Annotated in this window: 53 protein-coding genes and 1 riboswitch (2 of these 54 cut by a window edge); of the genes, 19 read left to right on the forward strand and 34 right to left on the reverse strand. The window is 74.3% G+C overall.

The window, feature by feature from the left end; translation table 11 throughout:
- From IEV86_RS15365 to IEV86_RS15375, 3 genes are all read right to left on the reverse strand, one after another.
- On the reverse strand, nt 1-1264 hold the 5' portion of the coding sequence (locus IEV86_RS15365; RefSeq protein WP_081978443.1) for a BCCT family transporter. 458 nt of this gene lie to the left of the window's left edge; only the first 1264 of its 1722 coding nucleotides appear in the window; the start codon lies at nt 1262-1264; its stop codon lies off the left edge, out of view.
- 58 nt (nt 1265-1322) lie between these two features.
- Entirely contained in the window at nt 1323-3233 is a 1911-nt protein-coding gene (gene typA / locus IEV86_RS15370; protein WP_043602530.1) for a translational GTPase TypA, read from the reverse strand.
- 211 nt (nt 3234-3444) lie between these two features.
- Nucleotides 3445-5238 (reverse strand): ABC transporter ATP-binding protein, encoded by a 1794-nt coding sequence (locus IEV86_RS15375; RefSeq protein WP_052425812.1) that lies wholly within the window; start codon nt 5236-5238, stop codon nt 3445-3447.
- A 112-nt stretch (nt 5239-5350) separates the two neighbouring features.
- Between IEV86_RS15375 and IEV86_RS15380 the strand changes: the two genes are divergently transcribed.
- Nucleotides 5351-5971 (forward strand): PH domain-containing protein, encoded by a 621-nt coding sequence (locus IEV86_RS15380; RefSeq protein WP_043602584.1) that lies wholly within the window; start codon nt 5351-5353, stop codon nt 5969-5971.
- A 70-nt stretch (nt 5972-6041) separates the two neighbouring features.
- Here IEV86_RS15380 and IEV86_RS15385 read toward each other — a convergent pair whose 3' ends face one another.
- The 3 genes from IEV86_RS15385 to IEV86_RS15395 form a co-directional block, all read right to left on the reverse strand.
- Nucleotides 6042-7106, reverse strand: coding sequence for an ABC transporter permease (locus IEV86_RS15385; RefSeq protein WP_043602531.1), 1065 nt, complete (start codon nt 7104-7106; stop codon nt 6042-6044).
- Nucleotides 7103-8638 (reverse strand): ABC transporter permease, encoded by a 1536-nt coding sequence (locus tag IEV86_RS15390; RefSeq protein WP_043602532.1) that lies wholly within the window; start codon nt 8636-8638, stop codon nt 7103-7105. The genes IEV86_RS15385 and IEV86_RS15390 overlap by 4 nt, the downstream gene beginning before the upstream one ends.
- A 347-nt stretch (nt 8639-8985) precedes the next feature.
- Nucleotides 8986-10812, reverse strand: a complete 1827-nt coding sequence (locus tag IEV86_RS15395) for an ABC transporter family substrate-binding protein (protein ID WP_229734692.1) — start codon at nt 10810-10812, stop codon at nt 8986-8988.
- 472 nt (nt 10813-11284) lie between these two features.
- Here IEV86_RS15395 and yidD point away from each other — a divergent pair, with 472 nt between their 5' ends.
- Nucleotides 11285-11563 carry a membrane protein insertion efficiency factor YidD gene (gene yidD, locus IEV86_RS15400; protein ID WP_043602535.1) on the forward strand — a complete coding sequence of 93 codons (279 nt, stop codon included), beginning with the start codon at nt 11285-11287 and terminating at the stop codon, nt 11561-11563.
- Between the two features lie 27 nt (nt 11564-11590).
- Here the strand turns inward: yidD and IEV86_RS15405 are convergent, their stop codons facing one another.
- From IEV86_RS15405 to IEV86_RS15420, 4 genes are all read right to left on the reverse strand, one after another.
- The gene (locus IEV86_RS15405) at nt 11591-12247 is read right to left on the reverse strand and encodes a 2'-5' RNA ligase family protein (RefSeq protein ID WP_043602537.1); all 657 of its coding nucleotides are present in this window, start codon (nt 12245-12247) and stop codon (nt 11591-11593) included.
- 92 nt (nt 12248-12339) lie between these two features.
- Nucleotides 12340-13434: a redox-regulated ATPase YchF gene (gene ychF, locus IEV86_RS15410; protein ID WP_043602539.1), complete on the reverse strand. Its 1095-nt coding sequence runs from the start codon at nt 13432-13434 to the stop codon at nt 12340-12342.
- Between the two features lie 25 nt (nt 13435-13459).
- The gene (locus IEV86_RS15415; protein WP_043602541.1) at nt 13460-15022 is read right to left on the reverse strand and encodes a hypothetical protein; all 1563 of its coding nucleotides are present in this window, start codon (nt 15020-15022) and stop codon (nt 13460-13462) included.
- Nucleotides 14998-15846, reverse strand: coding sequence for an ABC transporter ATP-binding protein (locus tag IEV86_RS15420; RefSeq protein ID WP_043602543.1), 849 nt, complete (start codon nt 15844-15846; stop codon nt 14998-15000). The genes IEV86_RS15415 and IEV86_RS15420 overlap by 25 nt, the downstream gene beginning before the upstream one ends.
- A gap of 103 nt (nt 15847-15949) precedes the next feature.
- Here IEV86_RS15420 and IEV86_RS15425 point away from each other — a divergent pair, with 103 nt between their 5' ends.
- Nucleotides 15950-17296: a DNA recombination protein RmuC gene (locus tag IEV86_RS15425; protein ID WP_043602545.1), complete on the forward strand. Its 1347-nt coding sequence runs from the start codon at nt 15950-15952 to the stop codon at nt 17294-17296.
- 60 nt (nt 17297-17356) lie between these two features.
- Here IEV86_RS15425 and IEV86_RS15430 read toward each other — a convergent pair whose 3' ends face one another.
- Nucleotides 17357-18379 (reverse strand): 4-hydroxy-3-methylbut-2-enyl diphosphate reductase, encoded by a 1023-nt coding sequence (locus IEV86_RS15430; RefSeq protein WP_043602548.1) that lies wholly within the window; start codon nt 18377-18379, stop codon nt 17357-17359.
- 198 nt (nt 18380-18577) lie between these two features.
- Here IEV86_RS15430 and xseA point away from each other — a divergent pair, with 198 nt between their 5' ends.
- Genes xseA through IEV86_RS15445 form a run of 3 tightly spaced genes read left to right on the forward strand, consistent with a single transcriptional unit; the run spans nt 18578 to nt 21313 of the window.
- The gene (gene xseA, locus IEV86_RS15435; protein WP_043602550.1) at nt 18578-19846 is read left to right on the forward strand and encodes an exodeoxyribonuclease VII large subunit; all 1269 of its coding nucleotides are present in this window, start codon (nt 18578-18580) and stop codon (nt 19844-19846) included.
- A 52-nt stretch (nt 19847-19898) separates the two neighbouring features.
- Nucleotides 19899-20183: an exodeoxyribonuclease VII small subunit gene (locus tag IEV86_RS15440; RefSeq protein WP_043602552.1), complete on the forward strand. Its 285-nt coding sequence runs from the start codon at nt 19899-19901 to the stop codon at nt 20181-20183.
- A complete protein-coding gene (locus IEV86_RS15445) occupies nt 20180-21313 on the forward strand; it encodes a carbohydrate kinase family protein (protein WP_081978444.1) in 1134 nt (377 codons plus the stop codon). Before IEV86_RS15440 ends, IEV86_RS15445 begins: the two co-directional genes overlap by 4 nt.
- Nucleotides 21314-21402: 89 nt before the next feature.
- Here IEV86_RS15445 and IEV86_RS15450 read toward each other — a convergent pair whose 3' ends face one another.
- From IEV86_RS15450 to IEV86_RS15475, 6 genes are all read right to left on the reverse strand, one after another.
- A complete protein-coding gene (locus IEV86_RS15450) occupies nt 21403-21546 on the reverse strand; it encodes a hypothetical protein (protein ID WP_161784010.1) in 144 nt (47 codons plus the stop codon).
- A 124-nt stretch (nt 21547-21670) separates the two neighbouring features.
- The gene (locus tag IEV86_RS15455; RefSeq protein ID WP_052425814.1) at nt 21671-22936 is read right to left on the reverse strand and encodes a glycoside hydrolase family 15 protein; all 1266 of its coding nucleotides are present in this window, start codon (nt 22934-22936) and stop codon (nt 21671-21673) included.
- 100 nt (nt 22937-23036) lie between these two features.
- Nucleotides 23037-24332, reverse strand: a complete 1296-nt coding sequence (locus tag IEV86_RS15460; protein WP_043602553.1) for an ABC transporter ATP-binding protein — start codon at nt 24330-24332, stop codon at nt 23037-23039.
- Between the two features lie 22 nt (nt 24333-24354).
- Complete coding sequence (locus IEV86_RS15465; protein ID WP_043602554.1) at nt 24355-25197, reverse strand: carbohydrate ABC transporter permease; 843 nt, start codon at nt 25195-25197, stop codon at nt 24355-24357.
- The gene (locus tag IEV86_RS15470; RefSeq protein ID WP_043602587.1) at nt 25197-26129 is read right to left on the reverse strand and encodes a carbohydrate ABC transporter permease; all 933 of its coding nucleotides are present in this window, start codon (nt 26127-26129) and stop codon (nt 25197-25199) included. The genes IEV86_RS15465 and IEV86_RS15470 overlap by 1 nt, the downstream gene beginning before the upstream one ends.
- Before the next feature lie 71 nt (nt 26130-26200).
- Complete coding sequence (locus tag IEV86_RS15475) at nt 26201-27490, reverse strand: extracellular solute-binding protein (protein WP_043602555.1); 1290 nt, start codon at nt 27488-27490, stop codon at nt 26201-26203.
- 238 nt (nt 27491-27728) lie between these two features.
- Here IEV86_RS15475 and IEV86_RS15480 point away from each other — a divergent pair, with 238 nt between their 5' ends.
- Both IEV86_RS15480 and IEV86_RS15485 read left to right on the forward strand, forming a co-directional pair.
- Nucleotides 27729-28382, forward strand: coding sequence for a carbonic anhydrase (locus IEV86_RS15480; RefSeq protein ID WP_043602556.1), 654 nt, complete (start codon nt 27729-27731; stop codon nt 28380-28382).
- A gap of 27 nt (nt 28383-28409) precedes the next feature.
- Entirely contained in the window at nt 28410-29870 is a 1461-nt protein-coding gene (locus IEV86_RS15485) for a class II fumarate hydratase (protein WP_043602557.1), read from the forward strand.
- Between the two features lie 86 nt (nt 29871-29956).
- Here IEV86_RS15485 and phoH2 read toward each other — a convergent pair whose 3' ends face one another.
- Nucleotides 29957-31297 carry an RNA 5'-3' helicase PhoH2 gene (gene phoH2 / locus IEV86_RS15490; RefSeq protein WP_043602558.1) on the reverse strand — a complete coding sequence of 447 codons (1341 nt, stop codon included), beginning with the start codon at nt 31295-31297 and terminating at the stop codon, nt 29957-29959.
- Between the two features lie 293 nt (nt 31298-31590).
- Entirely contained in the window at nt 31591-32352 is a 762-nt protein-coding gene (locus IEV86_RS15495; RefSeq protein ID WP_043602559.1) for an isoprenyl transferase, read from the reverse strand.
- 235 nt (nt 32353-32587) lie between these two features.
- On the opposite strand from IEV86_RS15495, the gene trhA reads away from it, so the two are divergent.
- A complete protein-coding gene (gene trhA / locus IEV86_RS15500; RefSeq protein WP_052425815.1) occupies nt 32588-33277 on the forward strand; it encodes a PAQR family membrane homeostasis protein TrhA in 690 nt (229 codons plus the stop codon).
- On the opposite strand, the gene IEV86_RS15505 is transcribed toward trhA, so the two are convergent.
- From IEV86_RS15505 to mca, 7 genes are all read right to left on the reverse strand, one after another.
- On the reverse strand, nt 33265-34149 hold the full coding sequence (locus IEV86_RS15505; RefSeq protein WP_052425816.1) for an energy-coupling factor transporter transmembrane component T family protein: 885 nt from the start codon (nt 34147-34149) through the stop codon (nt 33265-33267). The two genes, trhA and IEV86_RS15505, sit on opposite strands and share 13 nt — an antisense overlap.
- Nucleotides 34146-35762 (reverse strand): ABC transporter ATP-binding protein, encoded by a 1617-nt coding sequence (locus tag IEV86_RS15510; RefSeq protein ID WP_188484747.1) that lies wholly within the window; start codon nt 35760-35762, stop codon nt 34146-34148. The genes IEV86_RS15505 and IEV86_RS15510 overlap by 4 nt, the downstream gene beginning before the upstream one ends.
- A gap of 32 nt (nt 35763-35794) precedes the next feature.
- Nucleotides 35795-36463 carry an ECF transporter S component gene (locus IEV86_RS15515; RefSeq protein ID WP_081978447.1) on the reverse strand — a complete coding sequence of 223 codons (669 nt, stop codon included), beginning with the start codon at nt 36461-36463 and terminating at the stop codon, nt 35795-35797.
- A complete protein-coding gene (locus IEV86_RS15520; RefSeq protein ID WP_052425818.1) occupies nt 36460-37230 on the reverse strand; it encodes a YkoF family thiamine/hydroxymethylpyrimidine-binding protein in 771 nt (256 codons plus the stop codon). The genes IEV86_RS15515 and IEV86_RS15520 overlap by 4 nt, the downstream gene beginning before the upstream one ends.
- A riboswitch (TPP riboswitch) is annotated at nt 37230-37349 on the reverse strand. It overlaps the preceding gene by 1 nt.
- 34 nt (nt 37350-37383) lie before the next feature.
- Entirely contained in the window at nt 37384-38265 is an 882-nt protein-coding gene (locus IEV86_RS15525) for a nitrilase-related carbon-nitrogen hydrolase (RefSeq protein WP_306460043.1), read from the reverse strand.
- A 2-nt stretch (nt 38266-38267) separates the two neighbouring features.
- Nucleotides 38268-38627, reverse strand: a complete 360-nt coding sequence (locus IEV86_RS15530; RefSeq protein WP_043602560.1) for a hypothetical protein — start codon at nt 38625-38627, stop codon at nt 38268-38270.
- A complete protein-coding gene (mca, locus tag IEV86_RS15535; RefSeq protein ID WP_081978453.1) occupies nt 38624-39553 on the reverse strand; it encodes a mycothiol conjugate amidase Mca in 930 nt (309 codons plus the stop codon). Before mca ends, IEV86_RS15530 begins: the two co-directional genes overlap by 4 nt.
- 218 nt (nt 39554-39771) lie before the next feature.
- Here mca and IEV86_RS15540 point away from each other — a divergent pair, with 218 nt between their 5' ends.
- Both IEV86_RS15540 and greA read left to right on the forward strand, forming a co-directional pair.
- The gene (locus IEV86_RS15540) at nt 39772-40179 is read left to right on the forward strand and encodes a DUF4307 domain-containing protein (RefSeq protein ID WP_043602561.1); all 408 of its coding nucleotides are present in this window, start codon (nt 39772-39774) and stop codon (nt 40177-40179) included.
- 328 nt (nt 40180-40507) lie between these two features.
- Nucleotides 40508-40996: a transcription elongation factor GreA gene (gene greA, locus IEV86_RS15545; RefSeq protein ID WP_043602562.1), complete on the forward strand. Its 489-nt coding sequence runs from the start codon at nt 40508-40510 to the stop codon at nt 40994-40996.
- 58 nt (nt 40997-41054) lie between these two features.
- Here greA and ilvA read toward each other — a convergent pair whose 3' ends face one another.
- From ilvA to IEV86_RS15560, 3 genes are read right to left on the reverse strand one after another with little or no spacing between them, the layout of a single operon-like run.
- Nucleotides 41055-42254 (reverse strand): threonine ammonia-lyase, encoded by a 1200-nt coding sequence (gene ilvA / locus IEV86_RS15550; RefSeq protein ID WP_043602563.1) that lies wholly within the window; start codon nt 42252-42254, stop codon nt 41055-41057.
- Nucleotides 42251-43600: an AI-2E family transporter gene (locus tag IEV86_RS15555; protein WP_052425819.1), complete on the reverse strand. Its 1350-nt coding sequence runs from the start codon at nt 43598-43600 to the stop codon at nt 42251-42253. The genes ilvA and IEV86_RS15555 overlap by 4 nt, the downstream gene beginning before the upstream one ends.
- Entirely contained in the window at nt 43597-44802 is a 1206-nt protein-coding gene (locus tag IEV86_RS15560; protein ID WP_043602564.1) for a cystathionine gamma-synthase, read from the reverse strand. Before IEV86_RS15560 ends, IEV86_RS15555 begins: the two co-directional genes overlap by 4 nt.
- A 192-nt stretch (nt 44803-44994) precedes the next feature.
- On the opposite strand from IEV86_RS15560, the gene msrA reads away from it, so the two are divergent.
- The 3 genes from msrA to IEV86_RS15575 all read left to right on the forward strand — a co-directional run bounded on the left by msrA (nt 44995) and on the right by IEV86_RS15575 (nt 47623).
- Nucleotides 44995-45621, forward strand: coding sequence for a peptide-methionine (S)-S-oxide reductase MsrA (gene msrA / locus IEV86_RS15565; RefSeq protein ID WP_052425827.1), 627 nt, complete (start codon nt 44995-44997; stop codon nt 45619-45621).
- Between the two features lie 179 nt (nt 45622-45800).
- Nucleotides 45801-46769 carry an ABC transporter ATP-binding protein gene (locus IEV86_RS15570; protein ID WP_043602565.1) on the forward strand — a complete coding sequence of 323 codons (969 nt, stop codon included), beginning with the start codon at nt 45801-45803 and terminating at the stop codon, nt 46767-46769.
- A complete protein-coding gene (locus IEV86_RS15575; RefSeq protein WP_043602566.1) occupies nt 46766-47623 on the forward strand; it encodes an ABC transporter permease subunit in 858 nt (285 codons plus the stop codon). Before IEV86_RS15570 ends, IEV86_RS15575 begins: the two co-directional genes overlap by 4 nt.
- A gap of 73 nt (nt 47624-47696) precedes the next feature.
- On the opposite strand, the gene IEV86_RS15580 is transcribed toward IEV86_RS15575, so the two are convergent.
- Together IEV86_RS15580 and IEV86_RS15585 are read right to left on the reverse strand one after the other, a co-directional pair.
- Nucleotides 47697-48149, reverse strand: a complete 453-nt coding sequence (locus IEV86_RS15580) for an SRPBCC family protein (RefSeq protein WP_043602567.1) — start codon at nt 48147-48149, stop codon at nt 47697-47699.
- Entirely contained in the window at nt 48146-48472 is a 327-nt protein-coding gene (locus tag IEV86_RS15585; protein WP_043602568.1) for an ArsR/SmtB family transcription factor, read from the reverse strand. The genes IEV86_RS15580 and IEV86_RS15585 overlap by 4 nt, the downstream gene beginning before the upstream one ends.
- 60 nt (nt 48473-48532) lie before the next feature.
- Here IEV86_RS15585 and IEV86_RS15590 point away from each other — a divergent pair, with 60 nt between their 5' ends.
- The 3 genes from IEV86_RS15590 (at nt 48533) to IEV86_RS15600 (ending at nt 51862) form a co-directional block, all read left to right on the forward strand.
- Complete coding sequence (locus tag IEV86_RS15590; RefSeq protein ID WP_052425820.1) at nt 48533-49849, forward strand: sensor histidine kinase; 1317 nt, start codon at nt 48533-48535, stop codon at nt 49847-49849.
- On the forward strand, nt 49846-50517 hold the full coding sequence (locus tag IEV86_RS15595; RefSeq protein ID WP_043602569.1) for a response regulator: 672 nt from the start codon (nt 49846-49848) through the stop codon (nt 50515-50517). The genes IEV86_RS15590 and IEV86_RS15595 overlap by 4 nt, the downstream gene beginning before the upstream one ends.
- A 76-nt stretch (nt 50518-50593) precedes the next feature.
- Nucleotides 50594-51862: an FAD-binding protein gene (locus IEV86_RS15600; RefSeq protein WP_043602570.1), complete on the forward strand. Its 1269-nt coding sequence runs from the start codon at nt 50594-50596 to the stop codon at nt 51860-51862.
- 97 nt (nt 51863-51959) lie between these two features.
- Here IEV86_RS15600 and IEV86_RS15605 read toward each other — a convergent pair whose 3' ends face one another.
- The gene (locus IEV86_RS15605) at nt 51960-52367 is read right to left on the reverse strand and encodes an FKBP-type peptidyl-prolyl cis-trans isomerase (protein ID WP_043602571.1); all 408 of its coding nucleotides are present in this window, start codon (nt 52365-52367) and stop codon (nt 51960-51962) included.
- 62 nt (nt 52368-52429) lie between these two features.
- Nucleotides 52430-53413 (reverse strand): acetylxylan esterase, encoded by a 984-nt coding sequence (locus IEV86_RS15610; RefSeq protein WP_043602572.1) that lies wholly within the window; start codon nt 53411-53413, stop codon nt 52430-52432.
- Nucleotides 53414-53646: 233 nt separating this feature from the next.
- Between IEV86_RS15610 and IEV86_RS15615 the strand changes: the two genes are divergently transcribed.
- Nucleotides 53647-54495, forward strand: coding sequence for a hypothetical protein (locus tag IEV86_RS15615; RefSeq protein WP_052425821.1), 849 nt, complete (start codon nt 53647-53649; stop codon nt 54493-54495).
- Here the strand turns inward: IEV86_RS15615 and IEV86_RS15620 are convergent.
- Nucleotides 54482-55000: an SRPBCC family protein gene (locus IEV86_RS15620; RefSeq protein ID WP_152605532.1), complete on the reverse strand. Its 519-nt coding sequence runs from the start codon at nt 54998-55000 to the stop codon at nt 54482-54484. The genes IEV86_RS15615 and IEV86_RS15620 overlap by 14 nt on opposite strands.
- 65 nt (nt 55001-55065) lie before the next feature.
- Between IEV86_RS15620 and IEV86_RS15625 the strand changes: the two genes are divergently transcribed.
- Nucleotides 55066-56547: the 5' portion of an NAD(P)/FAD-dependent oxidoreductase gene (locus IEV86_RS15625; RefSeq protein ID WP_052425823.1), read on the forward strand. It continues 240 nt past the right edge of the window; 1482 of the gene's 1722 nt are visible here — the first part of the coding sequence; its start codon is at nt 55066-55068; the stop codon falls past the right edge of the window.

Genomic DNA, 56547 nt, shown 5'->3' on the forward strand with positions numbered 1-56547 from the left:
CGCCGAGCAGGTCGAAGAGCGCGTTCTCGGGCACGACGGACCCGTCGTCGCCGACGAGGCCCCCGCGACCGAAGAGCTCGCGGTGCAGCGCGCTCCCGCCCAGGACCGAGAACCACAGGAAGGTCACGAGCGTCGGCACGAGCAGCACGCCCGACACGAACTCGCGCACCGTGCGGCCCTTGGAGATCCGCGCGATGAACACGCCCACGAAGGGTGCCCACGAGATCCACCAGCCCCAGTAGAACGTCGTCCAGCCGGCCTGCCAGGCCTCGCCCTCGGCGCCCGCGAACGCGCTGACGTTGAACGTCATGGGCAGCACGTTGGCGAGGTAGACCCCGATCGACTGCACGAACTCGCGCAGGAGGAACAGCGTCGGCCCGGCGGCGAGCACGACCAGGAGCAGCACCCCCGCGAGGGACACGTTGATGTTGGACAGCCACTTGAGGCCGCGGTCCAGACCCGAGAGCACCGATGCGAGGGCGAGGAGCGCGATGACCGCGATGAGGACGACCTGCAGCCCGACGCTCGACTCGACGAGGCCGATGTGCTCGAGGCCCGCGGAGATCTGCAGGACGCCGAGCCCGAGCGACGTCGCGACGCCGAAGACCGTGCCGACGACCGCCGCGATGTCGATCGCGTCGCCGGTCGCGCCCTTGACGCGGTCGCCGAGGAGGGGCTCGAGCGCCCACCGGATCGACACGGGGCGGCCCTTGCGGTGGATCGCATACGCGAGCGCGAGGCCGACGACGACGTAGATCGCCCACGCGTGGACGCCCCAGTGGACGTACGTCTGGGCCATCGCCGTCTGCGCGACCTGCTCGGGCGTTCCGCTCACGCCCGGCTTGGGTGACGCGAAGTGCGACAGGGGCTCGGCGACGCCCCAGAAGACGAGCCCGATGCCCATCCCCGCGGCGAAGAGCATCGAGAACCACGCACCGAGGCCGAACTCGGGCTCGTCGTCGTCGTCGCCGAGGGTGATGTCGCCCAGACGGCCGAAGCCGACCCACAGGGCGAACGCGACGAAGAACGCGACGAGGAGCACGTAGTACCAGCCGAAGGCACCGATCGCGTTGGTCTGGATCGCACCGATCGCCGCCTCGGCGGCGTCGGGTGCGGCGATCGCCGTCCCCGCGACGGCCGCGATCACGGCCAGCGAGACCGCGAAGACGGCGCGTCGGCGTGGACCCGCCGTCGTTCCCGCGCGTGCGGCCGGTGTGGGGTTCGGCGCTGCTGTGGTCCGGTTCGGTCGGGCTCGTGAGGTCACTCGGTGTCGCTCCTGAGGGTTCGGTGTGCGAGGGGTCCTGCGGGGGACGGCGTGGTCGTCAGCCCCGCTTCGCGCGCGCCGTGAGCCGGGCGCGCTCGGTCTGGTCGAGGACGACCTTGCGGATCCGGACGATCTCCGGGGTCACCTCGACGCACTCGTCCTCCCGTGCGAACTCGAGGGACTCCTCGAGGGTCAGCTTGCGCGGCGGGACGAGGTTCTCGAAGCTGTCCGCGGTCGAGGACCGCATGTTGGTCAGCTTCTTCTCCTTGGTGATGTTGACGTCCATGTCCTCGTTGCGCGAGTTCTCGCCGACGATCATGCCCTCGTAGGTCTCGGACGTCGGCTCGACGAAGAACGACCCGCGCTCCTGCAGGTTGATCATGGCGAACGGCGTGACCTTGCCCGCACGGTCCGCGACCAGGGAGCCCGTGGTCCGGGTCTCGATCGGCCCGAACCACGGCTCGTAGCCGTGCGAGATCGACGACGCGATGCCCGTGCCGCGCGTGTCCGTGAGGAACTGCGTCCGGAAGCCGATCAGCCCGCGGGCCGGGACGATGAACTCCATCCGCACCCAGCCGGTGCCGTGGTTGGTCATCGTCTCCATGCGCCCCTTGCGCTGCGCGAGGAGCTGCGTGACCGAGCCGAGGTACTCCTCGGGCACGTCGATCGTCATGTGCTCGGTCGGCTCGTGGACCTTGCCGTCGATCACCTTGGTGACGACCTGCGGCTTGCCCACCGTGAGTTCGAAGCCCTCGCGGCGCATCTGCTCGACGAGGATGGCGAGCGCGAGCTCACCGCGGCCCTGGACCTCCCACGCGTCGGGACGCTCGGTCGGCAGCACGCGCAGCGACACGTTGCCGACGAGCTCGGCGTCGAGCCGGTCCTTGACCTGGCGCGCGGTCACCTTGTGGCCCTTGCCGCCCTTGCCCGCGAGCGGGGACGTGTTGATGCCGATGGTCATCGAGATGGCCGGGTCGTCGACCGTGATGAGCGGCAGCGGACGGGGGTCGTCCGGGTCCGTGAGCGTCTCGCCGATCGTGATGTCGGCGATGCCCGCGACGGCGACGATGTCGCCGGGACCGGCCTCGTCCGTGGGGACGCGCTCGAGCGCCTTGGTCTCGAGCAGCTCGGTGATGCGCACGTTCTGCAGCGAGCCGTCGGCACGGGCCCACGCGACGGTCTGGCCCTTGCGGATCGTGCCGTTGAAGACGCGCAGCAGCGCGAGCCGTCCGAGGAAGGGCGACGCGTCGAGGTTGGTGACGTGCGCCTGGAGCGGCGCACCCTCCTCGTACGTCGGCGCGGGGATCTTCTCGAGGATCGTCGCGAACAGCGGCTCGAGGTCCGGCGAGTCCGGCAGCGCGCCGTCGGCCGGCTGGGCGAGCGACGCGCGGCCCGCCTTGGCCGCCGCGTAGACCACGGGCACGTCGAGGATCGCGTCGAGGTCGAGGTCCGGGACGTCCTCGTGCAGGTCGCTCGCGAGCCCGAGCAGCAGGTCGGTCGCCTCGTGCACGACCTCCTCGATGCGCGAGTCGGGACGGTCCACCTTGTTCACGACGAGGATGACGGGCAGCTTCGCCGCGAGCGCCTTGCGCAGCACGAACCGCGTCTGCGGGAGCGGGCCCTCGCTCGCGTCGACGAGCAGCACGACGCCGTCGACCATCGACAGGCCGCGCTCGACCTCGCCGCCGAAGTCCGCGTGCCCCGGGGTGTCGATGACGTTGATCGTCACGCCGTCGGGCTGGCCCGCGGCGGCCGCGGCCGGTCCGCGGTACCGGACGGCGGTGTTCTTCGCGAGGATCGTGATGCCCTTCTCGCGCTCGAGGTCACCGGAGTCCATCGCCCGCTCGTCGACGTGCGCGTGCGCGCCGAACGAGCCCGCCTGCCAGAGCATGGCGTCGACCAGGGTCGTCTTGCCGTGGTCGACGTGGGCGACGATCGCGACGTTGCGCAGGTCGGAGCGCACAGGCATGCGGGTACTCATCTCATGAGGGGGAAGGGAGCGCTGCGCATGACCGTCCGCGCGCAGCGGCGACCCATCGTACCCGCACGCCCTCTCAGGCGCCGCCCTGGCCGCCTGGACCGGCGGCCCTGCCCGCCTGGGATGCTCCTTCGGGCCGGGGACGACGACGGCGCCGGTGCGCTGGGCACCGGCGCCGTCGTGCGCTGCCAGGCCCACCAGGTCAGGCGCCCCCGGCGTACGTCGACGTGACGCCCTGGCGCGCGAGCTCCTGCTCGAGCAGCCGGTCGCGGGCCTCGCGACGGATCTTCTGCTCGGCCGGGTCGGGCACGGGCACCGCGGCGAGGAGGCGACGCGTGTAGTCGTCCTTCGGTGCGCGCAGGATCTGGTCGCGCGGACCCTGCTCCGCGATCGTCCCCTTGTGCATGACCGCGATCCGGCTCGAGAGGATCTCGACGACCGCCAGGTCGTGGCTGATGAACAGGCACGCGAAGCCGTGCTCGCGCTGCAGCTCCTGGAACAGGTCGAGCACGCGCGCCTGGACCGACACGTCGAGGGCCGAGGTGGGCTCGTCGGCGATGAGCAGCTTGGGCGACAGCGCGAGCGCGCGCGCGATGCCGACCCGCTGACGCTGACCGCCGGAGAGCTCGTGCGGGTAGCGGTTACGCATCCCGCGCTCGAGGTGCACCTGGTCGAGCAGGTCCTCGATGCGCTTGTTGAGCTCGGCACCGTTCGCGAGCTTGCGCAGCTTGAGCGGCTCGCCGATCGACTCGCCGATCGGCAGGCGCGGGTTGAGCGACGAGCCCGGGTCCTGGAAGACGATCGACACGTCGCGACGGATGTCCCGCAGCTCCTTGGAGCCGATGCCCGACATCTCGTGGCCGCCGATCTTCATCGAGCCGCCCGCGACGGGCAGCAGCCCGACCGCGGCGCGCCCGACCGTCGTCTTGCCGGAGCCCGACTCCCCGACGAGGCCGACGACCTCGCCGCGGCCGATCGTGAGGTCGATGCCGTCGACCGCCCGGAACGCCGGGACCCGACCGCGGCCGGGGTACTCGATCACGAGGCCCTTTGCCTCGAGCGCGGGGACCGCGCCGGGCTCCTGCGCCGCCACGACCGGGCGGCTGACGGGGACCGCCGTCGTGCCCGACGTCGCGGGACCGGTGCCGAGGCCGGCGTCGACGGCGGAGTCACCGACCGTCGCGCCGAGGTGCGGGACGGCGTCGAGCAGCTGCTTGGTGTACGGGTGCTGCGGGCGGTTGAAGATCTCGTCCGCCGACCCGGCCTCGACGATCCGGCCGTGCCGCATGACGATCACGCGGTCCGCCAGGTCGGCGACGACGCCCATGTCGTGCGTGATGAGGACGATGCCCGAGTCGATGCGCGTCCGGAGGTCGCGCATGAGCTTGAGGATCTCGGCCTGGACGGTGACGTCGAGCGCCGTCGTCGGCTCGTCGGCGATGAGCAGCTTCGGGTCGCACGCGAGCGCCTGGGCGATCATCGCGCGCTGGCGCTGCCCGCCCGAGAGCTGGTGGGGGTACTTGTCGACCGACTTCTCCGGCTGCGGCAGGTCGACGAGACGGAGCAGCTCGACGGCGCGGGCGCGCGCGGCCTTGGGGCCGATGTCGAAGTGCGTCCGCAGCGTCTCGACGATCTGGAAGCCGACCGTGTAGACGGGGTTCAGCGCGGTCATGGGCTCCTGGAAGATGACCGCGACCTCCTTGCCCCGCACGCTCGAGAGCTGCTTGTGCGACAGGCCGACGAGCTCGCGACCGGCCAGCTTGGCGCTGCCCTTGGCGCGGCCGTTCTGCGGCAGGAGGCCGAGGAGCGACATCGAGGACTGGGTCTTGCCGGAGCCGGACTCGCCGACGATCGCGAGGACCTCGCCCGGGCGCACGTCGTAGTCCATGTCGATGGCGGCGGGCAGCCACTCGCCGTCGACGAAGAAGTCGACGCCGAGACCCCGGACCTCGAGGATCGGGGTCTTCGTGCCGACCGCAGGTGCGTCAGTAACCACGGGTTGACCGTGTCCTTTCGTGACGTGCGCGCCCTCGACGCGCTCGAGTGGGCCGTCCGCGGTGGCGGTCGGCGCCGACGTGGTGTGCAGGCTGGTCTGGGAGGATGGACGGATGATCGAGCCCGACAGCCGCACGGTGGTGCTCCATGCCAGGTCCGGTCGGAGGCTCACCGTGGCCGTCGCGGTGCTGTGCGCAGCCTCGTTCGTGGCCGTGCTGCTGGAGGACCCCGCCGCGGCGCTGCGGTACGGCCTCCTGCTGGTGCTGCCCGCCGTCCTCGTCTGGGCGGTGTACGAGCGTCCCGCCGTCGTGGTGAGCGACGCGGGCGTCGAGGTCCGCAACGTGCTGCGCACGATCGACCTGCCGTGGCCCGCGATCGAGCGGATCGACACCAAGTACGCGCTGACGCTCCACACGGCCTACGGCACCTACTCCGCCTGGGCGGCACCCGCACCGAGCAGGTCGACCGCCGTCACGTCGTCCCGGGACGACCTCCGCCACCTGCCGGAGTCGACGTACATCGGCGGCGGTGTCCGCCCCGGTGACCTGCTCAGCTCGGCCTCGGGCCAGGCGGCGGCCGTGGTGCGCGCGCGGTGGGAGGAGCTGCGCGACGCGGGTCACCTCGACGCACCGCGCCTCGAGCGTGACCGTCCGGTCGTGCGCTGGCACGTCGTCCCCGCTGCGGGCGTGCTGCTCCTCGCCGCGGCCGGCGTCGCCGCCGCGCGCGTGCTCTAGGGACAGGCCCGCCACCCGGTGCGGCGACGACGCCGCCGCACCGGGGACCAGGACGAGGGTGGGCACCGACTCAGCCCCGGACGTCCACGCGGACGGCCGTGGAGGCGGCCTCGCGCCGTGCGGCACGAGCCATCGAGCGGCGCGTCGGGATGCGACGCTGACGCGGGTCGAACGCGTCACGGAGGCCGTCACCGATGAAGTTGACGCACAGCGCGATGATCACGATGAACAGACCGGGCCACCAGAACAGCCACGGCCGCGTCGCGAACGCGGTCTGGTACTCGTTGATCAGCTGACCCAGCGAGACGTCGGGTGCGACGATGCCGAACCCGAGGTAGCTGAGGGCGGTCTCGAGGAGGATCGCCGACGCCATGAGCAGCGTCGTGTTGACGATGATCACGCCGACCGCGTTGGGCAGCATGTGCTTGAACATGATCCGCCCGTTGCTCGCGCCCGCGACGCGCGCGGCGTCGACGAACTCGCGCTCGCGCAGCGACAGGAACTCACCGCGCACGAGGCGCGCCATCGAGGTCCACGTCACGAGGCTCAGCGCGATGGCGAGCGTGATCGGGCTCGCTCCCCCGACCCAGGCGCCGAGGATCGCGCCGATCATGATGGTCGGGATCGTGATGACCATGTCCGTGAAGCGCATGAGCAGGTTGTCCAGGCGCCCGCGCAGGAACCCGGCGAGCGCGCCGATCACGATGCCGATCGTCGTGGCGAGCAGACCGATGACGACCATGACGAGCAGCGACTGCTGCGTCCCGCGCATGACCCGGGCGAACACGTCGTGGCCGACGTTGTCCTGACCCATCGGGTGGTTGCCGATCGTGATCCCGTCACCGAACGACAGCGTCGGGCTGCCGCCCGCGTTCTCGACGGGCAGGAGCTGCGTGGGCGTGTACTTCCACCAGCCGGGGATCGGGCCCCAGCCGATGGACGTCGTCGCGAGGACGACGACGATCGCGAGGACGACGGCACCGGCCATCGCACCGCGGTGGCGCAGGAAGCGGCGCAGGACGATGCGACCCTGCGAGAGGCCCTCGACCTCCTTGAGCTCGAGCGCGTTCTCGTTCGTCTCGACGGCGTCGTGGTGCTCGCCCCCCTGGGGGCTCAGCGGTGTCGAGGTGGTCATGCGTTCACCCGGATCCTGGGGTCGAGGGCGGCGTACAGGAAGTCGACCACGATGTTGGCGACGACCAGCAACGTCCCGATGACGAGGAAGTAGCCCATGACGGGCGCGGCGTCGGCCCTGCCCAGCGACGTGATGAACAGGGTCCCCATCCCGCTCCACGCGAAGATGCGCTCGGTGATGATGGCACCGCCGAACAGCGTCGCGATGTCGAGCGGGACGATCGTCGCGAGCGGGATGAGCGCGTTGCGGAACGCGTGCCGCACGGTCACGACGCGCTCGGGAAGACCCTTGGCGCGCGCGGTGCGGATGTAGTCCTGGTTCATCACCTCGAGCAGGCTCGCGCGCGAGTACCGGGTGTACGACGCGAACGAGATGAGGATGAGGGCGACCGTCGGCAGGACCAGGTGCGTGAAGGTGTCGAGCGTCTCGACCCAGTAGTCGCCGTTGAGGCCCGGGGTCTGCGAGCCGATCGTCGCGATCGGCCGGTTGTTGATCTTCGAGGCGTTCGAGTACGCGTACCAGACCTGCATGATCCGGTCGATGAAGATCAGCAGACCGACGACGAGCGCCGTGATCGCACCGATGCGCATGGAGACGCTCCGGTCCGCCCCGCCGAAGAGCCAGCCGATGAGGGCGCCGATTCCCACGGTCGCGACCGCGAGGACGATGATCATCAGGCCGGTCGCACGCTGGAACAGGAACTGCAGGGGGTACCAGAGCGCGACGCCGACCGCGACGGTCGTGAGCGCGGTGTAGAGGGCCTTGCGGTTGCGCAGCCCCGCGAAGATCGCGGTGAGTGCGAAGGCGGTCCCGACGCCGAGCAGCGCGATGACCACCGGGCCGAGCTGCGGGTTGAGGAGCCAGCCGGTCGCGGAGACGAACGCCAGGAGCGCGGCCGTCGCGACGGCGCCCACGCCGAAGACGAGCAGACGGCGGCGCCACGGTCCGGCGAGGATCGCCTGCCAGATCGCGCCGGCGACGACCGCCAGTGCCACGATCGTGAGCGGGGACAGCGAGGGGTCCGCGAGGAAGTCGTTGAAGCCGATCGCACCCCACAGCTTCAGGAGCACGGCGACCCAGAACGAGGGCAGCGAGTACAGCACGAACGACATGAAGGTCACGCCGTAGTCGAAGCCCGTGTACTGGCGCAGGGCCGAGACGATGCCGACCGTGATGCCGAGGAGGATCGCGACGACGGTCGACATCGAGACGAGCTGGACGGTCGAGGGGATCGCCGAGCCGAGCAGGCTCGTGACCTGCTGACCCGTGACCCAGCTCGAGCCGAGGTCGCACTGCCCGATCACGCAGCCGGCAGCGCCGCCGAGCCACTTGAGCCACCGCACGGGCGGCGGCGTGTCGAGGTCGAGGAGCCGCACGCGCGCCTCGATCAGCTGCTCCTTGTTGGGAGCGGTGCTCTGGTACAGGTCCTCGAGGGGGTCGAGGGAGTACGCCAGGAGCATGTAGACGATGAACGTCGCACCGAGCAGCACGATCGCGGACGACAGGATGCGCCGGCCGAGGAACGTGAGCATCGGGGCGCTCGCCCGCAGGCGTGCGCGGGGAGCCTGCCCCGAGGAGGAGGCGGTCGTCGCCTCGCTGCCTTCCCGGCGGCTCGTCACTGAGGTGGTCATGGGTGCAGGACCTCGTTCGGAGGTGGTCACTGGATCGGTCGAGTCTACGCGCGGCGCGGGAGGCGCCCGTGCGGACGGTACCGGGGGGCGGTGCGCGCCGTCGTCGGGCGCGCCGTGCGTCGCGGCGGGTGGCCGTCGTCCGCACACCGGTGGGGTACCGCGGGTGCCCGCGGTACCCCACCGGGTCGTGCCGTGCCTGGTCGTGCCGGCTGCGTCAGCGACGCAGGGCGTCGGTCAGGCGAGGAGCGTCACTCCTCGTCAGCCGTGTCGCCGCCGACCTCCCACTCCCAGAAGTTCCAGAACACCGTCGGCGAGAGCGCGATCGTCTCGACGTTCTGCAGGCTGTCGCGGTACGCCATGACGCCCGGGTGCTGGTACAGCGGGAGGCTGAAGCCGAGCTCGTTCAGGCGCTCCTCGATGAGGATCGTCAGCTCGGTCTCCTGCTCCGGGTCCGTGTTCGTCGACATCTCGGCGTACCACGCGTCGATGTCGGGGTCGGACATGCCGGCGAAGTTGTTCAGACCGCCGGTGACGAAGTTCGCCTCGGAGTTGAGCGCGTAGGTGTTCGTCGACTGCCAGCCGAAGAGCGACGCGTCGTAGGAGGCGGTGTCGCTGAGGCGCGAGCCCCAGTTGTCGTCACCCTCGTCGATCACGTTGAAGCCGGCCTCGGCCGCGGAGGCCTTGATCAGCTCGAACGTGTTCGCACGACGGACGTTCGACGCGCCGTACAGGAAGCGCACGTCGATCGGGGTCGCGACGCCGGCGTCCGCGAGGAGCTGCGCGGCCTTGGCCGGGTCGCTCGTGCGGTAGAACTCCGAGCCGTTGCCCGCGACGACGTCGTCGTAGGCCGGGGCCTCGGACGTGACGGTGTGCGACTCACGCGGCTCGGCGTCCGGCTGCAGCGGCTGGACGAGCTTCTCGATGATCTCGTCGCGCGGGACCGACAGCAGGAACGCCTGGCGGACGGCCTGCGCCTTGGCGGCGTCGCCGCCGTAGGTGGCGGGGTCGAACGGACCGCCGTTGTTGAAGATGAGGTCGACGTGCTCGTACGTGCCCGTCGGCGCGGTCGTGTACTCCACGCCCTCGATGCCCTCGAGCGTCTCGATGACGTCCACCGAGGCCTGGGGCTCGATGATGTCGACCTCACCGTTCTGGAGGGCCGTCACCGAGGCGAGCGGGTCCTCCGAGTAGCGGATCGTGATCTCGTCGACGCTCGGCATCGGGCCCCAGCTGTAGTCCTCGCGCAGGCTGAGCGTGAGGTACTGGTTCTCGACGTAGTCCGTCATGACGTACGGGCCCGACGAGAGGTAGAGGTTCTCGTCCTCGGGCAGCGAGGTGAAGTTGAAGTCCTCGTTCCACGACTTCGCGAGCGCCGAGAGGTCCTCGGTGACGTTGTTCGTGAAGGCGTCGACGACCCGCTGCTTGCCCTCCTCGGCGTCCTCCGTGCCGAGCGCGACCGCGGCGAGCGCGTGCGCGGCGATCGGCGAGGGCTGGACCGAGATCTCCCAGTCGGAGCGCGGCTCGTCGTAGACGAAGGTGATCGACAGGCCGTCGTCCGAGATCGTCGGGGGCTCCGAGATCAGGTTCATCGCGACGGACGAGGAGTCGAAGTAGACACCCGCGTCGATCGCGTCCTGGTTCGTGATGTTGCCCTCTTCGTCGTACTCGGGCGCGACGTTGTCGAACGAGTCGTTCTGCGCACCCCAGTACAGGAAGACGTCGACCGCGTCGACGGGCGTGCCGTCCGACCAGGTCGCACCCTCGTTGATGGTGTAGGTCACCGTCAGCGGGTCCTCGGACTCGACCTCGTACGTGCCGAAGTCGGAGAACTGCTGGAGCTCGAGGTTGTTGTCGTAGTAGTTGAACGCCGCGTTCGTCAGGTAGATGACGTTCGAGTTGGTGGTGGCGTTACCGACCGACGTGAGGTTGTTCTGGGAGTAGAACGGCTGGTTCCACCCGATGCTGAGCGACGTCTCCTCGTCGATCTCGGTGGTCGTCGAGGGTGTCGACGAGCAGGCGCTCAGTGCGAGCGCCCCCGTCGCGACGATGGCGCCGGCGGCACCGATTCGCCTCATCTTCACTGGGGTTCCTCCTGACAAGGATGCGGTGGTCGTCCTGGTGGATGCCGTGGGCCGCGACCCTGCGGACCACGCCCACCAGGTGTCCACCTGTGGATGGCGGGGAGCCTACATCCGGGAATTCCGACATCCGGGACAGGTCCCCCCGGTGAAACGCGATCGTTACCAGTTCGATACTGGCCGGTACGTCTCGACAAGCGAGACGGGCCGGTGTCGGGCCACGGGCTGGTGACGAAGCGGACGGAACGCTCGACGACGGTATCCGTCGTCGCCGCTCGGTTCTCGTGCGAGATCGGTGAGGGAGGCCCGCGCGACGGATGCGTACCACATCGAGGTCCCGGATGTCGGTGTACGAGACCGCTTCACACGACCCCCGCAACGAGCTCGAGCGCGCCGGCGCCGCTCGGGAGGGGGCCGCAGGGCGCACCTTGCGCGCGCGGGCGCACCGCGGCCGCCCTAGCGTGACCGGATGACGCCTGCAGCCCGCGCCGCCGACCTCCTCATCCGCGGCTACCAGCGACACCTGTCCCCGCGGAAGGGGTTCACCTGCGCCCACCTCGTGGCGCACGGCGGCCAGTCCTGCTCGGCCGCGGTGCGCGGGATCGTCGCGCGGCGCGGCGTACTGCGCGCCGGCGTCCCGACCGCGCTCCGGTTCCTGGCGTGCTACCGCGCCGCGACCCTCCTGGCGAAGACCGACGTCCAGGGCGTGTGCTGCTGCGGCGGGATCCCGATCCCCTTCCGCTTCTGAGGCGCGCGCCCCGACCTGCCGTGCCCGTCAGGGCGCTGCGGACCGCGCATCGGCGTCACCGAGCGGCACCTCGGCGACCGTCGTCCACCGGTACGCGCGGTCGTCGCGCTCGAGCTCGATGAGCTGGACGCGGTCGACCACGAGCGGCTCGCGTGACGCCGGCACACGGTCGAGGGCCGCGCGGACGGAGGCCGCCTCGGCCTCGCCGCTCGCGTAGGCGACGGACAGGTGCGGCGCGAAGCCGCGGTCGGGACCGACGACGCGCGACCGGCCCCACGCGTCGGCGATGCCCGCGCGCACCGCGTCCCGCACGGCGTCGAACCGGTCGAGCGGCCGCAGCGGGAGCACGACGGCCTCGCGACCCACCACGGCTGCGAGCACCTCGGCGCGGAACGCGCCGACGGCCGCGACGCGACGCCCGACGGCGGCCACCACGTCGTCCCGCACCGGGGCCGGGACGTCCTCGACGTCCCCCAGCCCGGCGACCGTCACGTGCAGCCACGTTCGAGGGACCGGGTCGAGGGCGGGGAGCCCCGCGAGGGCTGACTGGAGCTCCGCGACGCGCGCGTGCAGCCGGTCCTGCCCCTCGAGCGTCACGTGCCAGGTGTAGTACCGCGTCCCCGGGCCCCACCCGGGTCGCCACCACCAGTGGTCGGTCGTGCGCGCCACGTCACCGTGCGCCATGGCTCCTCCCCCGTTCGGTCGAGGTCCAGCGTGCCCGAGCCCGCGCCACGGCGACAGGACGGACCGCTCCCCGCCCGGCCGCTCCCCTGGGGTCAGACGTTGAAGCGGAACTCCACCACGTCGCCGTCGGCCATGACGTAGTCCTTGCCCTCGATGCGGGCCTTGCCCGCTGCACGCGCTGCCGCGATGGAGCCCGCCTCGACGAGGTCGTCGAAGCTCACGACCTCCGCCTTGATGAAGCCGCGCTCGAAGTCGGTGTGGATGACGCCGGCGGCCTGGGGTGCGGTCCACCCCTTGCGGATGGTCCACGCACGGGACTCCTTGGGGCCCGCCGTGAGGTACGTCTGCAGGCCGAGCGTCTCGAACCCGACGCGCGCGAGCTGCGCGAGACCGGGCTCCGCCTGACCCGTCGACGCGAGCATCTCGGCCGCGTCCTCGGGGTCGAGGTCGACGAGCTCCGACTCGAGCTTCGCGTCGAGGAAGATCGCCTCCGCGGGTGCGACGAGCTCGCGCATGCGCGCCTTCATCGCCTCGTCCGCGAGGCCGGCGTCGTCGGTGTTGACGACGTAGATGAACGGCTTGGACGTCATCAGCTGGAGCTCGCGCAGCGCCTTGGGGTCGACGCCCGCGCGGACGAGCCGGTCCTGCGCCGCGAAGAGCGTCGTGCCCTCGGCGAGGACCTCGTACGCCTTCTGCGCCGCGGTGAGGACCTCGGGTGCCGTCTTCTTGCCGCGCACCTCCTTCTCGAGGCGGGGCAGTGCCTTCTCGACCGTCTGCAGGTCCGCGAGGACGAGCTCGGTGTTGATGGTCTCGAGGTCGTCGGCCGGGTCCACCCGACCGGCGACGTGGTGCACGTCGTCGTCGGTGAACGCGCGGACCACCTGGCAGATCGCGTCCGCCTCGCGGATGTTCGCGAGGAACTGGTTGCCCATGCCCTCGCCCTCGCTCGCGCCGCGCACGATCCCGGCGATGTCGACGAACGACACCGTCGCGGGCACCGTGCGCTCGCTGCCGAAGATCTCGGCGAGGCGGTCCAGCCGGGGGTCGGGCAGCGGGACGACGCCGATGTTCGGCTCGATCGTCGCGAACGGGTAGTTCGCGGCGAGGACGCCCGCGTTGGTCAGCGCGTTGAAGAGGGTGGACTTGCCGACGTTGGGCAGTCCGACGATGCCGATGGTGAGAGCCACGGGCGACGAGTCTACGGGCGGCGCGTCACGCCATCGCCACGAGGCGTTCCATCAGCTCGGGTGCTCGGCGGTCGTACAGCCGCCCGCCCCACCGCACGCCGACGACGAGGACGGTCGCGCCGACGACGAGGCCGAGCAGTGCTCCGGCGACGCCGAGGCCCACCCGGCCCGTCGCGACGGACGCGACGACCAGGCCGGCCGACGGCAGGAGGAGCAGGCCGAGGATCGCGGTCCCCGCGAGCTGGGACAGCATCGCCGCACCCGATCCGCCCTGCGGCGTCGAGAACGGGCTGTCCCCCGGCTTCGCGACGGGCATGACGACGCGCGCGGACGCGACGCTCGAGACGCCGAGCCCCGTCGCGAGCACGGCGACCGACACGCCGACGACGGCGACCGTGTGCTGCCACCGGCCGGTGACGGCGAGCGTGCCGAGCGCGAGCACGAGGGTCGCGGGCAGACCGAGCGCCGCAGCGGCGACGACGCGGCCCAGCCGGTCCTGCACGCCGCGCACGGGGGCCGCCACGTGCGTCCAGAACGCCGTGTGGTCGTAGGAGACGTCGGCCGAGACGGCCCACCCGAAGACGTACGCCGCGACCGGCGCGGACGCGAGGAGGAGCGGACCGCCGTCGCCCGCGAACCCGAGCACGACGGGCATGAGGGGCACGACGACGACGCTCGAGGAGTACCGCGGGTCGCGCAGCCAGTAGACGAGGCAGCGCGCGGCCACCGCTCCGACCGGGTTCGCCGGGACCACCCCCAGGAGTCCGAGTCCCGCCGCCCGCGGCCGACCGGACGACGCGCGCCGCGGCCGGACGAGGGCCACACCGAGAACCCGGTACCACGCCACGACCAGCACGCCGACGACGGCGACGCACAGCGCTGCGCGCAGACCCGCGTCGGCCCAGCGGCCCGTCGCCACGTCGGCCGGGAGCGCCCAGGGCGCCCCGAACGGCGTCCAGCCCAGGACCCCGGCGACGGACGGCAGCTTCTCCTCCAGGCCGACGAGCCCGCCCTCGAGCGCGGAGACGATCGGCCCCATGAGGACGAGCGGGACGATCGCGACGACGGCGAGCAGGTCCCGCACGCGCCGGCCGCCGAGGACCGGCCCCAGCGCGGTCGTGAGCAGGCGCGACCCGGCGACGGCGGTCGCGACCGCCACGAGGGCCCCGAACACCCCCGCGACGACGGCGAGCGGCGAGCGCCACCACGACAGCGCCGCCCCGAGGGAGCCGACCACCGTCACGAGGCCGGGCACGCCGACGAGCGCGGCGAGGGCCATCCCCAGCAGGAGCCGGCCACGCGGGACGGGCAGCAGCGCGAAGCGGTCCGGGTCCATGGTCGCGTCGACGCCGAAGGCGACGAGCGGCACGAGCCACCACCCGAGCACGAGCAGGCTGCCCATGGGCACGAGCACGCTCTCGCGCAGCGCGACGTCCTGGACGCTGAGGACCGCGAGCACGACCAGGACGCCCACCAGGACACCCGCCGCGTAGAGGAGCGCGGCGACCAGGCCCACCACCTGCCACGGGCTGCGCCGCAGGCCGTTGGCCAGGATCGCGAGCTTCAGCCGGACGAGGTGCGCAACCATGCGAGCCCCTCACCGCTCGTCCTGCCGCCGACGAGCTCGACGAACCGCTCCTCGAGCGGTCGGCCGGCACGCACGTCGTCCACCGTCCCGGCCGCGAGCACGCGGCCGGCCGCGATCACCGCCACGTGGTCGCACATGCGCTGCACGAGGTCCATGACGTGCGAGGACACGATGACCGTCCCGCCCGAGCCGACGTACGACGCGAGGATCTCGCGGATGTTCGCGGCCGACACCGGGTCGACGGCCTCGAACGGCTCGTCCAGGACGAGGAGCCGCGGGGCGTGGACGAGCGCGCACGCGAGCGCGATCTTCTTCGTCATGCCGGCCGAGTAGTCGACGACGAGCGTGCCCCCGTCGGCCGTCAGGTCCATCGCCCGCAGGAGGTCGGCGGTGCGCTCCGCGACGGTCTCGCGGTCCAGGCCGTGCAGCAGCCCGGTGTAGGTGATGAGCTGCGCTCCCGTGAGCCGGTCGAACAGGCGCACGCCGTCCGGCAGCACGCCGACGGTCCGCTTGGCCTCGAGCGGGTGCTCCCACAGGTCCACGCCGCCGACGAGGACGCGGCCGTGGTCGGGCCGCAGGAGCCCGGTCGCCATCGACAGCGTCGTCGTCTTGCCCGCGCCGTTGGGACCGACGAGGCCGTAGAACGACCCGCGGGGCACGCGCAGGTCGACGCCCGCGACCGCGCGCTTCTGCCCGAACGACTTGTGCAGCGCGACCAGCTCGAGCGCCGCGGGTCCCGGGCCGGGACCCGCGCCCTGCGGGGCCGACGGCGCAGGCGGGGGCGGTGGAAGGGGTGGGGACGGTGGGAGCGGCGGCGTGCTCATCGTCCGCCAGCATAGGGATGACGACCCACGCCGCGTGGCCGGGACGGCCACCCGAGGAGCGCCTCGACCGACCGTGTCCGACCCTCGTGGCACCGTTCGTCCCATGGTCGACACCGTGCTGCTCGTCGTGCTCCTCCCCCTCGCGTGCCTCGTCGGTGCCGTCGTCGGGTACGCGGTCGCGGTCGCGCGCCGGGCCGCCACGGGCGACGCACCGCGACTGGTCCGCGAGCTCGCCGACGCGCGCGCCCAGCTCGCGGCGGAGCGCCGTCTCGCCGTCGAGCGCTCGGCGGCCGCCGAGGACGAGCGCCGCCGTGCCGAGGAAAGGTTCCGCGCGCTCGCGTCCGAGGCCCTCGCCGCGAGCAACGAGCAGTTCCTCGGGCTCGCCGAGCAGCGGCTCGCGGCGACCGAGCGCACGCACGACGCCCACCTCGCGCAGCGCGAGCAGGCGGTCCGCTCGCTCGTCGAGCCGCTGACGCGCGTGCTCGAGGACGTGCGGACCCAGGTGACCAGCGCGGAGACCGCGCGGGCGACCGGCCATGCCGCGCTGACCGAGCAGGTGCGCGCGATGCGCGAGACGTCGGACCTCCTGCGCTCGGAGACGTCGCGCCTGGTCACGGCCCTGCGCTCGTCCCAGGTGCGAGGTCGGTGGGGCGAGATGCAGCTGCGCCGGGTCGTCGAGGCCGCCGGCATGGTCGCGCACGTCGACTTCCTCGAGCAGCCGACGACGCGGACCGCCGACGGGCTCCTGCGCCCCGACATGGTCGTGCACCTCAGCGGCGGTGCGCACGTGGTCGTCGACGCGAAGGTCCCGTTCCTGGGCTACCTCGATGCGCTCCAGGCCGAGGACGACACCGTGCGCCGCGATCGCATGACCGCGCACGCGCGCCACCTGCGCCGCCACGTCGACGACCTCGCCGCGAAGCAGTACTGGGAGCAGGTGTCCCCTGCTCCCGAGCTCGTGGTGCTGTTCGTCCCGGCCGAGCCGTTCCTCCACGCGGCCCTCGACGTCGACCCGGGCCTCTACGAGCACGCGATGGAGCGCAACGTCGTGCTCGCGAGCCCGATGACGCTCGTCGCGCTGCTCCGGACGATCGCGCACGGGTGGCGGCAGGAGGCGCTCGCCGCCAACGCGCAGCAGGTGCTCACCCTCGGGCGCGAGCTGCACGCGCGCCTGTCGACGCTCGGTGGGCACGTGAGCCGCCTGGGCCGCCAGCTCGACGGCGCGGTGCGCGCCTACAACGACTCGGTGAGCTCCCTCGAGTCACGCGTCCTGGTCAGCGCGCGGCGTCTCGCCGAGCTCGAGGTCACGGACGCCGAGCTCGAGGCACCGTCTCAGGTCGAGCGCGCCGCGCGGCACGTCCAGGCACCGGAGCTCGTCGCCTCGGCCGCGCAGCACGTCGTGGCCCTGACGGAACGGACGGACCACACCGGGACGGCGAGGACGGGCTGACGCGCCGGATCGGACGGGCCGGCGGCGAGCGAACGCCGCGCGGACGGGCTGACCCGCCGATCAGACGGGGTCGACGGAGAGCGAGCGCCGCTCGCCCCGCTGCGGCCGGCCGACCGCCTCACCGGCGGCCTTGAGGTCGGCGCGCAGCTCGCGCGGCAGCGAGAACATGAGGTCCTCGGTCGCGGTGCGGACCTCCTCGACGTCACCGAAGCCCGCCTCGGCGAGCCGGTCGAGCACGTCGCGCACGAGGATCTCGGGCACGGACGCACCCGACGTCACGCCGATGGTCGTCGCGCCCTCGAGCCACGCAGCGTCGATCTCCTCCGCGCGGTCGACGCGGTACGAGGACCGCGCGCCGGCGTCGAGGGCGACCTCGACGAGCCGGACGGAGTTCGACGAGTTGGCCGACCCCACGACGATCACCACGTCGCACGCGGGCGCGAGCTTCTTCACCGCGACCTGTCGGTTCTGCGTCGCGTAGCAGATGTCGTCGCTCGGGGGGTCCTGGAGCGACGGGAACCGCTCGCGCAGGCGCCGCACCGTCTCCATGGTCTCGTCCACCGAGAGCGTGGTCTGCGACAGCCACACGACCTTGCCGGGGTCGCGGACCGTGACCCGGTCGACCTCGTCGGGGCTGTTGACGACCTGGATGTGGTCTGGCGCCTCGCCCGCGGTGCCCTCGACCTCCTCGTGCCCGTCGTGGCCGATGAGCAGGATGTCGAAGTCGTCGCGCGCGAACCGCACGGCCTCCTTGTGCACCTTCGTCACGAGCGGGCACGTCGCGTCGATCGTCTGCAGCGACCGAGCGGCAGCCGCCGCGTGCACCGCCGGCGAGACGCCGTGGGCCGAGAACACCACCCGAGCGCCCTCGGGGACCTCGTCCGTCTCGTCGACGAACACGGCCCCGCGCCGGGACAGCGTCTCGACGACGTACTTGTTGTGGACGATCTCCTTGCGCACGTACACGGGGGCGCCGTAGTGCTCGAGCGCCTTCTCGACCGCGATGACGGCACGGTCGACGCCGGCGCAGTAGCCGCGCGGTGCCGCGAGCAGCACACGCTTGGACGAGGGGGCGGGATTCACCGCCTCAGTCTACGGAACCCCCGACGAGGACCTCCGCGCGTCCGCTCCGGGCGCAACAGGGCGGCCCTCCCCTGCCGCCCCTCCCGTGCCTCCCGCGCCTCCCGCGCCTCCCGTGCCTCCCGTGCCTCCCGTGCCGCCGCCCGTGCCGCGACCGACACCCGACCACGGCGTGTGGGAACCCCGTGGCAGGGTTGACCCGTGACCGACGCCCCCACCGCCGGCGCCTCGCCGCGGGCCCGTCTCCCGCTGCGGGCGGTCGAGACGACCCCGGACGCGCCGTGGCCCGTGCGGTTCCTGTCGGCGAAGATCGCCGACTACGTCCACCGCATGCCGGGGCTGTGGGTCGAGGGTCAGGTCGTCCAGCTCAACAGGCGCCCGGGCACCACGCTCGCCTTCCTCACGCTGCGCGACACCGACGCGGACGTGTCGCTCCCGGTCTCCGTCCACGTCCGCGTGCTCGACGCCGCGACGGCCCCCGTGCAGGAGGGCGCGCACGTCGTCGTGCACGCCACGCCCCGGTTCTGGCCCAAGCGCGGGACGCTGCAGCTCGAGGCCGACGAGATCCGGACCGTCGGCCTCGGCGAGCTGCTCGCCCGGATCGAGCACCTCAAGCGCCTGCTCGCGGCCGAGGGGCTGTTCGACGTCGCGCGCAAGCGGCCGCTCCCGTTCCTGCCGCACGTCGTCGGCCTGGTCTGCGGCCGGGAGTCCAAGGCCGAGCACGACGTCGTGGTCAACGCCCGCGCGCGGTGGCCCGAGGTCCGTTTCGAGATCCGCGAGGTCGCCGTGCAGGGCGCGAACGCCGTCGCGGAGGTCCGCGCCGCGCTGGTCGAGCTCGACGCGCGGCCCGAGGTCGAGGTGATCGTCGTCGCGCGCGGCGGCGGCTCGGTGGAGGACCTGCTGCCCTTCAGCAACGAGGCGCTCGTCCGGGCCGTCGCCGCCTGCCGGACCCCGGTCGTCAGCGCGATCGGCCACGAGACGGACGCGCCGCTCCTCGACCTCGTCGCCGACCACCGGGCGTCGACGCCCACGGACGCCGGCAAACGCGTCGTCCCCGACGTCGGGGAGGAGCGCGCACGCCTCGGGCAGGCGCGGTCTCGTCTCGCGTCCGCGCTCACGCACCGGCTCCGCCGCGAGTCGGACGCCCTCGCGGCCCTGCGGTCGCGACCCGTGCTGGCCCGTCCGGCCGAGATGCTCGACGCGCGGGCGCGCGACCTCGACCACCTGAGCAGTCAGGCCGCGCGCGCGCTCGAGGACCGGGTCCGCGCGGGGGACGCGGAGGTCGCACGCCTGCGCGCGCAGGTCCGGGCCCTGTCCCCCGCCGCGACGCTCGAGCGCGGCTACGCGGTCGTCCAGCGCGCCGACGACGACGCCGTGGTCCGCTCCCCGGCCGACGCGCCGGCGCGCACCACGCTGCGCCTGCGGCTCGCCGACGGCGAGCTCGCCGCCGTGAGTGAGGGCGCGCCGTGACGCGGCCCGACCTCCGAGGACGGCGCACGTGTCGCACCGGCACGGTTAACTGATGCCCGTGCCCGCCGACCTCCCCCGCACCGACGCGCCCGCAGGCGCCGTCCCCGTGTCCGACCTGACCTACGAGCAGGCCCGCGACGAGCTCGTGAGCGTCGTCGCGCGGCTCGAGGCGGGCGGCGAGACGCTCGAGGGCTCGCTCGCCCTCTGGGAGCGGGGCGAGTCGCTCGCGGCGCGGTGCCAGGAGTGGCTCGACGGCGCGCGCCGGCGGCTCGACGCCGCCCGCGGGGCGTCGGCGGGAGCAGGAGACAGCGGCGCCGACGAGGAGGACGGACGATGACGAGCACGCGCGGACCCCTGGGCGGCCCGGACGAGGGCCAGCCGGAACCCGGCACCGCACCCGCCGGCCCGGACGAGCCGACCGGCGAGCCGGGTCCCGCGGGTGAGCTCGCCGCGCCGACGGGCGTGATCGAGGGCGACGTCCGGGAGCGGTCGTTCGACGCGGCCGAGGAGCCCGACCTCGATGGGACCGCGGTGCGGGGGGACACGGGCCGGGCGCTCGTCGTCGGCGAGGCGCTCGTGGACGTGGTCCGTCGGGCCGACGGCACGCAGGACGAGCACCCCGGCGGCAGCCCCGCCAACGTCGCGATCGGGCTCGGCCGGCTCGGGCGCGAGGTGCACCTGCTGACGTGGTTCGGGCGTGACGAGCGCGGGGCGGTCGTCCGCCGGCACCTCGAGGCCTCCGGCGTCAGCGTCGTGCCCGGCAGCGACACGGCGTCCCGCACGTCGGTCGCCGTCGCCGAGCTCGACGCGACCGGTGCGGCCACCTACCGGTTCGACCTCTCGTGGCAGGTCCCCGAACGGTGGTCGGCGCCCGCGGGGGCTCCGCTCGTCGTGCACACGGGTTCGATCGCGGCGGTCCTCGAGCCGGGCGGACCCGACGTCGCCCGCATCCTCGAGGCCCACCGCGAGTCCGCGACCATCACGTACGACCCGAACCTCCGCCCGTCGCTCATGCCGCCTCCCGCGCAGACGCGTGCGGTCGTCGAGCGGCTGGTGCGCCTGGCCGACGTGGTGAAGGTCAGCGACGAGGATCTCACGTGGCTCGAGCCGGGCCACGACCCGGCGGACGTCGCGCGTCGCTGGGCGGGCCTGGGCCCCGCGCTCGTCGTCGTCACCCGGGGCGGGGAGGGTGCCACCGCCGTCACGGCCCAGGGCCTCGAGCTCGACGTCCCGGCACCGGCGGTCACCGTCGCCGACACGGTCGGCGCGGGCGACTCGTTCATGGGTGGTCTCATCGACGGGCTCTGGTCGGCCGGCCTGCTCGGCGGCGAGCGCCGCGCGTCGCTCGCCGCGGTGGACGACGCGACGCTCCGTCGGGTCCTCCGGCGGTGCGCGGAGATCGCCGCGATCACGGTGAGCCGGCCGGGCGCCAACCCGCCGACCTCGGCGGAGCTCGACCGGGGCTGACGCGGCGTCGGGCGGGCTTCCACACGGATCTCGCGGTCTCGCCGCGCAGTACCACGACCCTCGTGGCGCGTGACGCCCCACGAGGGTCGTCAGGGAGCCGAGGGGACTCCCTCGACGACGGCGACCGGGGACGGCAGGTCCAGACCGACCGCGACCGCACCACCGGCGAGACCCACGACGACCGTCACGACGACGAACGCACGCACCGCCACCACGACGGCGTCGTGGGTCACAGGACCTGTCTCCACGGGACCCCCTCCCTCGACGAGCCTCGTCGCTCGCCGGTCCGGCCTGCTGACGTGTTCGTGTCGCGAGCACGGGCCGTCTTGCACGGTGCGTTCGAGTCGTCCGTCCCCGTCAGTCCTCGACGCCCTGGCGGTCGAGCTCGTCGAGCGTGAGCAGGACCGTCGACGCCGTCCACGCGAGCGGCGCGACGGCCGACGGGCTGCCGTCCCACAGCACCTTCTCCGGCAGGGACCCGAGGTCCGTGCGGTGCGCGTCGAGCCAGTCGAGCCAGTGCTCTGCCTGCTCGGTGTCCCCCGACGCGGCGGCGGTGAGCGCCCACACGGCGGTCTCAGGCGTCCACGAGACGCCGTCCTCCTTCCACCCCTCGCCGGGCGCGAGGCCCCCGGCCGGCCGCGACATCCCGACCGCCGCCTCGCGCCAGACCTCCTCGACCTGCTCGTCCGCGGGCGCGAACGGCGGCATGAGGAACGCGACGGCCGTGTCGCGCTCCTCGCCGCCGAGGCGGCGCGGGTAGCCGGGCCCGAACTCCGCCAGGCCCCGCTCGAGCAACGCGACGAGGTCGTCCGCCGGGGGCTCCCCGAGGGCCGACAGCACGGGCGCGACCGCACGGGTCCCGGCGAGCAGCGGCGCGAGGGTGCCGAGCGTCGGGCGGTCCTCGTGGACCTCCCAGTAGTCGGGCGACGCCACCGGGAGCCCGGTCGTCTCCCCGACGTTCGCGCGGATCGACGCGAGCGACGCGGTCACGAGCGGACGCAGCTCCTCGAGCGCGTCGGGGTCCGCACCCTCCGTGGCGTCCCACCACTGCGCGACCGCCCAGAGCACCCAGCCGCTGCCGTCGAGCTGGTACCCGCGGTCGTCGGGCACGCCGCCCGAGCCGTCCGGGAGGTAGCGCGCGTGCATCAGGCCGTCGTCGGAGCGCGCCTGCTGCATGCGCTGGACGTACCGCAGCACCGCGTGCGCGTCGTCGGGGTGCCCCGTCCGGGCGAGGGCCGCCGCGGTGAAGGACGCGTCACGCGGCCAGACGTAACGCCAGTACGGGCTGGCTGCGGCGAGCGCCGCGCCGTCGTCGAGCACGAGCGCGTCGAGGTCGCGCAGCGCCTGCTCGGCCATGTCGGCGTAGCGGTCCGGCCCCGGGACCGTTCCCTCGGCGAGCCACGCGTCCTGCGCGGCGCGCTGCAGCGGGTCGGCCACCGGCTCCGCACCCACCCGGACGAGGGCGGGCGACCCGTGGGGGTCGAGCACGACGCCGTCGGAGTACAGCGGGATCAGGGCGAACGAGCGGTCGCCGACCGCCGACGCACCCGTGCACACCCCGGCGGCGAGCACGAGCGACGCCGCACCGAGCAGCGCACGTCGTCGTCCGCGGAGGCCTCGCACGTGCCCGAGCGTAGGCGGCCCGTGCCGCGAGCGACCAGCCGCCCCTCATCGACGGAGCGGCCATCGGTGCGGCCGACGGCCCGGTGCACAGCGCCCGACGTCAGGACGCCCGCCGGGCCTCCCGCCGGGGCCCGTCGTCCGACGCTGCGTCCGAGCGGGACTCACGCTGCTGCGCACGCTCGAGGGCCGCGCGCCGCTCCTGCTCGTTCTCCTGCTCGATGCGCACAGCGGCGTCCTCGTCACGCGTGAGGTTGACGCTCGACTCGGGGTCGAAGACGAGGATCCGACCCGGGTCGAGGAACAGCTCGGCCCGGTCGCCGTCCCGCACGCGGCTCTCCGAGGAGAGCACCGCGACCACCTGGCTGCGCATGCCCTCGCCGTCGAGCTCGCGGTCGAGCTCCTCGAGCTTGGCCGCGACGTCGGGGTTGGTGTCGAACGGGATGTACGCGTACAGCTCCGACCCGAGCCACTCCGTCACGTCGATGTCGACGCCGAACGTCACGCCACGGCGGCCCTCCTCGACGAGCGAGGCGTCCTCGAGGTGCTCGGGACGGATCCCGACGATGACGAGCCGGCGGTCGCCCACCGCCGCCCGCAGCGCGTCGTCGAGCGGCACGTCCACGAACGGCAGGTGCAGGACGTCGCCGCGGACCTCGCCGGGGACGAAGTTCATGGGCGGCGACCCGATGAACCCGGCGACGAACAGGTTGACCGGCTGCTCGTACAGCCCGCGCGGGCTCGCCACCTGCTGGAGCTCGCCGCGGCGCAGCACCGCGACGCGGTCACCGAGCGTCATCGCCTCGGTCTGGTCGTGGGTCACGTACACCGTCGTCGTGCCGAGCCGACGCTGCATGCGCGCGATCTCCGTGCGCATCTGCCCACGGAGCTTCGCGTCGAGGTTGGACAGCGGCTCGTCGAAGAGGAACGCGTCGGCCTGGCGCACGATCGCGCGGCCCATCGCGACGCGCTGGCGCTGGCCGCCAGAGAGGTTCGCGGGCTTGCGCTCGAGGTGCTCGCGCAGCTCGAGGGTGTCGGCCGCCTTCTCGACCCGCCGCCGCACCTCGTCGTCGCTGAACTTCCCCTTCGCCAGACGCAGCGGGAACGCGATGTTCTCGAACACCGTCAGGTGCGGGTACAGCGCGTAGTTCTGGAACACCATCGCGAGGTTCCGGTCGCGCGGGGCCTTGTCGTTGACGCGCTTGCCGGCGATCTCCAGGTCGCCCGCAGTGATGTCCTCCAGGCCGACGATCATCCGCAGCAGCGTCGACTTCCCGCAGCCCGACGGCCCGACCAGGATCACGAACTCGCCGTCCGCGATCTCCAGGCTCACGCCCTTCACGGCGTGGAAGCCGTCGCCGTACTCCTTGACGATGTCCTTCAGGACGATGGACGCCATCGATCTCTCCTCGGTGAAGGGGTCAGCCCTTGACGGCACCCTGGGTCAGGCCGGCGACGATCTGCCGCTGGAAGAGGACGACGAGGACGACGACGGGCACGGTCACGACGACGGCCGCAGCCGAGATCGATCCCGTCGGCTCCTCGAACTGCGACGCACCCGTGAAGAACGCGAGCGCGGCCGGGACGGGTCGGGCGGTCTCGGTCGACGTGAGCGAGATCCCGTACACGAAGTCGTTCCACGCGATGAAGAACGCGATGAGGGCCGTCGTGAAGACGCCCGGCGCCGCGAGCGGCACGATCGCCTTGCGGAACGCCTGCCAGCTGGTCGCGCCGTCGACCTGCGCGGCCTGCTCGAGCTCCCACGGGATCTGCCGGAAGAACGCCGAGAGCGTCCAGATCGAGATGGGCAGCGTGAGCGAGAGGTACGGGATGATCAGGCCCGCCCAGGTGTCGTACAGCCCGATCGACCGCCACAGGTTGAACAGCGGGATGACGATCGAGATGACGGGGAAGATCGAGACGCCGAGCGCGGTCGTGAGGATGAGCCGCTTGCCCGGGAAGTCCAGGCGCGCGATCGCGTACGCCGCGAGGGTGGCGAGGACGACGGCGATCGCCGTCGCGATGAGCGAGATCCCGATCGAGTTGCGCAAGGCCGACAGGAACAGCTCCTGCGCGTTCCCGACGAGGATCTGCTCGTAGTTCCCGAGCGTCGGGTTCTGCGGCAGGAACAGCCCCGAGTTGAGCTCGCTCGCGGGCTTGAGGCTCGTCGCCGCGATCGACGCAACCGGGAACAGCGCGTACACGAGCACGACGACGGTGATGACGACCCAGGCGACCTTCTGCCGCCCGCTCAGCCCACGCATCAGCGCTCCCCCCTCGCCCCGGCCAGGTCCACCTTGAAGAACTTCACGGCCGCGACCGAGATCCCGATCACGCACAGGAACAGCAGGACCGACAGCGCCGAGCCGAGGCCGATCTCGAGCCGGCTGATCGACTGGCGGTACGCGAGCAGCGACAGCACCTCGGTGCCGTTCGCGCCGTTCGTCATGATGAAGACGTTGTCGAAGATGCGGAACGCGTCGAGCGCGCGGAACAGCACCGCGACCATGATCGCGGCCTTCATGTTGGGGATCGTCACGCGCCGCAGCCGCTGCCACCACGTCGCGCCGTCGACCGCGGCCGCCTCGTCGAGCTCCCCCGGGACCTGCGCCAGGCCGGCGAGCAGGAGCAGCGAGATGAACGGCGTCGTCTTCCAGACCTCGGACGCGATGATGACGAACAGGCTCGTGCCCTGCTGCGCGAACCAGTTGAGGTCCGAGCTGATGCCGGGCACCCAGTCGAACCACTGGTTCACGAACCCGGACGTGATGTCGAACGCGTAGAACCACGCGAACGCCGAGACCACCGTGATGATCCCGTACGGGACGAGGATCGCGGTGCGCAGGATCCCGCGCAGCGACGTGATCGCCTTGTGCATGACGAGCGCGAGCGCGAAGCCGAGCACGAGCTCGATGACGACGGTGACGACCGTGATGAGCAGCGTGACCCACAGCGCACGCCAGAAGACGCCGTCGGTGAGGATGACGGCGTAGTTGCCGAACCCCGCGAAGGACCGCTCGTCGGGCGCGGTGAGCCGGAAGCGGAACAGCGACTCGTAGACGGCCTGGAGGATCGGGTAGGCCGTGACGGCGAGCATCACGACGAATGCCGGGCCCGCGAGGTACCAGCCGAGGCGCGCCTCGGCGCGGGCGCGGTCGGACGCGCGCGGGCGTCCGCGCGGCGGGCGTCCGGTCACGGCGCTGTCGGCGGTGCGCGCGGCACCCGCGCGTGCGGTGGAACCGCCGGGGGCGGCGGGGACGGTGGCGCTCACAGCAGCTGCTCCCCTCGCAGGACGGCGGTGATGAGGTCGGTCGCGCGCTGCGGCGTCGAGTCGGGCGACACGTCGGCCGGCGGGTGCCACGTCTCCTGCAGCCCCGCGGAGACCTCGTTGTAGTAGGGCGTCTGCGGGCGCGGCGCACCGTTCTCGAGCGACTCCCGGATGAGGTCCGCCATGGGGAACTCCTCCTGGACGGCCGGGTCGTCGTACGCCTCGGTCGACGACGGCGGGTTGCCGTCGGACACGAAGTACTCGGCCTGGCGCTCGGGCGTCGTGATGCACTCCGCCGCGGCGAAGGCGAGGTCGACGTGCTCCGAGAACGCCCCCACGCCGATGTTGATCCCGCCGTACGGCGGTCGCGCCTGCTCACCCTCGCGGACCTGCGGGTACATCGCCCAGCCGATGTCGTCGACGAGCTCGGCGTCGAGCGTGCCCGCCTCGACCGCGCCGAGCGTCGCCGTGTAGACGAACGGCCAGTTGACCATGAAGGAGCCGCGGTCGCCCTGGAAGACCGACAGGCTCGCGTTCTCGTCCGCGGTGGGCAGGCCCGGGCCCCCGAGGCCCTGATCGCCGATCTCGCCCATGATGCGCGCGGCCTCCCGCCCGGCGTCGCTGTCGAGGCCGAGCTCGACCGCGTCGGCCTCGGCCTCGGGGTCGGTGACGATCTCACCGCCCGCCGACGCGACGAGCGCGTTGATCCAGACGGTCAGCGACTCGGCCTTGGTGCCCTGGACGCCGAGCACGACGTCCTCCGCGGCGGCGACCTCGATGAGCTGGTCCCAGGTGACCGGCTGCGTCATGTCGAGGCCCGCGGCCTCCGCGACGGACACGCGGTACCAGAGCAGCTGCGTGTTGGCCCAGAACGGCACCGCGACGAGCTCGTCCTCCCAGGTGGCGCCCGCGAGCGCGGCCTCGACGACGCCCTCGCTGACGCGCCCGGCGACCTCCTCGGGGACCGGCGCGAGGAACCCGGCGTTGGCGAACTCGGGGATGAACGGCGGGTCGAGGCTCATGAGGTCGATCGACGAGTCGCTCGCCGCGAGACGGCGCGCGAGCTGCTCGCGCTGCGAGCTCGCGTCCCGCGGGAGCGTCGCGACCTCGATGCGGTACTCGCCGGCCGCCTCGTCGGTGCACTCGGCCGCGATCCGCGCCTGGCCTCCCGCGTCGGGGTTGGTGTACCAGGTGAGGACGGGCGTCCCCGACTCGCCGCCGCACGCGGCGAGCACCCCGGTGGTGGCGAGCGCGGCCGCCGCTGCCACGGCTCTCCGGCGTCGTCGCACGGTCCCTCCCCCTCGGTCACCCGCTCCGTCGCGGGGCCCCTCGTCGGACCCTCGCGGGCCCGCCGGGCGGAACGAGCCGCCGCGTCCATGGCTACACCGGCCGCGGGGGGGCCGCCACCGGAGCGCGGCGGTCCGGCCGGGAGGCACCGCGCCCGCCGCCTGCCCGGGCCGTCCGACGCCGACCACCGATCGGGACGCCGCTCGTGGCCGCGGCCACCGGGTGCCACCATGGGCGACCATGACCACCCCCGCTCAGGCCTGGGCCGACCTCATGCAGGGCAACGACCGCTTCGTCCGCGGCGAGATGCAGCACCCGTCGCAGGACGCGCAGCGCCGTGCCGAGGTCAGCGCCGGGCAGAACCCGTTCGCCGTCGTCTTCGGCTGCTCGGACTCCCGAGCGGCGGCCGAGATCATCTTCGACCGCGGGCTCGGGGACCTGTTCGTCGTGCGGACCGCGGGCCACGTCGTCGACACGACCGTCATCGGGTCGATCGAGTTCGGCGTCGACGTGCTCGGGGCGTCGCTCGTCGTCGTCCTCGGGCACGACTCGTGCGGTGCGGTCGGCGCCGCGGCGCGCGCCCTGCGCACCGGCGAGGTCCCCAGCGGCTTCGTGCGCGCGGTCGTCGACCGCGTGATCCCGTCGGTCGTCCACCTGCCGCGCGGCGCCGAGGGCGACCTCGCGGCGGACGAGGACGCGCAGGGCGGTGGGCTCTCGCCCGAGCCGGCCGTGCTCGGTCGCGAGCACGTGCGGCACACGGTCCGGATGCTGCAGAGCTACTCGGCGGGCGTGCGCGACGCGGTCGCCGAGGGCCGGTGCGCCGTCGTGGGTGCCGAGTACGCGCTCGCCGAGGGCCGCGTGCGCCTGGTCGAGGTCGCGGGCGACATCGGCTGACGTGCGCGCGGCTGCGATGATGGCGCCATGACCGACGACGCCGTCACCACAGCCCCCGACACCGCCGGCCACCCCGTGACGCCGGGCTCGCCGCCGCCCGGCTTCCGGGTCGAGCACGACACGATGGGTGACGTCCTCGTGCCCGAGGACGCCCTCTACCGCGCCCAGACCCAGCGCGCGGTCGAGAACTTCCCGATCTCCGGGACCCGGCTCGAGCGCGGCCACGTCGAGGCGCTCGCCCGCATCAAGAAGGCGGCCGCCGGCGCGAACGCGCGCCTGGGCGTGCTCCCCGCGGACCTCGCCGAGGCGATCGTCGCGGCGGCCGACGAGGTCGCGTCGGGCGCCCACGACGCGCACTTCCCCGTCGACGTCTTCCAGACGGGCTCCGGCACGTCGTCGAACATGAACATGAACGAGGTCCTCGCGACGCTCGCGACGCGACGCCTCGGGCGCGACGTGCACCCGAACGACCACGTGAACGCGTCGCAGTCGTCCAACGACGTCTTCCCGACCTCGGTCCACGTGGCCGCGACCGCCGGGGTCGTGCGCGACCTCGTGCCCGCGCTCCAGCACCTCGAGGCGGCGCTGCAGCGCAAGGCCGACGAGCTCGCGACCGTGGTGAAGTCCGGCCGGACGCACCTCATGGACGCGACCCCCGTGACGCTCGGCCAGGAGTTCGGCGGGTACGCCGCCGCGATCGGCTACGGCGTCGAGCGTCTCGAGGCGGCGCTCCCCCGCGTGGCCGAGGTCCCCCTCGGGGGGACGGCGGTCGGGACGGGCATCAACACGCCGGCCGGCTTCCCGCAGACCGTCATCGAGCTGCTGCGCGAGGACACGGGCCTGCCCATCACCGAGGCGCGCGACCACTTCGAGGCCCAGAGCGCGCGCGACGGGCTCGTCGAGCTGTCGGGCGCGCTGCGCACGATCGCGGTGAGCCTGACGAAGATCTGCAACGACCTGCGCTGGATGGGGTCGGGCCCCAACACGGGCCTCGGCGAGATCTACCTGCCGGACCTGCAGCCCGGCTCGTCGATCATGCCCGGCAAGGTCAACCCCGTGGTCCCCGAGGCGGTCCTCATGGTCGCCGCGCGCGTCGTCGGCAACGACGCGACCGTCGCGTGGGCCGGCGCCAGCGGCTCGTTCGAGCTCAACGTCCAGATCCCCGTCATGGCGCTCGGGGTGCTCGAGTCGGTGCGGCTGCTGTCGAACGCGTCGCGGCTCCTCGCGGACCGCACGGTCGACGGGATCCGGCCCAACGTCGAGCGGGCGCGCGCGCTCGCCGAGTCGTCGCCCTCGATCGTCACGCCGCTCAACCGCGTGATCGGCTACGAGGCGGCGGCCAAGGTCGCCAAGCACTCGGTGGCCCAGGGGATGACCGTGCGCCAGGCCGTCGTCGACCTCGGCTTCGTCGAGCGCGGCGAGGTCACCGAGGCCCAGCTCGACGAGGCGCTCGACGTGCTGTCGATGACGCGTCCGCCGCAGGCCTGACGCGTCGCCCACCGCGCAGGACCGCGCCCCCGGACCACGCGGGTCCGGGGGCGCCGTCCGTCCCGGGCTGTGCCCCGGGACCCGGGTCAGGGCTCGATGCCCTCGAGCATCTCCGTGACGAGCGCCGCGACGGGCGACCGCTCCGACCGCGTCAGCGTGACGTGCGCGAACAGCGGGTGGCCCTTGAGCGCCTCGACCACGGCCGCGACGCCGTCGTGCCGCCCGACGCGCAGGTTGTCGCGCTGCGCGACGTCGTGCGTCAGGACCACGCGCGAGCCCTGGCCGATGCGGGACAGGACCGTCAGGAGCACGTTGCGCTCGAGCGACTGCGCCTCGTCGACGATCACGAAGGCGTCGTGCAGCGAGCGGCCGCGGATGTGCGTCAGCGGGAGCACCTCGAGCAGGTCGCGCGCGATGACCTCCTCGACGACCTCGGGCGCGACGAGCGCGCCGAGCGTGTCGAACACGGCCTGCGCCCAGGGGTTCATCTTCTCGGCCTCGGTCCCCGGGAGGTAGCCGAGCTCCTGGCCGCCGACGGCGTACAGGGGGCGGAAGACCATCACCTTGCGGTGCCGCCGTCGCTCGAGGACCGCCTCGAGCCCGGCGCACAGCGCGAGCGCCGACTTCCCCGTGCCCGCGCGCCCGCCGAGCGAGACGATGCCGATCTCCTCGTCGAGCAGGAGGTCGATCGCGATGCGCTGCTCGGCGCTGCGGCCGTGCACGCCGAACAGCTCGCGGTCGCCCCGCACGAGGCGCAGCTGCTTGTCGGCGGTCACCCGCGCGAGCGCCGAGCCACGCGACGACGTGACGACCGCCCCGGTGTGGCACAGCAGCGGACCGGGCTCCTGGCCCGCGAGGTCGACGTCGGCGAGGTCGAGCCGCTCGGCCTGGAACAGCGTCGCCATCTGCGCCTCGTCGAGGTGCAGCTGCGTGAGCCCGGTCCACCCCGAGTCGACCGCGAGCTCGGCGCGGTACTCCTCGGCCGTGAGGCCCACGGCCGAGGCCTTGATCCGCAGCGGCAGGTCCTTCGACACGAGCGTCACCGCAGCGCCCTCGTCGGCCAGGTTCCGGGCGACGGCGAGGATCCGCGTGTCGTTGTCGCCGAGCCGGAACCCGGCGGGCAGCACCTGCGGGTCGACGTGGTTGAGCTCGACGCGCACCGTCCCGCCCTGGTCGCCGATGCCGATCGGCTCGTCGAGCTGGCCGTGCGAGACCCGCAGGTCGTCCAGGAAGCGCAGCGCGGCACGCGCGAAGCCGCCGAGCTCGGGGTGGTGCCGCTTGCCCTCGAGCTCGGTGATGACGACGACGGGGAGCACGACGTCGTGCTCGGCGAAGCGCAGGACGGCCCGGGGGTCGGACAGAAGGACGGAGGTGTCGAGCACGAACGTGCGTCGGGTCTCCTCGACGGACGTGCTGGCTGCGGCCACGGCAGGCTCCCTCCGGCGCTCAGCGCCGCTCGTGCCGGCTCGCGCCTGGACGGCGGTCGACGGCTGGGTGGGGGACGGTCGGCCCTGGGGCCGGTCCGGCCCCCTCCCGGAGCACGTGCTCCATGGGGCCTCCCGAGGACGACGGGCGTCGTCCTGATGGCTCGGACGCTACGCCCGGCGGTCGCGCGACGTGACGCGCGACACACCCGCCGACGCCGTCGTCACCGGATGTTCACCTGCCCGCGTCCCGGTGGGCACCCCGGTCCGCCGCGGTGGGGCCGGCGACCGTGACGTCAGCGGCCGAGGCGGCGCTCGCGTGCCGCGTAGGAGCGCAGCGCGCGGAGGAAGTCCACGCGACGGAAGTCGGGCCAGTACGCCTCGCAGAAGTAGAACTCGGTGTGGACGCTCTGCCACAGCAGGAAGCCGCCCAGGCGCTGCTCGCCCGACGTCCGGATGACGAGGTCGGGGTCCGGCTGACCCTTCGTGTAGAGGTGCTCGGCGATGTGCTCGACGTCGAAGGTCTCGGCGAGCTCCTCGAGCGACGTGCCGTTGCCCGCGTGCTCGCGCAGCAGGGCCCGGACCGCGTCGGCGATCTCGCGCCGCCCGCCGTAGCCGACCGCGACGTTGACGTGCAGCCCGACGACGTCGGCGGTCCGCGCCTCGGCGTCGCGCAGCGCGGCTGCGGCGTCCGGCGGGAGGAGGTCGAGCGCTCCCATCACCTGCAGGCGCCACCGGCCGCGGGCCGCGAGCCCCGCGACGGCGTCCTGGATGATCCCGAGCAGCTCGGTGAGCTCCTCGGGCGACCGCGAGAGGTTGTCGGTCGAGAGCATCCACAGCGTGACGACCTGGACGCCCGCCTCCTCGGACCACTCGAGCAGGTCGAGGATCTTGTCCGCGCCGCGGCGGTGGCCGTGCGAGGGGGCCGAGCCGACGCTCCGCGCCCACCGCCGGTTGCCGTCGAGGATGACGCCGATGTGCCGCGGGGCCGCCTCCTTGGGCAGCGAGGCGGCCAGGCGGCGCTCGTAGAGCGCGTACACGGGGTGGGGCAGGCGCATGGACATCCTCGCGGCAGTCGGGACGGGGACACGCTAGCGCCAGCGGGCGCCCTCGCACGGGGAGCCGCCACGATGCGCGCGAGCTCCTCACACGATGGGCACGGGCCCGCCCCGGAGGTGCCGTCTCGCAGGTCGGGCGGCACGCCGGGTGGCACGCCGGCCGGGGCCCGTCAGGCACCTACGGTGCAGTAACCTACGCCTGCGTAGGTTACCGACGCGGCCGTACCGTTCCGGTGTGGCACGACGCAGGGAGAAGGAGATCGGTGTGACGACGACGGAGCGCGTGGCCGAGGCGGTCAAGCCCCGGCTGCGGGGCTGGGTGCACGCCGGCATGGCGCCCGTGGTGGTCGTCGCCTCGGTGGCGCTCGTTGCCCTCGCGCCGACCACGGCCGGCAAGGTCTCGAGCGCGGTGTTCGGGGTCTCCGCGATCCTGCTGTTCGGCACGAGCGCGGTCTACCACCGCGGGACGTGGTCCCCCCGGGTGGCGGGCGTGCTGCGCCGGCTCGACCACACCAACATCTTCCTCATCATCGCGGGCACCTACACACCGCTCGCGGTGCTGCTGCTCGAGTGGCCCGTCAACCGCAACCTGCTCGTCGTCGTGTGGTCGGGCGCGCTCGTCGGGCTCCTGGCGCGGGTGTTCTGGCTCGGCGCGCCGCGCTGGGTCTACGTCCCGGTGTACATCGCGCTCGGGTGGGTCGCGGTGTGGTTCCTCCCCGACTTCGCCGCGAGCGGCGGCAGCGCCGTGCTGTGGCTCGTCATCGCGGGCGGGGTCGCCTACACCGCGGGCGCGGTCGTCTACGGGACCAAGCGCCCCAACCCGAGCCCACGCTGGTTCGGCTTCCACGAGATCTTCCACGTGCTCACGGTGGTCGGGTTCACGTGCCACTACGTCGCCGTGAGCATCGCCGCCTACGGCGCCTGACCAGCGGCGACCGCGCCGAGGCACGCGCCCAGCACGACGACGGCGAGGACCGCGTCCCGCGGGCCCACGCGCGCCTCGTGCCACGTCGTGCGCTCCCGCGGAGGGAGGGCGCCGTAGCCACGCGTCTCGAGCACGACGGCCATCCGCTCGGCGCGACGGATCGTCGTCGCGAGGAGCGCGAAGGCCGCGGCGCCGACCGAGCGGACGTCCGCCGGGAGGCGCACGGTCGGCGCCTCGTCCGGGCCGCGCCGGCTCCGGCTGCCGTGCCGGGCGGGGCGCGCCCAGCGCACCGTGGGGCCGCGGAGGGCCTGCGCGCGCCGGACGGTCGCCCAGTCCGCGGGCAGGTCCTGGACCACCCGGTGGGCGACCATGAGCGCGACCGTGGCCTGCGCCGGGAGCCGGCCCACCACGTGCAGCGACGTCAGGAGCCGACCCGGGTCGACGACGGCGAGCATCGTGACGGCCGCGACGCCGACGACGAGGGTCCGCAGCGCGAGCGCGGCGCCCGTCGCGAGCCCGGTGTCCGTGACGACGAGGGGACCGACGACCGCGACCGTCCCGCCGTCGCGCGTGACCGCGTTGACGACGAGCACGCTCGCCGCGAACCCGAGGAAGGGCACCTGCGCGCGGAGCAGCCGCGGCAGACGCAGCCCGCCCGCGAGCACCGCCCCGACGGTCGCGGCGAGCCACAGCACGAGGACCGGCCGCGGGTCGACGAGCGGGACGAGCACGACCGGGACCGCGACCACGACGGCCAGCAGCACCGCCGGGTCGCACCGTGCGAGCAGCGGTCCCGCATCGGCACGGCCGGCCCGGCCGGCACCACCGACGTCGGCCCCGCCGGGTCCGGCGCCCCCGTCGGCCCCGCTCACGTGCCCACCGCCAGGCCCGACGCGACGAGGAGCGCGCCGTCGTCGAGGAGCTCCGGTCCCCCGGCCGCGACCGACCGCCCGGCGTCGAGGACCACCACCTGGTCGGCGACGGCCCGGGCGAGCGCGAGGTCGTGCGTCGCGAGGACCACGGCGACGCCGTCGTCGGCCGCGTCCGCGACCATCCGCACGACGCGCGCCGTGTGCGCGGCATCCAGTCCCGCCGTCGGCTCGTCCAGCAGGAGCACACGTCGACCGAGCACGCCGGCCGCCGCGAGGACGAGGCGGCGCTGCTCACCGCCCGACAGCCGGAACGGGTCGGCGTCCGCGAGGTGCGTCAGGCCCGCGCGGGACAGGGCACGGGCCACCTCGGGGTGCTCCGCGACCGGCCGCGCGCGACGCGAGGTGCTGCTCCCGCCGCCCTGCCCGGCGCCCGGCCCGGCGCCCGGCCCGGTGCCCGGTCCGGTGGGGTGCCGGCTGTCGTGCCAGGTGCCCGACCCGGTGCCTCGCGACGCCCGTCCTCCGCGCCACCGCACCCGTCCGCGCCCGCGTGCGGCGAGCCCGTACGCGACCTCGTCCGCGACCGAGCGGGTGAGCAGCTGGTGCTCGGGATGCTGCGCGACGTACGCCGCGGTGCCGGCCTCCCGCCGCCCCCTGCACGGCAGGAGGCCGGCGATCCCGAGCAGCAGCGAGGACTTCCCGCTGCCGTTGCGACCCACGAGGGCCGTGACCTGGCCCTCGCGCGCCGCGAGCCGCCCGACCCGGACGACGGGCTCGCCGTCGCGGGTCACGACGAGGTCGGACAGGTCGACGACGACGTCGCCCGTGCCCGGACGTGCGCGCGCGACCCTGCCGGGGCCCGGCGCCGCCGGGACGACAGCGCTCGTCGGGCCGTCGGCCACGACCGTCCCGGCCTCGAGCCGCACCGCGCGATCGGGCAGCCACCCCTCGAGCCGCTGCTCGACGACGACGACCGCGACGTCGCCCGACGTCGCCCGCGCCGCGACGACCCGTCGCACCGCGTCCGCGGCGACGGGGTCCAGCATCGCGGTCGGCTCGTCGAGCAGCAGCAGCCCTGGCCGGACCACCAGCGCGGCGGCGAGTGCGACGCGCTGCTGCTCGCCGCCGCTGAGCCGTCCCGTCCGCCGGTCGCCGAGGTGCGCGGCGCCGACCTCGTCGAGCGCGCGGCGCACGCGTGCGCCGATCTCCGCGCGCGGGACGCCACGGCTCTCCAGACCGAGCGCGACCTCGTCGGCGACGCGCGGCAGGCACGTGCCCGTGACCGGGTCCTGACCCAGTCGGGCGACGCGCAGCGCGGTGCGGGCGACGGGCTGCGTGCGCGGGTCCGCCCCGAGCACGCGCACCGTGCCGTCCACGCGGGCCGGTGCGCTGTGCGGGACGACGCCGGCGAGGACGTGCAGGAGCGTCGACTTGCCGCCGCCCGAGGGCCCGACGACGAGGAGGGAACCCCCCGCCGGGACGGCGAGGTCGACCCCGTCGAGCGTGCGCCGCGCCGACCTGCTCGGCCGCACCGTGAGCCGCTCGACGTGGACGGCGGTGCACGACGACGACGTCGCCCGCGTCGTGGGCGACGTCGTCGCAGCCGCCGTGGTCACCCCTGCTGCCGTCGCCGTCGCCGCGCCCGCGGTCACCGTGACCGAGCCTCCGACCCCTGCCCGGCGGCCTCGGTGCCGTCGGCGTCGGCGTGGGTGTCGGCGTCGTCCAGCGCCGCGGCACGGCCGGCCGCGAACGCGTCGAGGACGCCCGTGCGCAGGAGCGCCTCGGCGACGAGCTTCGCGAGCACGCCGGTGAGCACGAGCCCGCTCGCGAGCTGCAGTCCCGCACGCAGCAGGAGCAGGTCCTGCGTCCACCAGTGCTGGACCGTGCCCGCCCACAGGAAGCTCGCGGTCACGCCCGTGACGCCCGCGACGAGGAAGGTCGGCCAGCCGAAGCGCCGGTAGCGGGTCGCCGCGAAGGCGAGCTCGGCACCGGCGCCCTGCACCGCACCCGCGAGCAGCAGCATCGGGCCCACGGGCGAGCCGAGGAACGCGAACTCGACGAACGCGGCACCGATCTCCGCGAGCACGCCCGCGCCGGGGCGCCGCACGACGAAGACCGCGAGCGGCGCGACGGTGATCCAGCCGCCCATGAGGACGTTCTGCGCGAGGTCCCCGAGCGGACCCATCGCCACCTGCAGACCGCCCCACGCCTGGACGAGCGCCCAGTAGAGGAAGCCGAACACCGCGGCGAGCACCGCGACGACGAGCACGTCCCGCAGCGGCCACGGGCCCCGCGGGCGGTCGACGACGGCGCTCACAGCGCGGACCCGCGCGTCGCGGCGCCGGCCGCGCGGCTGCTCGGGCTGCCGACGCTCACGGTCACGTGCGCCGCGACGTGCGCGACCTCGCGCCCGACCCCCGTCCACGTGTCGACGACCGTCCCGAGGACGTCCGCGAGGTCGCCGTCGAGGCGCGTCGCGAAGTGCTCGGCCCCGCCCCACGTGCCGCGTCGCTGCGCGGTGGCGATCGCGGCCTCGATCGGCCCCATCGCGTCGGTCGTCCCGAGCGGGTAGAGCGCCCAGTGGGCCGACGCCCCGACACCCGTCGCCGGGAGGTCGACCGGCTCGACCGCGGGCAGCTCACCCGCGGGCAGCGTGCAGCCCACCTCGCCGGGGCACCCGCGGGACAGTGCGAGCGTCGCGACGACGTGGCCGGTCGGCGTGATGCGCGCCGCGTGCGCGACGCAGGCCAGGACGAACGCGGCGACGTCGCGCTCGCCGCCCCGCAGGAGCGTCGAGACGTCGTCGGTGTGGACCTCCACCTGGGGCACCGTGGCCTGCGCGGCGGCGAGCGAGGACACGATGACCTCGACGAACGCGTCTGCCGCGGGGTGGAGGGTGAGCCGGGCGCCGACGCCCAGCCGCACGTGGTCCGGCCGGTCGTGGTCGGTCCGGTCGTGGTCGGTCCGGTCGTCGGGTCGGGACGGCGCCGGGGCGAGGTCGGGTGCGGACGGGTTCACGGGTGCCTCCGGGGGTGCGAGCGGACCCCCGGACAGCACGGCCACCGACCGCACGCGTGCGCGCACGTCGGCACCTCGCCCAGCTCCCTACGCCGGCATGAACCGGATCAGGTTCCACGGGTCAGTGGCTCGACCTCTCGGTCCGACCACACTCTCAGCGCGTCCGCGCTCCCCGGGGGCTTGTCGGGCCCGACCCTACGACCGCGAGCACCGGCCGTGTCAACACCGCGTCCGCCCCGGGCCGTCCGGCCCGGCCGGCGAGGCCACCGGCGCACCGGGGACGACGCGGTAGCGGCGGTTGGCGAGCGACGGGTTGCGCTCCCGCACCGCGGTGACGACGTCGGGGTCGAGCGACGCGACCGCCGCCGTCCCCGGGGACGCGTCGTCGTCCGCACCGCGCCCGCCCGCCGCGGCCAGCACGACGCCGAGCGGGTCGACGACGCACGAGGCGCCCGTGACGCCGCGACCCTGCTGCGCGGCGCCCACGACGTACGCGGTGCTCTCGATCGCGCGGGCGCGCAGGAGGGTCGTCCAGTGGTCGGCCTTGTGCTCGCCGTCGGCCCACGCGGCCGGGACGACGAGCACGTCGGCACCCGCGTCCACGAGCCGACGTGCGACCTCGGGGAACCGCAGGTCGTAGCACGTCATGACGCCGACGGTGAGCCCCCCGACGCGGACGACGACGGGCTGGGCGTCGGCCGGTCCCGGCTCGAGGCGGTCGGACTCGCGGTGGCCGAAGGCGTCGTAGAGGTGCACCTTGCGGTAGGCCGCCACGACGTCGCCGTCGCGCACGACGACGACGGCGTTGACGGCCCGGTCGGGGCGCGACCCGGGCAGCGTCGTGCCCGCGACGACGAGCGCGCCGCTGCCCGCGGTCGCGGCGCGCAGCGCGCCGACGAACGGTCCGTCGAGGGGTTCGGCGAGCTCGGGCGTGACGCCCCGCGGGTCGAAGGCGGCCGCGTACTCGGGCAGGACGACGAGCGCGGTACCCGGCCCGGCGCCCGACCCGACGGCGTCCTCGACGGCCGCCACGGCCGCGGCCCGGTTCGCGGCCGCGTCGGTGCCGGACCGCATCCCGACCGCGTGGACCCGGACGGGCACCGTCAGGCGCGCCCGTCGCCGGTCGGGGCGGCCCCCGGGTCGGTGGGCGGGTGGTGCGGCGGACCGGCTTCACCGGGCCGGTCGGGCTCGCCGGCGACGTCCGGCCCACCGACCTCGTCGGGCGGGCGGTGGTTGACCCGGCGCAGCTTGCCGACCATCGACAGCAGCAGTACGACGAGCCCGATGACGACCGCGAACGTCACGGCGAACCCGAGGACGCCGGGCGTCACGTCCGTGGGCTCGAACTGCCGCATCCCCGGGTCGTCGGGGGCCGCGGCCGTGGACGCCACCCACGAGCCGGGACCACGCCCGACGTCGCCGACGACGGCGTGCACCACGACGTCCGCGACCGCGGCGCTCATGCGTCGACCTCCGTCGCGGCGCGGTCCGCGTCGGCGTCGGCGTCCGTATCCGTGTCCGCATCGGCCACCGGGTCGTCCTCGGGGTGGACGCCGGCGAAGAGGTCGTCCTCGGGCGTGCTCACAGGGACGTGCGACGCGGCGAGCTCGTACTCCTCGACGGGCCAGACCTCCGCCTCGAGGTCGCGCGGCGTCGCGAAGAAGAAGCCCTCGGGGTCGATCTGCGTCGCGTGCGCCACGAGCGCCGCGTCGCGCGCCGGGAACCACCCGGAGCACTCGATGCGCGTCGTCACCGGGCGCTCGGGCACCTCACGCATCGCACGCGAGGAGATCCAGTCGCCGAACGGCGACTCGAGCCCGGCGGCCTGCATCGCCTCGTGCACGGTCCGCAGCCGCGTGAGCGAGAAGTCGTGGTTGTAGTACAGCTTGAGGGGCTGCCACGGCTCGCCGCGGTCGCGGTACCGCTCGGGGTCCCCCGCGGCGTGGAAGGCCTCGAACGCGACGCGGTGGCACATGATGTGGTCCGGGTGCGGGTAGCCGCCCGTCGGGTCGTACGTGGTCATGACGTGCGGACGGAAGGACCGCACGAGGTCGACGAGCGGGGCGGCCGCGTCCTCGAGGGGCACGAGCGCGAAGCAGCCCTCGGGCAGCGGCGGGAGCGGGTCGCCCTCAGGCAGGCCCGAGTCGACGAAGCCCAGCCAGTGCTGGCGCACACCGAGCGCCGCGGCTGCCGCGGCCATCTCGTCGCGGCGGACGGCCGCCATCTCCTCGGGCGTCGACGGCGGGTCCGTGTAGCGCGGGTTGAGGATGCTCCCCCGCTCGCCGCCGGTGCAGGTGACGACGAGCACGTCGACGCCCTCCGCGGCGTAGCGGGCCGTGGTGGCCGCCCCCTTGCTCGACTCGTCGTCGGGGTGCGCGTGCACCGCCATGAGACGCAGACCGCTCCGGTGCGCACCCGCACCCGGTCCGGTCGTCGCTCCGCTCACCCCGACCCACCTCCTCGTCCACGCCGCCCGTCCGGGCGCATCAGGATCCGTGCCGTGCGTGCCCGCAGGCGCACGCCCACGGGTCCCGCGGCGCGCGGGACCCGTGGACAATGGTCGCACCACCGGCCGCACCACCGGCCCGTGCGACCGACAGGAGGACCATGACCGAGCCGACCCGGCCGCCCGTCGGCCGCTACGGGCCGCCGCCGGACGCACGGCGTCGTCGGCTCGCCGTCGGCGGGCTGTGGGCCCTCGGGGCCGTAGGCACCGCCGGGGCCCTGTGGCTCGGCGTCGGCGCCGCGCTGACCCCCGTGACGTGGAGCGACGTGGGGTTCGACCTGCGCGGGGCCGACGAGGTCGCCGTGACGTTCGAGGTGGCCCGGCGCGACGCCGCGGACGCCGTCGTGTGCCGCGTCGAGGCGCTCAACGAGCGGTACGCCCAGGTCGGCGTGCTCGACGTCGACGTGCCTGCGGGTGGCCCGGCCGTCCAGCGCCTCCAGGTGACGGTGCGGACGTCCGAGCAGGCCGTGACCGGGATCGTCGACACGTGCGAGGTCGTGCCCGGCTGAGCCGGCCGAGCCGTGCCCGACGGCCGGCACCACGGCCTCCCACCTCCCGCCCCGGTCGTCCGCGGCGGGGGCTGGTCTATACTGGCCGTTTACACACCCGCCGGGTGCGGTCACGCGCGCCGAGGAACGGCCCTCGTCGCGAGGGACCTCGTCGCCGGCACCGGTTCCCGGCGCGACGAGTCCGGCGCGACGAGTCCGGTGCGACCGGCCCGGGACGACCAGGGTCGCCACCGGGCGGGACCGCCCGCCGGACAGGTGTGGACCCACCCGTGGAACACCAGCCCCGGGGCGAGCACGCCCCGGGACGATCAGCTCGAAGGGAGCGACCGTGACCGAGTCCACCGCTGTCACCTGGCTGACGCAGGAGGCGCACGACCGTCTGAGCGCGGAGCTCCAGCAGCTCACGACCGTCGGCCGCCGCGAGATCGCCGCCAAGATCGAGGCGGCGCGCTCCGAGGGCGACCTCAAGGAGAACGGCGGCTACCACGCCGCACGCGAGGAGCAGGCCAAGCAGGAGGCGCGTATCGCGCAGCTCACCGAGCTGCTCCGGCACGCCGTGGTCGGCGAGGCCCCGCCGGACGACGGCGTCGTCGAGCCGGGCATGGTCGTGACCGCGACCGTCGCCGGCGAGCGCATGACGTTCCTCGTGGGCTCCCGCGAGGTCGCCGGCGGCACCGACATCGACGTCTACTCCGACCGCTCGCCGCTCGGTGCGGCGATCATCGGCCGCTCCGCGGGTGACGAGACGTCGTACGAGGCGCCCAACGGCCGGCAGATCCCCGTGGTCATCCACGAGGCGAAGCCCTTCCAGCCCTGACCGCGCCCGCGCGGTGACGAGGCCCCGGACGCCCTGACGGCGTCCGGGGCCTCGTGCGTCAGCCCTCGGTGACCCGGTAGCCCGCGGCGCGCAGGTGGTCGACGACCTCTGCGCAGTGGCGCGGGCCGCGCGTCTCGACCTGGACGCCGATCTCGACCTCGTCGATCGCGAGGTCGACGCCCGTCCGCACGTGACCCACGTGCATGACGTTGCCGCCGACCGCGGCCACCTCGCCGAGCATCGCCGCGAGCCGGCCCGGGTGGTCCGTCAGCCGGACCCGCATCTGCAGGTAGCGCCCCGCCGACGCGAGCCCGTGCCGCAGCACGCGGAGCAGGACCACGGGGTCGACGTTGCCCCCCGAGAGCACGACGACGGCCGGGGTGCGGACGGCGTGCCCGGCCAGGAGCGCAGCAACGCCCGCCGCACCCGCGGGCTCGACGACCATCTTGGCCCGCTCCGCCAGGAGCAGGAGCGCACGCGACAGGTCCTCCTCGGACACCGTGACGACCCGTGCGCCGCGCTCGCGCAGGACCTCGAACGGCACGTCGCCGGGCCGTGCGACCGCGATGCCGTCAGCCATCGTGGAGCGCCCCGGCACCGTGACCGGCCGGCCGGCGGCGAGCGAGGCCGGGTACGCCGCCGCACCTGCGGCCTGGACGCCGACCACGTCGACGTCGCGGTCGCCGAGGCTCGCGGCGATACCGGCCGCGAGCCCCCCGCCACCCACGGGGACGAGCACCGTCCGCACGTCGGGGACCGCCTCGAGGACCTCGAGGCCCACGGTGCCCTGACCCGCGACGACGTCCGGGTGGTCGAAGGGGTGGATGAACACCGCCCCCGTCGTGGCCGCGTGCTCGGTCGCCGCGGCGAGCGCGTCCTCGACGGTCGAGCCGACGAGCTCGACGCGTGCGCCGTACTCCTGCGTCGCCGCGACCTTGGGCAGCGCCGCACCCGACGGCATGAAGACCGTCGAGCGCACGCCCAGGCGTGCTGCCGCGAGCGCGACGCCCTGCGCGTGGTTGCCGGCGCTCGCGGCGACGACGCCGCGGGCGCGCTCGTCGTCCGTCAGGTGCGCCATCCGGACGTACGCACCGCGCACCTTGTACGACCCGGAGCGCTGGAGGTTCTCGCACTTCAGCAGCACCGGGCCGCCCGCGAGCGCCGAGACCGCACGGCTCGTCAGGACCGGCGTGGGCTCGACGACGCCGACGAGCTCGTGCGCGGCCGCCTCGACCTCGGTGGGCCCGACGACGCTCACGGCCTGCCCGGCCCGGGGCCGTCGCCGGCGGGACCGACCGCCCGTCCCCCGCGTGCGCCCGCGTCCGCCGGTGCCGGGCCGGTGGCCTCGGAGTCGCCGACCGCACCCGCGTCGTGGTCGCCCTCGTCGGTACCCGCGAGCTGCGCGAGGCGCCTGTCGAGCGCGGCCGGGTCCCGGCCCAGCGCGGGGAACTTGTCGGTGCCGTGCAGGTACAGCACGACGGTGTTGACGGTCGCCGCGAGCGGCACCGCGAGGAGGGCGCCGATGATGCCCGCCGCGATCGACCCCGCGGTCACGGCGAGCAGGACCGCGACGGGGTGGAGCGACACCGCGTGCCCCAGCAGCAGCGGCTGGAGCACGTTGCCCTCGAGCTGCTGGACACCCAGCACGATCGCGAGCATGACGAGCGCCGTGCCCGGGCCCTGGTCCACGAGTGCGACGAGGACGGCGATCGAGCCGGTCGCGATCGCGCCGACGAACGGGATGAAGGACGCGAGGAAGACCAGCACGGTGAGCGGCACGACGAGCGGCAGCCCGAGGAGGGCCGCGCCCAGCCCGATGCCGACCGCGTCGACGAACGCGACGAGGATCTGGGCCCGCGCGTACGACGAGAGCGTCACCAGACCGCGTCGGGACGCCTCGTACGCGGGGTGCCGACCGGAGCGGGGCAGGAGCCGGATGAGCCACGCGCCGATGGTCGGGCCGTCCTTGAGGAAGAACAGCAGGCAGAACAGCGCGACGATCGCGCCGGCCAGCACGGTGCCGATCGTCGTCGTGAACGCGAGCGCGCCCGAGACGAGCGTGTCGCTGTTCGCGCTGACCTGCTCCTGCGCCTGGGCGAGGTAGTCCTCGATCTGCGCGGTGTCGAGCCCGAGCGGGCTGTCCGCGAGGTAGACGAGCAGCGCCGAGAAGCCCTCGGTGGCCTGGTCGTAGAGGTCGCCGAACCCGTCGACGATCTCGCGGCCCGCGAGCGTGAGCAGCCCGCCGACGACGACCAGGAGCCCCAGCGTGCACACCGCGGCGGCCAACGCGCGCGGGAACCTCAGGTACCGCTCGAGCGCGTCGGCGACCGGGTTGAGCAGGACCGTGAGCAGCAGCGCCACGACGACGGGCACCCAGATGACCTTGCTGACGGACATCCCGAGGACGACGATCGCCAGGCCGATCGCGATGACGATGAGCCGCCAGGACCACGCGGCGGCGACGTGCACCGAGCGCGGCACGGAGTCGGTCGGGCTGCGCTCGTCCGACCTCGTCCCGACCGGGCTGGGGACGAGATCCGTCCCCGTCGGGCGATCCGTCGGCGTCCCGGTCGGCGTCCCCGTCGGCCCGGCGGGTGGGGTCATGCGAGCGCCTGTCCCAGGTCGGCGACGAGGTCGGCCACGTCCTCGATGCCGACGGACAGGCGCACGAGGTCGTCCGGTACCTCGAGCGCCGACCCGGCGACCGACGCGTGCGTCATGAGACCGGGGTGCTCGACGAGCGACTCCACGCCGCCGAGCGACTCGGCGAGCGTGAAGACGCGGGTGCGTTCGCAGACCGCGAGCGCCGCCTCCTTGCTCTCGACACGGAACGCGACCATGCCGCCGAACGCACGCATCTGCCGTGCGGCGACCTCGTGGTCGCGGTGCTCGGGCAGGCCCGGGTAGATGACCTCCCGCACGGCGGGGTGCGACGACAGGAAGCGCACGACCGCCTCGGCGTTCGCGCAGTGCCGGTCCATCCGGACGGCGAGCGTGCGCAGCCCGCGGAGCGTGAGCCACGCGTCGAACGGGCCGGCGACCGCCCCCGAGGCGTTCTGGTGGAAGGCGACGGCGTCCGCGAGGTCCGACGTGCCGGTCGGCCCGACGAGCCCGACCGGGAGCTGCGCGCCCTCGGCGACCACCAGCGCGCCGCCGACGACGTCGCTGTGGCCGCCGATGTACTTGGTGGTCGAGTGCACGACGACGTCGGCGCCGAGCGAGAGCGGCTGCTGCAGGTACGGGGTCGCGAACGTGTTGTCGACCGCGAGGACGGCACCCGCGGCCCGCGCGAGCGCCGAGATCGCGGCGACGTCGCTCACGCCGAGCAGCGGGTTGGTCGGCGTCTCGACCCACACGACCTTGGTCCGGCCGGGCTCGATCGCGGCCGCGACGGCGTCGAGGTCGGACAGGTCGACCGGCGTGTGGTCGACGCCCCACGGCCCGAGGACCCGGGCGATGAGCCGGTAGCTGCCGCCGTACGCGTCGTCGGGGATCACGAGGTGGTCGCCCGGACGCAGGACCGCGCGCAGCAGCGTGTCCTCGGCCGCGAGGCCGGACGCGAACGCGAAGCCGCGCGTCCCGCCCTCGGCCGCCGCGAGCGCCTGCTCGAGCGCGTGCCGGGTGGGGTTGCCGGACCGGGAGTACTCGTACCCGCCGCGCAGGCCGCCCACACCGTCCTGCTTGTAGGTCGAGACCTGGTAGATCGGGGGCACGACGGCGCCGGTCGCCGCGTCGGGGTCCTGGCCGGCGTGGATCGCTCGCGTCGCGAAGCCGGCGTCTGTCCAGTCGTGGGGCGTCTCGGTCACCGCCCCAGGCTAGAGGGCGGCGCCGCCCCGCGCGTCGGACGTCGCCGCGCGTCGGCACCGGACGGGACGGCCCGGGAACACGGGGTCCGTCGCCGCACGTTGACCCGGTGTCGGCCGCGTCGGCGGCCGGCGACCCCGCAGGAAGGACGCACCGTGTTCGGCTCGCTGTTCAGCCCCTCCGCCCGGACGACGATGGTCGACCCGGCCCGCGCACTGCCCGGACGCGACGTCCCGGCGTTCGCGGTGCCCTCGACCCACGCGGTCCTCGGCACGCCGCTGCGCGGCCCGTGGCCCGAGGGCACCGCGGTCCTCCACCTCGCCCTCGGCTGCTTCTGGGGCGCCGAGAAGGAGATGTGGCAGCTCCCGGGGGTCGTGACGACCGCCGCGGGGTACCAGGGCGGGTACACGCCGAACCCGACGTACGAGGAGGTCTGCTCGGGCCTGACGGGGCACACCGAGACCGTGCTCGTCGCGTACGACCCCGAGGTCCTGCCGCACGCGGAGCTGCTGCGCCGCTTCTGGACGCTCCACGACCCGACCCAGGGCTTCCGCCAGGGCAACGACGTCGGCACGCAGTACCGCTCGGCGGTGTTCACGACCACGCCCGAGCAGGCCGAGGCGGCGCTCGCGACGCGCGACCTGTACGCGCCGGAGCTGCAGCGCGCCGGGTACGGCGACATCACGACCGAGATCCGCCCCGCCGACGAGGCCGGGCCGTTCTGGTACGCCGAGGACTACCACCAGCAGTACCTGCACAAGGTCCCGAACGGCTACTGCCCGGTGCACTCGACCGGCGTCGCCTGCCCGCTGCCCGCCTGACGCAGCAGGTCCCGTCGCAGGACGGGGCCCCGTCGGACCGCCCCCTCCGCCCCCACCGCTGGGCGGAGGGGGTCAACCTCGGGAGGTAGCCGGACGCCGGCGCAGGTTACGCCCGCAGGCTGTCCCGCCGCGGCACGCGCGTCCGTAGGTTCGACTCGTCGGAACGACGAGGAGGATCCATGATCGAGGCCAGAGGCCTGACCAAGCGGTACGGCGCCAAGACGGCCGTCGACGGCATGAGCTTCACGGTGCAGCCGGGCAAGGTGACCGGGTTCCTGGGGCCGAACGGCGCCGGGAAGTCGACGACCATGCGGATGGTGGTCGGCCTCGACCGGCCCACCGCGGGGACGGTCGCCGTCAACGGACGCCCCTACGCGCAGCACCGTGCCCCCCTGCGGGAGGTCGGCGCGCTGCTCGACGCGAAGGCGGTCCACACGGGCCGCTCGGCGTACAACCACCTGCGGGTGATGGCGGCGACGCACGGCATCAGCCGCAGCCGCGTCGACGAGGTCATCGAGATGACGGGCCTCGGGCCGGTCGCCCGCAAGCGGGTCGGCGGGTTCTCGCTCGGGATGGGCCAGCGCCTCGGCATCGCGTCGGCGCTGCTCGGCGACCCGCACACGCTGATCCTCGACGAGCCGGTCAACGGCCTCGACCCCGAGGGCGTGCTGTGGGTCCGCAACCTCGTCCGCTACCTGGCGGGCCAGGGCCGCACCGTGTTCCTGTCCTCGCACCTCATGAGCGAGATGGCGCTCACGGCGGACCACATCATCGTCGTCGGGCGCGGCCGGGTGCTCGCGGACGCCCCCGTGCAGGACGTCGTGGCCCGCGCGTCGGGCACCGCGGTCCGCGTGCGGTCGCCGCAGGCGGCCGCGCTCGAGGAGCTGCTGCGCCGCCAGGGCGCGACCGTGACGTCGGTCGAGCACGGCCTGCTCGAGGTCACGGGCTCGACCGCTCCCGCGATCGGCGACGCGGCGGCGTCCGCGGCCATCGCCCTGCACGAGCTCACGCCCGTCCAGAGCTCGCTCGAGGACGCGTACCTCGCGCTCACCGCCGACGAGGTCGAGTACCACTCGGCCGTCGCCGGCCCCACCACCCCGTCCGACGCGCCCGCGCGCGCGACCGCCCCGACCGGAGCCGTCCGATGACCGCCCTCGCCACCCCGCCCACCCGACCGGCCGCCCCGGCCGTCGCGACCCGGCCCGTGACCTTCGGCCGCGTCCTCGCCGCCGAGTGGCTCAAGGTCCGGACCGTGCGGTCGACCGTGTGGACGCTCGCCGTCACCGTCCTCGCGATGGTCGGCATCAGCGGCCTGTTCGCCTGGGCCAGCACCACGATGAGCGACGAGCAGGCCGCCTCGGCCGGCGGCACCGACCTGCCCGCGCTGCTCTCGGCAGGCGTCAACCTCGGCCAGCTCGCGGTCGCGGTGCTCGGCGTGCTCGTCGTGACGTCCGAGTACTCGACGGGCATGGTGCGCTCCACCTTCGCCGCGGTCCCGCGTCGCCTGCCCGTGCTCGTCGCGAAGGCCCTCGTGCTCACCGGCGTCGTCGTCGTGGCGACCGTGGTGGCGATGCTCCTGTCCTACCTCGTGAGCCTGCCGTTCCACGACGAGCTCGGCGTCACGGTCGACCTCGCCGACGCCGAGCAGCTCAGGCGCCTCGTGGGCCTGCCGCTCTACCTCGCGGGCGTCGCGCTCCTCGGGCTGGCGTTCGGCGCGCTGCTGCGGCACACCGCGGGCGCGATGACCGCGGTGATCGGTCTGCTGCTGGTCGTCGAGACGGTGTTCTCGATCGTGCCGCTGCGCTTCTTCGAGCTGGTCGGGCCGTTCCTGCCCTCGACGGCGGGGGCGCGCGTCATGTACGGCGAGGACACCCTCGCGATGATCGACGGCATGCGGGACACGGTCTCGCTCACGCCGTGGCAGGGCTACGGCGTGATGATCGCGTGGGTCGTGGTCCTCGGCGGCGTGGCCGCGGTGCTCCTGCGCCGCCGCGACGCCTGACCGGCTCCGCTGGACGACCGTGCGCGCGCCGACCCGCCCCGTGCGGGTCGGCGCGCGCCGTCGTCCGCCCGGCTCACGCGTCGGCGGACGCCGCCGGCTCCAGCTGCTCGAGGCGGTCGAGGCTCAGCTCCCACCCCTCGGCGTGGCCCGTGGCGTCGTCCGCGTCAGCGAGCCCCTCGTGGACGAGCACGAGGCGGGTCCCGCCGCCGTCCGCCGGGTCGAGCCCGACGCGCACGTGCCCCTCGACCGCGTCCGGGTCGCTCGTCCAGCGCCACGTGAACGCCACGACCGCGCCGGGGCCGTCCGTCCCCGGCGGGACCACCGCCGTGTACGTGCCCTCGGCGACGTAGGGCCCCATGACGACGCGGTACCGCCCGCCCTCGACGACGTCGGCCTCGACGGTCAGGGGCATGTCCGGGTTGGGGCAGTACCAGCGGGCGAGGACGTCCGGGTCGGTCCAGGCGCGGAACACGCGCTCGACGGGTGCTGCGAGGGTCCGCTCGACGCGGGCCTGCGTGGTGCTCATGCGTCCTCCTGCTCGAGGTACCGGTCGAGCCGGTCGATCGTCCGGCTCCAGTGCCGCGTCGTGCTCTCCACCCACGTCGCGAGCTCGTCGAGCGACGACGGCTCGAGCGTCACGACGACGGTCCGGCCGACCCTGTCGCGACGGACCACCCCCGCGGCCTCGAGCACGCGCAGGTGCTTGCTGAACGCGGGGGCGGACATGCCCTCGCCCGTGAGCACCTGCCGCGCGAGCTCGCCCACCGTGAGGCCCCCGGGCCGCAGCGCCTCGACGACGGCGCGGCGCGTGGGGTCCGCGAGCGCGGAGAGGACGTCCTGCAGCGGCACCCCAACACTTAACCACACGGTTAAGTGTTGGCACCGGCCCCGTCCTGCGAGAGTGACGCCGTGACGACGACCCCCGACCGGCCGTTCACCGTCCTCGGTGCGCGCCGGCTCGGGCCCGTCCGCCGGTTCTTCGCGCGGCGCCCCGTCGCCATGGACGTCGTCGTCATGGCGTGGTTCGGGATCCCCGCGCTGCTCACCGCGGTGATCGACCCCGCACGCCCCGCGACCGTCGTCCCCACCGTCGCGGTCGTCGCGGCGGGGATCGCGGCGCTCGCGTGGCGCCGACGCCGGCCGGTGCTCGTCGCCGGCGTCGTCGGCGTCCTCGCCGTCGTGGCCGTGCTCGTCTCGGGGACCTTCACCGGGTTCGACCTCGCGGTCGGCCTGGTCGTGTACGCCGTCGCGGCCTCGCACCCCCCGCGCACGGCGTGGACCGTCGCGGGCGCGCTGGCCGTCACGACCGGCCTGGCGAGCTGGCTGTGGGAGACGCCCGTGCCCGGCGTGCTCGCGGCCGAGGACGACGGGTCGAGGACCGACATGCGCCTCGCGTCGATCACGGGCGTCGTCGTCTTCACCCTCGCGGCGATGGCGATCGGCACGAGCGTCCGCAACAGCCGCCTGCACCTCGCCGACCTCGTCGACCGCGCCAACGCCATCGCGCGCGACCGCGACCAGCAGGCGCAGCTCGCGCGCGCGGCCGAGCGCACGCGCATCGCCCGCGAGATGCACGACGTCGTCGCGCACAGCCTCTCGGTCATGATCGCGCTCGCCGACGGCGCGTCGGCCGCGCTCGACCGCGCCCCCGACCGCTCCCGCACCGCGCTCGGCGAGCTGTCCGAGACCGGCCGGTCCGCGCTCGCCGACATGCGCCGCATCCTGGGGGTGCTCCAGGAGCCCGAGGCGCCGCTCGAGCCCCAGCCGGGCGTCGTCGACGTCGACGCGCTGGTCGAGCGGTTCCGCGCCACGGGCCTGCCGGTGCGGACCACGGGCCTGGCCACACCCCTGCCCGACGACGCCGGCGTGCAGCTCGCGGTGTACCGGATCCTCCAGGAGTCGCTCACCAACGCGCTGCGGTACGCGCCGGGCGCCCGCGCCGTCGACGTCACCGTCCGCCGCACGCGCGAAGCCGTCGAGCTCGAGGTGACCGACACGGGCGCGACCCTGCCGCACACCGACCCGGGCGGCACGGGCAACGGCCTCATCGGCATGCGGGAGCGTGCCGCGGTCTACGACGGGACCGTCGACGCGGGCCCGCACGGCACGGGCTGGCGCGTGCACGCCGTCCTGCCCTGGCCCGGCGAGGAGCCCGGGGACGGGCCCTCAGGAGGACCCGGCGACGGACCGGCCGACCCACCGACGACCCCGGGAGACCCCTCGTGAGCGAGACCGTCCGCGTCCTGCTGGTCGACGACCAGGCCCTCCTGCGGATGGGCTTCGCGCTCGTTCTCGACGCCGAGGACGACCTCGAGGTCGTCGGCGAGGCGGGCGACGGCGCGACGGCCGTCACGCAGGTCGCCGCGCTGCGACCCGACGTCGTGCTCATGGACGTGCGCATGCCCGGCATGAACGGGATCGAGGCGACGCGGCGCGTGGTCGAGGCGCACCCCGGCACGCGCGTGCTCATCCTCACGACGTTCGACCTCGACGAGTACGCGTTCGCCGCGCTGCGCGCGGGGGCGTCGGGCTTCCTGCTCAAGGACGCCCGGCCCGCCGAGCTCGTCGCGGCCATCCGGGCGGTCGCGTCGGGCGACGCCGTGGTGTCGCCCCGCGTCACACGGCGCATGCTCGAGATGTTCGCCGACCACCTGCCGACCGGTCCGGTCACGCCCTCGGGGCTCGACCCGCGGCTCGCCGCGCTGACCCCGCGCGAGCTCGAGGTGCTGCGCGCCGTCGCGGAGGGCCTCTCGAACGGCGAGATCGCCGAGCGCCTCGTGCTCTCGGAGGCCACGGTGAAGACCCACGTGGGGCGCATCCTGCACAAGCTCGACGTGCGCGACCGGGTCCAGGCCGTGGTCCTCGCCTACGAGACGGGGCTCGCGGGACGGTGAGGGTGGCACGTGACGCGCGCGGACCCCGGGCGCGCGCACGACGGACGACGACGACAGCGACGGCGAGGAGCAGCGGATGACCGAGGGCAGCACCGAGCGGAACTGGGCCGGCAACCACACCTACCGCGGGACGGTGCACCGACCACGCACCGTCGCCGAGGCGCAGGCGCTCGTCGCGGCAGCCACCGGGACCGTGCACGCGCTCGGCAGCCGGCACTCCTTCTCGGACGTCGCGGACGCCGGGACCCTCGTGACCCTCGACGCGCTCGACGTCCCGGTCGAGCTCGACGAGGCCGCGCGGACCGTCCGGGTGGGCGCGGGCGTCCGGTACGGCGAGCTCGCCGGGTGGCTCCACGAGCGCGGCTGGGCCCTGCACAACCTCGCCTCACTCCCCCACATCTCCGTCGCCGGAGCGGTCGCGACCGGCACGCACGGCTCGGGCGACCGCCACCGCGGCCTCCCGGACGCGGTCACGTGCCTCGACCTCGTGACCGCCGACGGCGAGCTGCTGCCCGTGCGTCGCGACGCCGAGCTCGCGGGTGCCGTCGTCGGCGTGGGCGCGCTGGGCGTCGTCACAGCGCTGACGCTGCGGGTCGAGCCGACCTACGACGTCCTGCAGGAGGTGCACACCGACCTGCCGTGGGACGCCGCGCTCACGCACCTCGACGACGTGCTGTCGAGCGCGGACAGCGTGAGCCTGTTCACCGACTACGCGTCACCGACGGTCGCGCAGGTGTGGCGCAAGAGCCGCGTCCGTCCCGGCTGGGAGCCGCGGCGCGACCTCTTCGGGGCCCGGCCCGCCGACGGCCCGAGGCACCCGCTCGCGGGCGTCGACCCGGTCAGCACGACGACGCAGGGCGCCGTCGCGGGGCCGTGGCACGAGCGGTGGCCCCACTTCCGCCTGGAGTTCACGCCCAGCCACGGCGACGAGCTGCAGTCGGAGTACCTCGTCGACCGGCGTGACGCGCCCGCGGCGATCGAGGCGCTGCGCGGCATCGGGCACCGCATCGCGCCGCTCCTGCTCGTCGCCGAGATCCGGTCCGTGGCGGCGGACGACCTGTGGCTCAGCCCCGCGCACGGCCGCGCGACCGTGGCCCTGCACCTCACGTGGCGGCAGCGTGTGCCCGAGGTGACGGCGTTCCTGCCCGAGCTCGAGGAGGTGCTCGCGCCGTTCACGCCGCGCCCGCACTGGGGCAAGCTCTTCACGGCCGACGTCGCGGGGGCCCCCGACGCGCTGCGCGCCGCCTACCCGCGCCTCGACGACTTCCGCGCCCTCGCAGCACGCCTGGACCCCGAGGGGCGGTTCCACAACGACTTCCTGCTCCGGCACGGCCTCGTCGGGTGAGACGACGACGGCCGGCCCGGGTGACCGGGCCGGCCGTCGTCCGACGCGCGCGTCGGTGGCGCCGCGCGGCGCGTCGTCGGGCTCCTGGGGCAGGTCGTCAGCGCGACGTGCCGAGGACGTCCACGACGAAGACGAGGGTGTCGCCGCCGCGGATGCCGGCCTGCGGGACGCCGCGGTCGCCGTAGCCGAGGTGCGGCGGGATCGACAGCAGGAGGCGCGAGCCGACCTGGCGGCCGACGAGCCCCTCGTCCCAGCCGCCGATGACCTGGCCGACGCCGATGCCGAACGAGATGGACTGGCCGCGGTCGTACGACGTGTCGAACGGGCGCGTGCCGCCCCACACCTGGCCGAGGTAGTGCACCTCGATGTCGTCGCCGGCCTCGACCGTCTCGCCGTCGCCCTGGTGCAGCACCTGGACCTGGAGGTCGGCGGGGGCGGGCGAGTCCGGGAAGGTGAGGTCGGGCTTCTCGCCGAACGAGCCGGACGCGCTGGGCAGGGTGGTCATGGCTGGCCTCTCTGTCGGGTCGGCCGCGCGACGCGCACGACCACCGCCCATCGTGCCGTGCCTCAGACGCGGTCGGCGAGCCAGCGCAGCTGACGTGCCGCCTGGTGGTGCTGGCCGCCCTCGTGACCGTTGAACGGGTAGACCTCGATCTCGGCCGAGGGCCGCGGGTCGGAGAGCTCGCCGTAGTGGTTGTGCGCCGCGAAGACCGTCGACGGCGGGCAGATCGTGTCGCGCAGCGCGACCGAGAGCAGGGCGGGCGCCGTGGCCCGCCGCGCGAGGTGCAGGACGTCGACGTGGTCCATGGTCCGCAGCGCGACGTCGACCTTGTCGCGGTGCACGGACAGGTACGTCGCGAGCTCCTGGTAGGGGTAGGCGTCGGTGACGTCGATCGCGCGGCGCACGTCGCACAGGAACGGCACGTCGGGCATCACGGCGAGCAGGTCGGGCACGAGCCCGCCGACCGCGAGCGCGATCGCGCCGCCCTGGCTGCCCCCGGCGACCGCGACGCGCGACGCGTCGACGCCCGGGAGCGCGCGCACCGCCTCGACCGCGCGCACGCCGTCGGTGAAGACGCGGCGGTAGTAGTGCTGCTCCGGGTCCTCGATGCCGCGCGTGAGGAAGCCCGGGGTCGCACCGGCCGAGCCGACCGGGTCGGGCGTCGCCCCGCCCGAGCCCCAGCCCGCCCCCTGGCCGCGCGTGTCCATGACGAGGTGCGCGTACCCGGCCGCGGCCCACACGAGGCTCTCGTGCGGCAGGCCGCGCCCGCCGCCGTACCCGACGAACTCGACGACGGCGGGCAGGTCCTCCCGCGTCCCCGCGGGGCGCCGCAGCCACGCCCTGACGGGGTGCCCACCGAAGCCCGCGAACGTCACGTCGTGCACCTCGACGAGCGCGAGCGCGGCGTCGACGGGCTCGGCGCTCAGCGCGAGGTCGTGCGTGCGGGCCTCGGCGAGCGTGCGCGCCCAGAAGTCGTCGTAGCCGTCCGGCTCGTGCAGGTCCGCCCGGTAGGTGCGCAGCTGGTCGAGGGGCAGGTCGATCAGGGGCACGCGGACTCCTCGGCGTCGGGGGCGGTCGGGTCGATTTCTACCACGGCGACCGGCGCGCATGGATCGATTCGACCGCGGGTCGCGACGTGTGCCGTGCACGTGTCCCGAAGCGCGTCGGGCGGTGGTCGGGCGGTGGTCGGACGGCACGGTCCGGACGGCGCGGCACCGCAGCGTTGACCGGTGGTGCGGGGAGGTCCACGATCGGAGGAGCCTCCACCCCCCCGAGGAGTGCCATGTCGGGAGCCTCCCGCCGGACCGGCGACCTCCCGCGCGGGGTCCGCCCGGTCCTCGCCGTGTTCTGCGTGCTCACGGCCGCGGGCTTCGTCGCGCTCGCGCTGCGGGCGACGCGCACCGCGGAGACCTTCGCGTGGACGATCGACCCGCCGCTCACCGCGGCGTTCCTCGGCGCGGGCTACGGCGCGGGGTTCGTCCTCAGCGTGCTGTCGCTGCGGTCGGGCCGGTGGTCGCAGGTGCGCGTCCCGTTCCTCACGGTCCTCGTCTTCACGGTGCTCACCACGGCCGCGACCTTCGTGCACCTCGACCGGATGCACGTCGTCACGCCCGGGAGCGGACCGTTCGCCGTGCCGGCGGCGTGGGTCTGGCTGGTCGTCTACGTCGTCGTCCCGGTCGCGATGCTCGCCGTCGTCGCGCGCCGCCCCGGACCGGGACGCGTCGGGCTGCGCGTGCCGATGCCGCGCGCGCTCGCCGTCGCCCTGGTCGCCGAGGGGCTCGTGCTCGGCGCCGTCGGCGTCGTTCTCTGGGTCGCGCCGTCGAGCGCCGCGGCGGTGTGGCCGTGGGCGCTCACACCGCTGACGGCGCGTGCGGTCGCGTCGTGGCTCGTCGCGTTCGGGGTCGCCGCGGCGCTCGCCGTCCGAGCCCGCGACCTCGTGCGCCTGCGGGTGCCCGCGATCGCGTACACGACGTTCGGGCTCCTGGAGCTCACGGTGCTCGCGGTCCACGGTCCCGGCACCGTCGACGGCGGTCCCCTCACCGCGGCGTACGTCGCGCTCCTGGTCGCGGTCGTCCTGACGGGCGCCGCGGGTCTGGTGCTGCTGCGCCGCGCTGGGGTCAGCGGCGCGTGAGCCACGCCTCGAGGCCCTCGCCGCCCCGCCGCGCTGCCCGGTCGTGGCTCCACCGGAACGCCGGCGCCGCGAACGGCGCGAGCGCCCGCATCCAGGGCCGCGTCGTGTCGACCTCCCACAGCTGGTCGACCTCGGTGCCGCCCGGCTCCCCGGTCAGCGTCCACCGCCCGCGACCGTCGAGGTGACCGAGCACCTCGACGAGCACGCTCCGGCCGGGCACGACGTCGACGGTGCGGGTCCGCACCGCGAGCCGGTAGCCGAGCGGGGCCCGCAGGCCGTACTCGACGACCCGCTCGGTCCCGTCCGGCGCGCCCGGGTCCACGACCCGGGTCGAGGAGACCGCGGGCCACCACCGCGGCCAGTCCTCGACGGCGACCACCGCACGCCACACCTCCGGCGGCGGGGCCGTCACGTGCCACGACGAGCGGAACCGGTAGCGCGCCACGACGGCCTCCTCGCACGGACCCAGCCACGACACCCCCATCCGCAGGATGCGCCTCGGCACCGCCACGACGCCAGGCCCGCGACGGGGGCGTTGACGCGGGACGCCACGGCGCGTAGACCACAACCATGACCGCCGACCCCCCGGCCGGTCCGGACGACGTCGCCGTCGCGCGCCGCCCGGCGGTCGTCCTCGTCACCCGCGACGACGCGTCGGCGTCCGTCACGGGTGAGCAGCTCGTCGACCGCTACGGGCGCGACTACGACGTCGTCGTCCACGGCGGGGCGGACGCGGTCGCTGACGCGCGCGCGACGCTCGACCGGCTCGCGACCGACGACGTGCCCGTCGCGCTCCTGCTCGTCGGCGTGGGCGGGGCGGACCCGGACGGCCTCGAGGTGCTCGGCGAGCTCTGCACGCACGCACCGGGGTCGATGCGCGCCTGCCTCATCCGCTGGGGTGACTTCTCGACCGCGGGACCGGTCTTCGAAGCCGTCACGCTCGGGCGGGTCGACCGCTGGATGCTGCGGACGGGCACGCGCCCCGACGAGGAGCTGCACCGTCTCGTCACCGAGGCGCTCGAGGAGTGGCGCGCGCGCGAGGGCCAGGGGTTCGACGCCGTCGAGGTCGTCGGCGAGGTGTGGTCCGCCCGGTCGCAGGGTCTGCGTGACTCGTTCGCACGCAACCGCATCCCGACGCGCTTCCGCGACGCGGCGACGGCCGAGGGACGGCGCGCGCTCGCCGACCTGCACCTGACGCAGCCCCGGCTGCCCGTCGTCGTGCTGCGGTTCACACCCGACCCGGTGGTCCTCGAGGACCCCACCGACGTGGAGATCGCCGACGCGTTCGGGCTCGTGCGTCCCCTGCCGGCCGACGCGCGGTTCGACGTCGTCATCGTGGGCGCCGGGCCGGCGGGGCTCGGTGCCGCCGTGTACGCCGCGTCCGAGGGGCTGCGGACGCTCGTCGTCGAGCAGCAGGCGGTCGGCGGCCAGGCGGGCACGAGCTCGATGATCCGCAACTACCTCGGCTTCCCGAGCGGCATCAGCGGCAGCCGGCTCGCCGAGCTCGCGTACCGGCAGGCGTGGACGTTCGGCTCCGGGTTCCACTTCATGCGGGCCGCGACCGGGCTGCGCACCGAGGACGAGTGGCGCGTCCTCGCACTGTCCGACGGCGGGGAGGTGCGGTCGCGCTCGGTCGTCGTCGCGACGGGCGCGAGCTACCGACGGCTCGGCGTGCCGGAGCTCGAGGCGCTCACCGGACGCGGCGTGTTCTACGGCGCGGCGACCACGCAGGCCCCGGCGATGCGCGGCCGTCACGTGTACGTCGCGGGCGGGGCGAACTCGGCCGGGCAGGCCGCGATCCACCTCGCGCGCTACGCGGACCGCGTCACGCTGCTCGTGCGACGGCCGACCATCACCGAGACGATGTCGGACTACCTCGTGCGGCAGGTCGCGGCCGACCCCGTGATCGACGTGCGGACGCGCACCGCGGTCGTGGGCGGCACGGGCACCGAGTTCCTCGAGACCCTGCGCCTGCGCGACGTCGACACGGGCGAGGAGGAGTCGGTCGAGGGCGTGCTGTTCGTCCTGATCGGCTCCGAGCCGCGCACCGAG

Source organism: Cellulomonas carbonis, from assembly GCF_014636275.1.
In the GTDB taxonomy this organism is placed as follows: domain Bacteria; phylum Actinomycetota; class Actinomycetes; order Actinomycetales; family Cellulomonadaceae; genus Actinotalea; species Actinotalea carbonis.

Excerpts from the sequence above, each read along its gene's own strand:
- IEV86_RS15380 (WP_043602584.1), top strand. The coding sequence starts at position 5,351 with ATGATCGAGCCCGACAGCCGCACGGTGGTGCTCCATGCCAGGTCCGGT.
- IEV86_RS15615 (WP_052425821.1), top strand. The coding sequence starts at position 53,647 with ATGTCGGGAGCCTCCCGCCGGACCGGCGACCTCCCGCGCGGGGTCCGC.
- IEV86_RS15415 (WP_043602541.1), bottom strand. The coding sequence starts at position 15,022 with ATGGTTGCGCACCTCGTCCGGCTGAAGCTCGCGATCCTGGCCAACGGC.
- IEV86_RS15555 (WP_052425819.1), bottom strand. The coding sequence starts at position 43,600 with ATGACCCCACCCGCCGGGCCGACGGGGACGCCGACCGGGACGCCGACG.
- IEV86_RS15420 (WP_043602543.1), bottom strand. The coding sequence starts at position 15,846 with ATGAGCACGCCGCCGCTCCCACCGTCCCCACCCCTTCCACCGCCCCCG.
- typA (WP_043602530.1), bottom strand. The coding sequence starts at position 3,233 with ATGCCTGTGCGCTCCGACCTGCGCAACGTCGCGATCGTCGCCCACGTC.
- IEV86_RS15480 (WP_043602556.1), top strand. The coding sequence starts at position 27,729 with ATGACCACCCCCGCTCAGGCCTGGGCCGACCTCATGCAGGGCAACGAC.
- IEV86_RS15440 (WP_043602552.1), top strand. The coding sequence starts at position 19,899 with ATGCCCGTGCCCGCCGACCTCCCCCGCACCGACGCGCCCGCAGGCGCC.
- IEV86_RS15495 (WP_043602559.1), bottom strand. The coding sequence starts at position 32,352 with ATGCGCCTGCCCCACCCCGTGTACGCGCTCTACGAGCGCCGCCTGGCC.
- IEV86_RS15600 (WP_043602570.1), top strand. The coding sequence starts at position 50,594 with ATGACCGAGGGCAGCACCGAGCGGAACTGGGCCGGCAACCACACCTAC.
- IEV86_RS15425 (WP_043602545.1), top strand. The coding sequence starts at position 15,950 with ATGGTCGACACCGTGCTGCTCGTCGTGCTCCTCCCCCTCGCGTGCCTC.
- IEV86_RS15530 (WP_043602560.1), bottom strand. The coding sequence starts at position 38,627 with ATGAGCGCCGCGGTCGCGGACGTCGTGGTGCACGCCGTCGTCGGCGAC.
- mca (WP_081978453.1), bottom strand. The coding sequence starts at position 39,553 with ATGGCGGTGCACGCGCACCCCGACGACGAGTCGAGCAAGGGGGCGGCC.
- IEV86_RS15575 (WP_043602566.1), top strand. The coding sequence starts at position 46,766 with ATGACCGCCCTCGCCACCCCGCCCACCCGACCGGCCGCCCCGGCCGTC.
- IEV86_RS15570 (WP_043602565.1), top strand. The coding sequence starts at position 45,801 with ATGATCGAGGCCAGAGGCCTGACCAAGCGGTACGGCGCCAAGACGGCC.
- IEV86_RS15390 (WP_043602532.1), bottom strand. The coding sequence starts at position 8,638 with ATGCTCACGTTCCTCGGCCGGCGCATCCTGTCGTCCGCGATCGTGCTG.
- IEV86_RS15460 (WP_043602553.1), bottom strand. The coding sequence starts at position 24,332 with ATGGCGTCCATCGTCCTGAAGGACATCGTCAAGGAGTACGGCGACGGC.
- yidD (WP_043602535.1), top strand. The coding sequence starts at position 11,285 with ATGACGCCTGCAGCCCGCGCCGCCGACCTCCTCATCCGCGGCTACCAG.
- IEV86_RS15605 (WP_043602571.1), bottom strand. The coding sequence starts at position 52,367 with ATGACCACCCTGCCCAGCGCGTCCGGCTCGTTCGGCGAGAAGCCCGAC.
- IEV86_RS15540 (WP_043602561.1), top strand. The coding sequence starts at position 39,772 with ATGACCGAGCCGACCCGGCCGCCCGTCGGCCGCTACGGGCCGCCGCCG.
- IEV86_RS15395 (WP_229734692.1), bottom strand. The coding sequence starts at position 10,812 with ATGAGGCGAATCGGTGCCGCCGGCGCCATCGTCGCGACGGGGGCGCTC.
- IEV86_RS15485 (WP_043602557.1), top strand. The coding sequence starts at position 28,410 with ATGACCGACGACGCCGTCACCACAGCCCCCGACACCGCCGGCCACCCC.
- IEV86_RS15465 (WP_043602554.1), bottom strand. The coding sequence starts at position 25,197 with ATGCGTGGGCTGAGCGGGCGGCAGAAGGTCGCCTGGGTCGTCATCACC.
- msrA (WP_052425827.1), top strand. The coding sequence starts at position 44,995 with ATGGTCGACCCGGCCCGCGCACTGCCCGGACGCGACGTCCCGGCGTTC.
- IEV86_RS15445 (WP_081978444.1), top strand. The coding sequence starts at position 20,180 with ATGACGAGCACGCGCGGACCCCTGGGCGGCCCGGACGAGGGCCAGCCG.
- IEV86_RS15385 (WP_043602531.1), bottom strand. The coding sequence starts at position 7,106 with ATGACCACCTCGACACCGCTGAGCCCCCAGGGGGGCGAGCACCACGAC.
- IEV86_RS15580 (WP_043602567.1), bottom strand. The coding sequence starts at position 48,149 with ATGAGCACCACGCAGGCCCGCGTCGAGCGGACCCTCGCAGCACCCGTC.
- IEV86_RS15405 (WP_043602537.1), bottom strand. The coding sequence starts at position 12,247 with ATGGCGCACGGTGACGTGGCGCGCACGACCGACCACTGGTGGTGGCGA.